Below are 57671 nucleotides of genomic sequence, written 5' to 3'. Positions count from 1 at the left end.
CGCCGACCTGCTCAGCCTTCGGGAGAGCGTCACCCTCGGCGCGGTCAACGCCCGGATCACGGACGGCATGCGGGCCTCGGCCGCGCTGTCCAAGGCGGCCGAGGCGGCCGGCCAGCAGCAGGTCGCCGTCCTGCGCGCGGTCGCGGCCGGCCAACTGACCCCCGCCATGCAGCAGGACATCACCGCCGCCCGGTCCGGCTTCACCGAGTCCAGCCTGTCCTTCCTGGCCCTCGCCCGGCCCGCCTGGCGGGGCTGGTGGGAGCAGGCGGGCAGCGGGCGGGACGCCCTGCTGCTGCAACGGCTGCAGGACGAGGTGTCGAGGACCCGGACGGGAAGCCGGTTGCGGCTGGACCCCGGCGCGTGGGTCGCCGCGACCCAGCAGTGGTCCGTCCGCCTGGCCGAGCTGCGTCAACGGGTCGACGCGGCGGTGCTCGACGACATCCGGTCCGCCCACGCCGACCAGCGGCGGCGCACGGCCGTCGAGGCGGCTGCCGTGGCGGTGGCCCTGCTGCTCACCGCGCTGGTCACCTGGGCGGTGGCCCGGCAGATCACGCGGCGCCTGCGCCGGCTGCGGGACGCCGCGAACGCCGTCGCCTTCGAACGGCTGCCGCAGGTGGTGGCCCGGCTCCAGCAACCGGACAGCTCGTCGGTGGACCCGGACGAGCTGGCCCGCCAACAGTCCGCGGAGGCCCTGGAGTCGTCGCGCGGCGACGAGATCGGCGAGCTGGGGGAGGCGTTCGCGGCCGTGCACCGGGCGGCCGTGCGTACCGCGGCCGAGCAGGCGGTCATGCGGGCCAACACGGCCGACATCTTCATCCACCTCAGTCGCCGCGAGCAGCGGCTGGTCGACGCGGTGCTGGCGCAGGTCGACAAGGTCGAACGGGACGAGACCGACCCCGAACGGCTGGACCAGCTCTACACGCTGGACAACCTGGCCACCCGGATGGGACGGATCAACGCCAGCCTGCTGGTGCTGGGCGGAGTGGGGGTCGGGCGGGTGCGCCAGCACGACGTACCCCTGCAACAGGTGCTCCAGGCCGCGCAGAGCCAGATCGAGCACTACGCCAGGATCCGCCTCGGCATGGTCGACGGAGACGTCGCCGTCGCGGCCGACGCCGTCGACGAGGTCGTGCACCTGCTGGCCGAGCTGATGGACAACGCCACCGGCTACTCCGCGCCGGGCACCGAGGCGTGGGTGACCGCCCGCAGCCTCGGCGACCGGGTGATCGTCCAGGTCAGCGACGAGGGCGTGGGGCTGTCCCCGCAGCGTCGGCAGCAGCTCAACGACCTGCTGGCCCGCCCGCCCGCCATAGACGTCGCGGCCGTACGGGCGATGGGGCTGGTCGTCGTGGGACAGCTCGCCGCCCGGCTGGGCGCGGCCGTCCAGCTCCGTCCGGGTCCCCGGCGCGGCACCATCGCCGAGGCGGCGTTCCCGGGGGCGATCATCCGATCGCTGCCCCCGGAGGAGTTCCTGCTCACGCCGGGCCGGCCGTCGCGGCGCGCGGCGCGGACCACCCTCGCGCCGCCGGCGTACGCCACGGCCCCGCAGCCATGGGCCGGAAGCCCGGCGGAACCGTGGACGGGCGGTCCGACGCCCGAGCGGGCACTGCCGGTGGCGCCGGTGTTCCGGCCCGCACCGGCGCCGGCCGGAGCAGGTGACGAGCCCACCGAGGAACTCGTCATCTTCGAGGAGGTCAACCACTGGTTCCAGGCCGGCCACGACGACGCCACGAACGCGGGGCCGTGGGCCAGCCCCGCCGACGAGGCCTGGCGGACCGCCGCCCGGGCCGACGCGCCCGAGGTCGTCGCCACCACCACGTCCGGCCTGCCGCGGCGTCAGCCGCGACAGCACCTCGTCCCGGGCGGCGTCACCGTGCCGCAGCAGCGCTCCGCGCACCGCGACCCGACCCAGGTGGCCACCGCGATGGCCGCGTACGCGCGGGGCGTCGCGGGCCGCCGGACCAACCTGATCACCAACTGACCCGACAGGGAGAGCACGTGACCGACCAACAGGATCTCGGCTGGCTGCTGGACGCCTTCGCCGAGCGCGCCACCGAGGTCAGCCATGCGATCGCGATCTCCAGCGACGGCCTGATGGTGGCCGCCACGAGGGGCCTCCCGCCGGACCGGGCGGACCAGCTCGCGGCGACCGGCAGCGGGCTGGTGAGCCTGCTCCGCGGCGCGGCGGCCTTCTTCGACGCCGGCGCGGTGATCTCCAACGTGACCCAGCTCGAGGGCGGCTTCATGTTCTCGATGGCCTTCAACGACGGCGCGTCCCTGCTCGTGCTCGCCGACCCGCAGTGCGACGTCGGCAAGGTCTCCTACGAGATGACCGAGCTGGCGAACCGCATCGGCGACGCGTTGACCCCGGCGGCGCGGGCGGCACTGAGCCGCAGCCGCTGACACCCCGGCACCCCACGCCGGAAACCCCATCCCTCCTGGAGAAGACATGTCGCTGACCATCCCCCGGCGCAGCCGTGCCCGCACCGCGGCCCTGCTCGCCCTCGTCCTGCTCGCCGCGACCGCCTGTGCCGACGGCGGGCGGGGCACCGGCGCCGCCGGATCGATCAAGATCGGCCTGCTGGCGTCGCTGTCCGGCACCTACCAGGCGGTCGGCAAGGAGATCCGCGCCGGCTTCGAGCTCTACCTGGCCACCCACGATGGCAGGCTCGGCGGGCGACAGGTGGAACTCGTCGTCGCCGACGAGGGCAACGGCGCCGCGACCGCGGTGCCCGCCGCGACGAAACTGCTCAAGCAGGACCGGGTGGCCGCGCTCACCGGGATCGTCGGCGGTGGCTCCGTGGCCGCCGTCTATCCGTTGCTCAACGAGACCAAGGTGCCGTTCGTCGGCTCGAACGGTCGCCCGGAGCTGAAGGACGTGTCCCGGATCTGGCACACCTCGTACCTCTCCGACGAGCCCGGGGAGGCGATCGCCCGCCACGTGCGCGACAACGTCGAGGGCAGCGTCTACGCCATCGGCCCGGACTACCAGGGCGGCTGGGACGAGCTGCGCGGCTTCACCGACGCCTTCGTCAAGGAGGGCGGCAGGCTCGCCAATGCCGACGGCAAGACCACCTTCACCCCGTTCCCGACGACGACCAACTTCACCCCGTACTTCGCCCGGATCAAGGCCTCCGGCGCCGACGCCGTCTACACGTTCTACGCGGGCAGCGCGGCCGTCGACTTCGTCAAGCAGTACGCGCAGTCGGAGATCAGCGACCTGCCGCTCTACGCCGCCGGGTTCCTCACCGAGGGCGGGGTGCTCGACGCCCAGGGCGAGGCCGCCCGCGACGTCTACTCCGTGCTGAACTACTCGCCGGACCTGGACAACGCCGAGAACCGCGCCTTCGTGGCCGCCTGGAAGGCGAAGAACGACGGCTCCCCGACCACGTACGCCATGGCCTCCTACGACGCCGCGGCCGTCCTGGACCGGGCCATCGAGGCGGCCGGGGACGACCCGAGCCCGGAGAGCATCAACGCGGCCATCGGCCAGCTGGGCCAGATCGCCAGCCCGCGCGGCACCTGGCAGTTCTCGCCGAGCACGCACGCGCCCGTGCAGAAGTGGTACCTGCGCCAGGTGCGCCAGGACGGCCGGGCGCTGTCCAACACCGTCGTGGGTGACCTCGCCACCGTCGGCGGGTGAACGGCGTGGCGGTCGACATCCGGATCGACCCGTACCTGGTCCCGGCCCTGGACGGGGTGGCCTACGGGCTGCTGGTCTTCGTCGCCGCGGCGGGACTGGTGTTCTGCTTCGGCGTCGCCGGCATCCTGAACCTGGCGCACGGCACCCTGTACGCGATCGGCGGGTACACCGCCGCCGCGCTGTTCGACGGCGGCTGGCCGAGCCTGGTGCTGGCGCTGGCCGTCGGGACCGTCGCCGCCACCGCCGCCGGCGCGCTGGTCGCCGGCCTGCTCACCCGGCTCGCCGCGCGCAGCCATCTCACCCAGGCGCTGCTCACCTTCGGGGTGGCGCTGGCCGGGGGAAGCCTGCTCGTGGCGGCGTTCGGGCCGGACGACCCGCCGGTGCGGGTGCCGGCGGCGCTGGACGGGTCGGTGGTCGTGGCCGGGCACCGCTACGCGGCGTACCGGCTGGTCTTCATCGTCGTCGCGGCCGTGCTCGCCGGCCTGCTCCACCTCGCGGTGCGCCGCACCCGGGCCGGGATGCTGGTCCGCGCGGCCGTCGACGACGCCGAGATGGTTGCCGTCCTCGGCGTGAACCCGGCGTGGATCCGCGTCGGCGTGCTCGCCGCCGCCGGGGCGCTGGCCGGCGCCGCGGGCGTGCTCGGCGCGCCGATCATCGGTCCGGGGCCGGACACCGCCGACGCGGTGCTGCTGCTGTCGCTGGTGGTCGTCGTCCTCGGCGGGCTCGGGTCGATGACCGGCACGCTGCTCGCGGCCCTGGCGGTCGGGCAGATCCAGACCCTCGGGGTGGCGCTCGCCCCGTCGGCCGCCCCGTTCCTGCTCTTCGCCGCCATGGCCGCCGTGCTCGCGGTGCGGGCGCGGGGCCTGGCCACGAGCCGGAGGATGTCGTGAGGGACGAGGCGGTACGCGCGCTGCGGCGCGGCGTCGCCGTGCTCGTCCTGGCCGGCCTGGTGCTGGCGCCGTGGGCGGTCGACGACTACACCGTGGCGCTGCTGGCCCGTACCCTCGCGCTGGGCCTGGTGGGGGTGAGCGTCGCCCTGCTCACCGGCGTCGCGGGGCTGCCCACCCTGGGACAGACCGCGCCGTACGCGGCGGGCGCGTACGCCAGCGCGGTGGTCGGCAGCCGCCTCTCCGACGTCGCGGTGGTGCACCTGGTCGTCGCGGCGGCGGCCGGGGCGGCGCTGGCCGCGGCGACCGTCCCGCTCGTGGTGTACGCGCGCGGCGTGATCGTCCTGATGATCACCCTGGCGATCGGCGAGCTCGTGGTGACCGTCGTCGGGCGCTGGCGGTCGGTGACCGGCGGCACCGACGGGCTCGCCGGGGTGCCGCCGGTGCGTCCCCTGTGGGGGCTGCCGGTGCTGGCCACCGACCGGGCGCGCTACCTGTACGCCCTGGCGGTCGTCGCCGTGCTGGTCGGCGCGGTGCTGCTCTTCCTGCGTACCCGGGCCGGCCTGCTGCTGCGGGCCGGCCGGGACGACGAGGCGCGGCTGCGGGCCAGCGGCCACCGGGTGTCGGCCCACGTGGCGGCCGTGCACGTGGCCGCGGGGGCGGTCGCGGGCGCCGCGGGCTCCCTGCTGGTGGTCGCCCAGCAGTTCATCTCGCCGGCCGACTTCGGCTTCGACACCTCCGCCCTGCTGCTGCTCGGGGTGGTGGTCGGCGGCGTCGCGTCCGTGGGCGGCGCCCTGGTCGGCGCCGCGATCGTGATCGCCGGCCGGGACTGGCTCTTCGGTGTGCTCCCCGGGCACGCGCCCCTGGTGCTGGGGGTGGCGTTCGTCGTCACCGTCCACCTGCTGCCCGGCGACGGGCGCCGGCCGGCGGGCGTGCGGGGCCGGCTCCTGCCGGGACTGCCGGCGGGCCCTGCGGCCGAGGAACGGCCGGCGCCGACGGGGGCACGCGCATGACGCCGCTGCTGTCCGCCCGGGGCGTCACGGTCCGCTACGGCTCGCTGGCCGCGCTGGACGGGGTCGACCTGCGGATCGACCACGGCCAGCGGCACGCTCTGATCGGGCCCAACGGCGCCGGCAAGAGCACGCTGCTCGACGTGCTCGGCGGGGCGACCCCGGCGGGCGGCGGCCGGGTGCTGCTCGCCGGCCGCGACGTCACCCGGCTCGGCCCCGCCGCCCGGGCCCGGCGGGGCATCGGCCGGATCCACCAGCGTCCCGCCGTGTGGTCGAGCCTGACCGCCGCCGAGAACGTGCTGGTCGCCGCGCTGCCCCACGCGGTGCGGCCCGGCCGGTGGCGGCCCGGCGCGCGGCGGTGCGCCGCCGAGCGTACGGCGGGTGCGTGGCTGGAACGGCTGGGCCTGCGCGACGTGGGCGCGACTCCCGCCGGTCAGCTCGCCCACGGGCAGCGGCGGCAACTCGAGATCGCCATGGCCCTGGCGGGTCGCCCGCGGCTGCTGCTGCTCGACGAGCCGGCCGCCGGCCTGTCCGTCGTCGAGGTCGGTCGGCTGGTGGAGTTCCTGCGGGCCCTGCCGCGCGCCGTCGCGGTGCTGCTGGTCGAGCACCGGCTGGACCTGGTGTATGCGCTCTGCGACCAGGTGACCGTGCTCCGGGACGGCCGGACGGTCGCCACCGGGACGCCGGCCGAGATCCGCGCGTCGGGTCCGGTCCGGCAGGCCTACGCGGAGGGGGTGTCGTGATGCTGCGGACGGAGCGGCTCTGCGCCGGCTACGCCGGCGGGATCGTGCTGCACGAGGTCACCCTCGACGTGGCGGCCGGCGCCGTGCAGGCGGTGGTGGGCCGCAACGGCGCCGGCAAGAGCACCCTCGTGCACGCCGTCGCCGGGTTGGTGCGGCCCTGCGGGGGGCGGATCGAGGTCGACGGCGTGCCGGTCGCCGGCCGGCAGCCGCACCGGATCGCCCGGTGCGGGGTGGGCCTCGTTCCGCAGGGCCGGCGGGTCTTCTCCCGGTTGACCGTGGCCGAGCACCTCGCCCTGGCGGCGGTGCCGTGGCGTGCCGCGCCGCCGGCGGGCGAGGGGTGGACCGTCGCGCGGGTCCTGGAGCTGTTGCCCCGGCTGGCGGCCCGGCTGCGCCATCGCGGCGACCAGCTCTCCGGCGGCGAGCAGCAGATGCTGGCGATCGCCCGGGCGCTGCTCGGCCAGCCCCGGGTGCTGCTGCTGGACGAGCCGTGCGAAGGGCTGGCGCCCGGCCTGGCCGCCCGGGTACGCGACCTCGTCGGCACCCTGGCCAGGACCGGGCTGGCCGTGCTCCTCGTCGAGCAGCAGCTCCAGCACGCCGTCGAGATCGCGGACCGGATCGCGGTGCTCGAGTACGGCCGGGTGGTCTACGACCGCCCGGCGGACGAGGCCCGGGCCGAGCCGGGCCGCCTGGCGGCGATGCTCAGCGTCGCCGCCGTCGCGGAGCTGCCGGCTACCCGACCGGTGCCCGGTTCCGGGCCGATCCCGCGCACCTGACCCGACCGACTTCGACAGGAACGAGCGACGATGCCGACAGACATCCGTGACACCGAGTACACCTTCGACAACGGTTCACCGGAGGCGGTGCCCCAGCTGCGGGCGCTGGAGTCCTTCCTGGACCCGATCACGGCGGCCCGGATCGGCGCCCCGGTGCTCGCCCCGGGCGGCGTGTGCTGGGAGATCGGCGCCGGCGGGGGCTCAGTCGCCCGGAGCATGGCCGAGGCGGTCGGCCCGACGGGGCGCGTGCTGGCGACCGACATCGACGTCGCCCACCTCGCCCCCGCGGCCAACCTCGACGTCCGTCGGCACGACGTGCGCAGCGAGCCACCGCCCGGCGACGCCTTCGACCTCATCCACGCCCGGCTGGTGCTGCTCCACCTGCCGGAGCGGCGGCGCGTACTGGCCTCGCTGGCCGGCGCGCTGGCCCCGGGCGGGTGGCTGGTGGTCGAGGAGTTCGACTGCACGGCCCCGCTGCGCGTGCTGACCGCGCCGAGCGACGACGCGGCGAAGCTCTTCACCCACGTGACGGACACGATGCTCGGCGTCCTGCAGAGCCACGGCGCGGACCTGGCCTGGGCGCAGGACGTGCACGCCCACCTCGCGTCGGCGGGACTGGTCGAGGTCGACACGGTCACCCACTCCGAGAGCTGGCCCGGTGGCTCACTCGGCGCGTCGCTCTACGCGACGAACTCCCGGCAGTTGGCGCCGGAGCTGATCGAGGCGGGTGTGTCGCCCGGCCAGCTGGAGGCGTTCCGTCGGCTCCTGCGCGACCCCGGGTTCGTCGTGATGTCGTACCAGTTCGTGTCGACCCGGGGGCGGCGTCCGGCCCGGCGGTGAGGCGGTTCCCCTCGCCCGTACCGCCGCCGCGCCGGCGGGCCGGTCGGCGGGGCGCACGCCGAGGCGCCGCGCCGACCGGCCACACCCGCGCCGGTGGTCGAACGGAGCTCGCCGCACCGTCGGCCCCTCCCCGCCGGTCGGGGCGTGGAAACCGCGCCGGCCGGGTACCACGGCGGTCATGGGCACGAGCAGCACGCTGGGCGACGGGCCGGCGACCGCCGTCCGGGTGGGCACGGTCGCGGTCGTCGCCCACCGCAAGAAGACCCTCGGCGGCGGCCTCGACGAACTGCGCGCGGAGCTGGCGGGCGCGGGCGTCGAGGACCTCGTCTGGTACGAGGTGCCGAAGAGCCGCAAGGCGCCGAAGAAGGTCCGCAAGGCGCTGAAGAAGGGCGCCGAGCTGGTCTTCGTGTGGGGCGGCGACGGCATGGTGCAGCGCTGCGCCGACACCCTCGCCGGCTCCGGCGTCCCGATGGCGATCCTGCCCGCCGGCACCGCCAACCTCTTCGCCGCCAACCTGGGCGTACCGGAGGACCTCCCCGAGGCCGTCCGCATCGGCCTGCACGGCCGGCGCCGCTCCCTCGACCTGGGCCGGCTCAACGGCGAGCACTTCGCCGTGATGGCCGGTGCCGGCTTCGACGGCGACCTGATCCGCGAGGCGGACCGCACGCTGAAGGGCAAGCTCGGTCGCCTCGCCTACATGTGGACGGGGCTGCGGCACGTCCGGGGCGAACTGGTCGGCACGCGGATCACCGTCGACGGCACGGAGTGGTTCGACGGCGACGCGAGCTGCGTGCTGTTCGGCAACGTCGGCACGATCACCGGCGGCATCCCGGCGTTCGACGACGCCCGCCCCGACGACGGCTGCCTGGAGATCGGCGTGTCGACCGCCGACGGCGCGGTGGACTGGGCGCGCACCCTCGGCCGGATGGCCGCCGGCCGCTCGGAGGAGTCGCCGTTCGTGCGGATCACCCGGGGCCGCAAGATCAAGGTCCGGCTCGCCGCGCCCCGCACGTACGAGCTGGACGGCGGCGCCCGGGGAGAGGTCACGAAGCTCAAGGTGCGGGTGGTGCCCGGGGCGCTGACGGTCTGCTGCCCCGGGCCCGTTCCCTGAGCGTCAGCGGAGGCCGTGGATCTCCACCTCGAAGACCCGGGCCAGCCCGTCGGTCGGGCTGGGCTCGGTGAACACGAGCCGGACCTGTCGGATGCCGGTCGGCGCGCCGGCGAGGTCGACCCGGGCCGGGTTTGCGGTGTTCGCCCCGGCCGAACCGATGGTCGTCCAGGCCCCGTCGACCAGGGCCTCCACCCGGAACGCCCGCACCCGCAGGCTCTCCGAGCCGGCCACCCCGCTGTAGAGGTCGAGCCGCTGGAGCTCCGCCGGCCCACCGAGATCCAGGGTGAGCGCGGGTGCCGGGTCGGCCGAGCCGGAGATCCAGCGGGCACCCGTCCGGTCACCGTCCACCGCGTGGGCGGCGACGTTGCCGGAGAGCACCGAACTCGCCTGCACCGCGGCGCCCCGGGCGAGGTTCTCCCCGGCCACGCCCACCCGCAGGGTCTGCGTGATCTCCTGCCGGTGGTTGGCCCGGGTGAACGCGACGGTCAGCCGGACCGTGCCGTCGGTCACCGCGTCGGCGGGGACCTGCACGCTCACCGCGACCGGCGTGGTGGCGCCCGCGGGCAGCCGGGTGGTCTCCGGCCGCGCCCGCACCTGCCAGCCGGGCGGCGCGTCGACGCCGACCGTCAGGGCGGTGAGCGGGCCGGGGCCGTCGTTGCGTACCCGCAGCACGGCGCTCCCGGCCCGACCGGGCAGCACCCGGATCTCCGGCGTGTCCAGCGCGACGTGGGCGCCGGCCGGGTCGGCCTTCCTGCCGGTCACCCCGACCCCCAGGTACGCCACCTCGATCTCGGGCACGGTCCGGCCGGTCGTCACGTCGGCGACGGTGGCGCCCCACCGGGTGTTGGCCACGTTGTCCGGCCGGTAGCCCCGGGTGCCCCGGATCACGATGCCGCTGCTGTCGCGCAGTCCCACCGCGTACGGGTACGGGCCCTGCACGGTGGCCACCCGGAAGAAGACCGTGTTGCCGAACAGGACGTCGTGCACGTCGTCCAGCTCGACGGCCTGGGACCGCCAGCCGTAGATGTGGTCCTCGGTCTGCAGCGCGTGCAGCTGCCAGTTGCGGACGCGGCGCAGCACGACCTCGCGGTGCTCGTGGTGCTCGACGGAGACCTCGTACATTCGGCCGCGCACCGAGGTGTCCTCGACGAGGAACCCGTTGTCGGCCCAGCCGGCGACGCTCCAGATGTTGGCGAAGGTCCCGCCGCCGCCCTGCACCCAGAAGCTGTACCTGTGCCGGCCCCGGTACTGGTAGCCGGGATCACCGGCGCCGGGGTCGCCGGGCGCGGTCTGCTCCGGGTGCCACTTCACGAACTGGGTGGCGATGTCGGCGAGGTAGCTGCGCTCACCGGAGCGCCAGTGCACGTGCACCGAGCCCGCGGTCTGCTGCGCGGAGTCCAGGCCGAGGCCGGTGACCTGGTTCCGCCCGCCGAGCGGGGTCTGGACCATCGCCTTGGGCCGCTGCGGGTCGGTGAATCCGGCGGCGCGCTCCGGCAGCTTCAGCCAGGTCTGGCGGGGATGCAGGCCGATCAGGTTGTTCTGTGGCCGCAGCCGCAGGGTGTTCCCGATCAGGTACTGCCCCATCGGCACGTAGACGGTGTCGTGCTCGTCGAGGGCCCGCTGGAAGATGGCGTGGTCGTCGCTGGTGCCGCTGCCGACCGTGACGCCCCTGGCGGCGGCGTACTCGACCACGTTGACCCAGCCGCCGGTGGCCGGTGGCAGGGGCGCGTCGGTGCGCAGCAGCCGGGCGAAGCTCGGCGGCGCGGCCGGTGTCGCGGAGACCAGGACGCCGTCGGTACGCCGTTCGGTGTCGCTCAGCGCGTCGTCGACCCGGAGTCCGAGCGTGGCGTCGCGCACCAGGTACGACGGGCCGGGGCCGACCCAGGTGCGTCCGCTGGGCACGGTGGTCAGCAGCGCACCGGTGCCGGTGACCCCGGTGTCGACCATGTTGAGCTGGTTCTGGGCGCGGACGAGTTCCGGCTCGCCGCCGCCCGCGACGGACTCGCTGTCGTTGAGGGTGATCGCCGCCCCGCTGATGTTCTCGAAGACCGAGTCCTGCACGTAGAGGCGCTGGGTCTGGTTCGGGGTGGCGACGATGCCGGCCGGCGAGTCGGCGAAGCGGTTGCGGATCAGGCTCAGCTTGCTGTCCGTGTGCAGCTTGACGGCCGCCTCGCGTTGACCGGTGAAGGTGGTGTCCAGCAGCGTGGTCTGCCAGCCGGGCGAGGCGGCGAAGGCCAGCATGCCGACCGTGCCGCCGTAGACGTTGACCCGTTGGATCAGGTTGGCGTTGTGGTCGATCCCGGCGTATCCCGTACCCACGTGGATGTCGAGGTCCTGGAGGACGAACATCTGGGCGCCGCTGAAGCGTACGGCCACCGCGGCGGGGTTGCCGGGCTCGATCCGGATGTCCAGGTTGACCAGGCCGGTGCCGAAGGTGTCGTTGTTGCCGAAGCTGCGGGCCGCGCCGGGCTGGAAGGGCCGGCGCAGCGCGGCGAAGAGGAAGGACTGGTTGCCGTCCTGGAAGCCGGGGGTGGACTCGGCGAGGACGAACTCGGGCCGCGCGGCGCCGAACCCGATCAGGCGCACCGAGGCGTGCAGGTCCACCTGCCGGGAGAGGCGGTAACGCCCTTCCGGCACGAAGACCACGCCGCCGCCGTCGCCGACGGTGACGTTGCGTGCCCCGCCGACGATGTTGCCCAGCCAGTTCTCGCCGCCCCGGCGGGAGGCCTCGTCGATGGCGGCCTGCACCGAGGCCGTGTCGTCACCGACGCCGTCGCCGTGCACCGGGAACCGTGCGCTGCCGAGGACGACCGCGGTCGGGTCGGTCGGCATGCTCCGGTAGACGGAGGCCGAGGCGGCCGGTGGGGTGGGGGCTGCCGCCGGCGGGGCGGCGACGGCCGGCGCCACGGCCGTGGCGGCCAGGAGGAGGGAACCGGCCAGCATGCCGACCCGTGCCCGGCCCGCTGGGGGTCGGCGGCCGGCTGCCCGCCGGGGTGGAGCTTGGATCATCGGGACGCCTTTCCTGCCCCTGTCGGGACCGGTCGGCGACCATGTGGTCATGCGCATAACCAGAATGTTTCCGCTGGCCCGAGCTGTCAAGAGCCGGGCCGCCAGAATATGAAACCCCCGCGTAACATTGACTTACGGCGACCGGTGGGCTGATCATTCACGGCAGCCCGCTCCCGAGACGTCGCCGTGTGCGATCGTGTGGTCATGCGCATGACCAGCCGGGGCGACGGCGCGGGAGCGGGCCCCCGGCGAGCGGCCGGGACACGGAGGTGACGACGATGCCAGGCACCAACGGCCGGGCCACCCAGGCCGACGTCGCCCGGCTCGCCGGGGTCAGCCAGGCGACCGTGTCACTGATCCTCAAGGAGGGCGACACGGGTCGCCGACGCGTCGGTGAGCAGACCCGTCAACGCGTGCTCGACGCCATCCGGATGACCGGGTACGTCGCGAACCCGGCCGCCCAACGCCTGGCCGGGGGACGCACCCGGATCATCGGCGTCTTCACCTACGAGCCGGTCTTCCCGCGCGACAGCCGGGACTTCTACCACCCGTTCCTGGTGGGGGTCGAGGCGCAGGCCGAGGAGCTCGACTGCGACCTGCTCTTCTTCACCAGCACCCCGTCCCGGCAGGGGCGGCGCCTGCTCGGCGACGGTTCCCGCCGGCTCGGCGTCGCCGACGGCTGCGTCCTGCTCGGCCGCCACGACGACAAGCGTGACCTGGCGGACCTGCTCGGCCGCGACTTCCCGTTCGCCTTCATCGGCCGACGGGAGTCCGACGCCGGCATCGTGCCGTACGTCGGCGCCGACTACGTGACCGCCACCCGCGAGGTGGTCGAGCGGCTGTTCGCCCTCGGCCACGAACGGGTCGGCTTCCTCGGCGACCTCCGCCGCGACGAGCCGTCGGCCGACCGTGCGCAGGGCTACCAGCAGGCGGTACGCGCCGCCCGCAGCCGTCCGGTCGTGCTGGACGGCGCCGGGTTGACCGGCGGCGAGGCACTCGACCTGCTCGACGACAACGGGCTCACCGCGGCGGTCGTCTGGCCGTCCGGGTTGGCCCCGCAGATCCGGGCGGCGGCGCTGGCCCGGGGGATGTCCGTTCCCGGCGACCTGTCACTGGCCCAGCTCGGCGACGCCGAGGACGGCAGTCCCGGCGACATCGACTGGACCGGTTTCCGGATCCCCCGCGAGCAGATGGGCGCGGGGGCGGTGCGACTGCTCTTCGAACAGCTGGTCGGTCCCGCGCCGGGCGCCGACGCCCTGCAACGCAGCCTGCCCTGCGCCGTCGTGCCCGGGACCACCGCCGCGGCGCCGCGGCGCACCCGCCCCCGCGCCGTCAGGTGAGTCGGGCGCCCGCCGGGGTGGCCGGCACCAGGCGACGGGTGAGCCACAGCGGCGAGGTGACCGCGTTGCCCATCACCACCGAGTGGGCGCCCGCCGCGAACGCCTGCCCGATCTGCTCGGCGCTGCGGTAGCGGCCCTCGGCGATCACCGGCACCGCCAGCAGGTCGGCGAGCCGGGCCACCAGCGTCAGGTCCGGTCCGTCGGTCGGCGGGCTGGCCGGGGTGTAGCCGGAGAGGGTGGTCGCGACGGCGTCCGCACCGGCCCGCACGGCGGCCACGCCCTCCTCGACGGTGGAGACGTCGGCGAGGACCAGCGCGTCGCTCCGCTCCCGGACCGCCCGGACGGTGTCGGCGAAGCTGCGCCCGTCCGGACGGGGACGGTCGGTGGCGTCGACGGCGACGATGTGCGCCCCGGCCGCGGCCACGTCGAGCGCGTGCGCCGCCGTCGGGGTGATGAAGACCCCTTCGACGCCCTGCTTGTGCAGCCCGATGACCGGCACGTCGACGGCGGCGCGGATGGCCCGGACGTCGGCGGTGCCGTTGGCCCGGACGGCGACCGCGCCGCCCCGTACCACCGCCGCGGCCACCCGGGCCTGCACGTACGGGTCGCGCATCGGGTCGTCGGGATCGTCGAGCACCGGCTGGCAGGAGACCACGAGGCCGCCGGCCAGCTCGTCGAACACACTCACGTTCTCGTCCTCTCGTCGGTGATCACGGCGGAGCTGCCGGCCGCCTGCCGGCCGGGGCCCGCCAGTCGGGCGGCGCCCACGACGACCGCGTCCGCGCCGAGCGCCGCCGGGAGCAGGGACACGTCCGCCCAGGCCGCGGGAAGTTCGGCGGTGAAGGCGGCGCGGGCGACGGGGAACAGGGCGTCGGCCGCCCCGCCCGCGAGCACCACCGCCTGCGGATCGAGCAGGGCGACCAGCCCCGCGAGCGCCCGGCCGAGGGCCGTGGCGGCGCGGTCCACCACCTCCCGGGCGACCGGTTCACCGGCCGCCGCCCGCTCGGCCACGGCCCGCCCGGTGATCCGCACACCGGTCTCGAGGGCGTACGCGCCGGACAGTCCCGTGCCCGAGGCGATGCCCTCCAGGTGCCCGTACCGGCCGCACCCGCAGCGCAGCCGCTCGGCGCCGGGAGCCGGGAGGTGCCCCACCTCGCCGGCGCCGCCCCGGGCGCCGGTGGAGATCCGACCGTGCTGGAGCATCGCGCCGCCCAGGCCCGTGCCGACCGCGACCAGCACCAGGTCCCGCCGGTCCCGGCCCGCGCCGACCCAGCTCTCGCCGAGCGCGGCGGCGTTCACGTCGTTGGTGACCCGGACCGGCCGGGCCAGCCGCGCGGCCAACTCGTCGGCGACCGGCGTGCCGGCCCAGCCGGGCAGGCTGTCGGTGGCGTACCGGATGGTGCCGGTGGCCGGATCGACCGTGCCGGCCGTGCCCACGCCGACCGGGCCGGCGCCGCCCGCGTCGAGCAGCTCCCGGACGAGCCGCGCGGCGGTGTCCAGCACGGCCGCCGGCCCCGACCCGGCAGGAGTGGGTGCCAGGCGACGCCCGAGCACCTGCCCGTCGGGTCCGACCAGCGCCGCCGCCGTCTTGGTGCCGCCGATGTCGAGGCCCACCAGGGCCGCCGGCACCGTCATCCCTTGAGCCCGGTGTGCGCCAGGCCCTCGACGAACTGCTTCTGCGCGATGACGAAGACCACCAGGACCGGCAGCGCGGTCATCGACGCCGCGGCGAGCTGGACGTTCCACATCGGGCCGCCGTAGGCGTCGACGAACTGGGTGAGCGCCTGCGGCAGGGTGAACTTCTCCGGCGAGGAGAGGAACACGATCGGTTCCAGGTAGAGGTTCCAGCTGTGCAGGAAGGTGAAGATGGCGACCGCGCCCAGCGCGGGCCGGGACAGCGGCAGGGCGATCTTCCAGAAGGTGGCGAACCGCCCCAGCCCGTCCACCCGGGCCGCCTCCTCCAACTCGCCGGGGAGGCTGATGAAGAACTGCCGCATGATGAAGGTCGCCAGCACGCTCGGCGCGCCGAGGATCGGCACCAGGATCAGCGGCCAGTGGGTGTCGACCAGGCCCAGCTTGAAGAACATCTGGAACAGCGGCACGATCGTCACCTCGCTCGGGATGAGCAGGCCGGCGAGGATCACCAGGAAGAGCACGTTCTGGCCACGGAAGCGGATCCGGGCGAAGGCGTACCCGGACAGCGCCGCCACCGCCAGGGTGCCGACGGTGACCACCAGCGCGATGTAGAGGCTGTTCAGGTACTGCTGGCCGAACGGCTGCAACTCGAACACCCGCTGGTAGGCGTCCAGCTTCGGGCTCGTCGGCAGGAGCTGCGGCGGGAAGCTGAAGATGTCGGCGATCGGCTTCAGCGAGGAGGTGACCATCCACCAGGTCGGGAAGACGAACGGGATCGCCAGGACCAGCAGCACCCCGTAGAGCACCAGCTTGGTCCGGGGCGACAGGTCACGATTCATGGTGGACCCACCTCTTACGCATCTGCCACTGCAGCACGGTGAGCGCGAGCACGATGACGAACAGCACGATCGACAGCGTGGCGCCGTAGCCGAAGTGGTGGAACTGGAACGCCTGCTGGTACAGGTAGTAGACGAGCACCGTGGTCGAGGTGCCGGGGCCGCCCTGGGTGAGCACCGCGATCTGCGCGAAGACCTGCAACGAGCCGACCACCGTGATGATCGACGTGAGCAGGATGGTCGGGCTGATCATCGGCACGGTGATCCGCCAGAACTGGCGCAGCCGACTGGCCCCGTCCACCTCGGCGGCCTCGTACAGCTCGGCCGGCACGCCCTGGAGGGCGGCCAGGAAGAGCACCATGTTCAGGCCGACGTTCTTGAACACCTGCACCACGACGACCGAGAACATGGCGGTGCCCTCACCGCGCAGCCAGTTCGGCCCGTCCACGCCGACCGTGTCGAGCAGGCCGTTCACGCCGCCGTTGTCCTGCAGCAGGAACCCCCACACGATGGTCCAGGCGACCAGCGAGACGACCACGGGGGAGAAGAACAGGGTGCGGAACACGATCGTCCCGCGCAGCTTCTGGTTGAGCAGTACGGCGAGCAGCAGGGCCAGGCCGAGGTTGAACACCACCAGCCCGACCGAGAACAGACCGGTGGCCCGCAGCACCGAGCCGAGGTTGGTGTCGTCGGCGAGGTTCGCGTAGTTCTCGGTGCCGACGAACTCGAACGTGCCGGCCAGCACGTTCCACTCGTGCAGGCTGTACCAGACCACCAGGATCAGCGGCAGGATCACGAAGACGAGGCTGCCGAGCAGTTGGGGAGCGATGAACAGGTAACCGGTGAGCTGGTCACGGCGGCGGCTGGTCCAGTACGGCCGCGACCGGTCCCGGGTGGGCGGGGCCTCGACCCCGCCCACCGTCGTGTCCGTCTGGGACATGGTCAGGCTGCCCTACTTCGCCAGCAGCGGCTGGATCTTGGTGCAGACACCCTCGAGGACGGCCTTGACGTCCGCGTCGGCCTTCCAGAGCGGGTCGAGCCCGGCGCGCACCTGCTGGCTCAGCTCGGCCTGCCCGGCGTGACTGGGCTTGACCACGCCGTTGGTGATGCCGTCGATGACGACCTTCTGCAACTGCTCGGGCTTGAGCGTCGGGTTCGTCTTGGCCAGCGTCTCCGCGGTGAGCTGCGACTGGCGCGGCGGCGGGAAGAACTGGGCCAGCTTGGCCGAGTTGGTGGGGTTCGTCAGGAAGGCGAGGAAGTCCGCCGCCGCGTCCGCGTTCTTGCTCTTCTTCATCACGCCGACGCCGGCCTGGCCGACCACCGAGTAGTTGCCCTTCGGCCCGGCCGGCAGCGGCACCAGGTCCCAGCCGAAGCCGTCCGGCTTCAGCAGCGAGGCGCGGGAGATCTGGGTGACCGTCATGGCGGCGTCACCGGCGAAGAAGTCGGCGGTCGTACCCGGGCCGGGCAGCGCCTTGCCGGTGAAGATCGCCTTGTGCAGGGTGGTCATCGCCTCGACCATCTCCGGGGCGGCGAAGCCGCAGGACTTGCCGTCCTCGCTCCACGCCTGGGCGCCCCAACCGGTCCAGAGGGTCGACAGGTTGTCCCAGCCCTTGTAGTCGAAGTCGCGGATCACCAGGCCGGCCTTGCCGCTCGACGCGGCGGTGGCACCGGCCGCGGCCAGCGCGTTGTCCCAGTTCCACTGCCCGGCGGCGATCAGCTCGGCCGGGGTCTTCTGCCCGGCCTTCTTGAGCATGTCGGTGTTGACGAAGACGCCGAACGGCGAGGTGGAGAACGGGTACGCGTACAGCTTGCCCCCGTCCTGCCAGAGCTTGAGGGTGGCGGGGGAGATGTCGTCGTACTGGTAGCCCTCGGCCTTCTTGAGCTTCTCGTCCAGCGGCAGCAGCGCGCCGGAGGCGACGAAGTCGGGGGCCGAGTTCTCGAACACCCAGGCCAGATCGGGCGCGTTGCCGCCGGCGATCTGGGTGGTCAGCGTCGTGGTGTAGTTCTCGAACGGCAGCGGGTCGAACTTGATGGACGCGACGTCCGGGTGGCTCTTGCGGTACTCGTCGGCGATCTCGTTGAACAGCTTGAGGTGCGCCTCGTTGGCGGACCAGACGGTCATCCGCAGGTTGGCGGGACCCTTGTCCGCGGCCTCGTCACCGCCGCCGCAGGCGGACAGCGCGAGGACGCCGGCCAGTGTCGCCGCGACACCGCGCACAGCCTTTCCCAATCTCATGATCTTCTCCTCTTCGGGGGTGTTCAGTAGCCCGCGACCTGGGGCCAGCGCATCTCCACGCCGGCCGCCGAGAGGCGGTCCTGGAAGTCGGCCAGCAGGCGGGGGGTGCCGCGGACCGCGCGCGGGGACTCGCCCCGGGCCAGACAGAAGTCGGCGAGCAGGCCGGCGACCTCGCCGACGTTCCACTCGACCGGGTGCAGCCGGTAGCTGCCGTTGGTGATGTGGGTGGTGCCGATGTTCTTGCCGGCCGGGAGCAGGTTCTCGACCCGCTGCGGGATCAGCGCGCCCAACGGGATCTCGAACGGGCACGACCCGACGTCGATGTAGTTGTCGCCACCGGTGGAGGGGTGCAGGTCGATGCGGTACATCCCGACGCCGATCGAGTCCGGGTAGGCGACCGCGCCGTGCTCGCCGCGTACGGCCAGCGACAGGTCCTGCTCGACGACCGTGTACTCGGCCCGGATGCGGCGCGACTCCCGGATGTAGGGCGCCTGCGCCAGGCCGTCGCGGCTGCCGGTCACGTCGCCGCGCAGGCGCAGGCCGGGGAAGCCGGTCCCGCCGTCCGGCCGGGGCGCCTCGGTCTGCATCCAGTAGAGCACCGAGTACGACAGCTCGCGGGCCTTGCTCAGGTGCCACGACGCGTTCGGCACGTCGATGACCGGACTCTCGAAGTAGTCGATCATCGGCCAGTTCACCAGCGTGATGTCGCTGTCGTACGCGCCGTCGGTGAAGTTGCGCCGGGCGGCGATGCGCCGGAACGTCCAGAGGTTGCCGTCGCCGGGGTTGAGCCGTTGGTCGGCGTTGACGGCCAGCGGGTCGTCGTCCGGGTTGGGCGTGAAGCTGCGCTCGACGATCTCCAGGGTGCGCGGGTGCGGCGACCGCCAGGACAGCAGCCGGTCGCCCCAGAAGTCGGGCTTGTAGTCGCGCCAGAAGTCGTAGTTCGCCGGCCGCTCGATGGTGTGGTCGCCGTCGACGTGGTCGAGCGCGAAGCAGACGGAGACGGCCTGCATGTTCATCGGCTGCGCCTCGGCCGGCGCGCTGGGCTCGCCGGTGTCGGCCTGCGACTCGAAGCCGGTGACGTACTCGGTGCCGGTCAGCGGCAGCAGCTCGCCGGTCTCCGTCGCGTCCAGGATGTACGGCGCGACGAGGTCGATCCGCTCGTCCCGGTCGCGGTGCGCGACGGTCACCCCGACCACCCGGTCCCCGTCGGTCTCCGCGGCGACCGGCCGGTACGGCTGGAGCACCGTCAGCCGGCCGGAGCCGAGGAACGGCGCCAGCATCTGCTCGATGACGGCGACGGCCACCCGGGGCTCGTGGCAGACCCGGCTCACCCAGCCGGCTCCCGGGTTGAGGTCGGTCCAGGCCCGCGACCGCTCGGTGAGCGGGTAGTGCCGGCGGTAGTAGTCACGGATCCCGGTGCGCAGGGCCCGGTAGCTCGCGGTGGCTCCGAACTGTTCGATCCAGGAGTGCTCGTCCGGCGGGACGGCCTGGCTGGTGAGCTGCCCGCCGAGCCAGTCGAACTCCTCGGTCAGGATGACCGACCGGCCGGCCCGGGCCGCGGCGAGCGCCGCCGCCACCCCGCCCAGCCCGCCCCCGACGACGAGGACGTCCGCACGCATCTGTACCACTTGCTTCCTTCCGGGTTGCACGGTCACCGCTCAGCTGCGGTGGACCGCCGATCAGGGGTGCCGAGGGTGTCGCCCTCGACGAGTTCGCAGGGCAGGAGCCGCTGCTGGACGCCGACGGCGCTGCCGTCGATGACGCTGGCGAGCACCTCGACCGACTGCCGGCCCATCTCCTCGCGGGGGATGCGGAATCCGGTGAACGCGAGGTCGGTGGGAACCGGGACCGTCGGGTCGCCGAGCGTCAGGATCGACAGGTCGCCGGGCACGCCCAGGCCGCGCCGCCGGCTGGCCAGCTCCAGCGCCACGGCGGTGGCGAAGTCCTCGACGAAGGCCACCGTGGTCCCGTCGGCCAGCAGGTCGTCGAGGATGACCTCGGCGTCCCGGGCGACGGTCGTCAGGTGGCGGGCGCTCTCCGCGGCCGTCGCGGCCGCGACGAACCCGCGCCGCCGGTCCGCCGAGGACTCCGCGGTCAGGTCCGTGTTCAGGTAGGCCAGGCGCCGGTGACCGCGGGCGAGGGCCAGGGCGACCAGCTCGCCCACCGCCGTCGCGTAGTCGGCACCGACGTACGGCACCGGGCCGCCGGCGTCGTCGCGACGGCCGACGGCGACGTACGGGAAGCCGTCGCGGTTGAGCCGGTGCAGCTCCGCGGCGTCGATCTCCCGGCCGAGCAGGATGCAGCCGTCGGCGAGGCGGAGCCGGTTGTCCTGGTGGAAGATGCGGCGCCGACCGTCGACCACCGGGGCGCTGGTGAACAGCAGCAGGTCGCAGCCGGCCCGTTCCGCGTACTCCTCGATGCCCAGCAGGAAGGGGTGGAAGAAGTCGCGGCTGCCGCTGGGGAAGGCGGGCTCGTAGGTGAAGACGCCGATGATCCGGTTGAACCGTGCGGCGAGCCGGCGGGCCACGGGGTCGGCGGCGTACCCGGTCTCCGCGATGGTCCGCAGCACGCGGTCGCGGGTCTCGGGCGCGATGCGGACGTCGGCGTCGGCCCGGTTGTTGAGCACCAGCGACACGGTCGCCTGACTGACGCCAGCCAGCCGCGCGATGTCACGCTGCGTGACGCGTCGGGGTGTAGAGGGCACCACAGGTCCTTCCGGTGCGGCTAATGCGTATTAGCGCTCGGCGTTGGGGAGGAGCCTGGCGGGCCGACCGGGTTTGTGTCAAGAGGGGGACGGAGAGATTTCTTGGAGATGAAGTCCCTGGAGTAATGCGGATTAGCTCCGAGCGGTCCACCCCGCGTTCGCGGCCGGCCGGCTCCCGACGGAGCCGGCGGGCCGTCCCGCCGAGGCCGGCGGCCGGCCTCTTGACAAGACCCGCCCGGGTCGAGCAGCATTCGAGAAGGATTGATGGTAATACGTATTAGCACCTGACTCGGGCGGCCTGCTCACCCTCGCGGTGGCCGACCGTCTCACGCAGCGTGACTTCGTGCCGCCCCGCGGCGTGCTGCGCGGCGTCCACAGTCGTCACCGGCGTACCCGTCCCCACCTCCTGGGCTCCTCCGTCGACGGCCCCGTACGCCGACGGCCCGCCCGGGCGGTGGGGGAGCCCCACCATCCCCCGACAGAGCAGGAACAGCGATGACGAAAGCACCCGTCCGAGTGCCCGGTCGCGCCGCCGTGGCGGCAGCCGGCGCGGGCATGCTGGTGACCGCGCTGGCCGGTGCGGCTCCGGCCGCCGCCGATCCGGCCCTCGACTTCCCGCGCTTCACCTACGCGGGCACCGCGTTCGACAAGAGCGCCCTGACCTACAACCCGACGAACGAGTTCATCTTCCCGAGCGTCATCCGGGCCGCCGACTACTTCCCCAACCCGCTGGGCACCTACTACCTGTACTACGCGCCCCACGAGCGGCCCGGCGGGATCGCCCTGGCGTACGCGGACTCGATCAACGGTCCGTGGACCGAGTACCGGGCCAACCCGTTGATCGGCAACACCTGGCTGCCCCACTACTCCACGGTCAGCCACATCTCCTCCCCGCACGCCATCTGGGTGGAGGGGGAGCGCAAGCTGTTCCTCTACTTCCACGGCGAGAACTCGATCACCCGGTACGCCACCTCCGAGGACGGCATCCACTTCGACTACGGCGGGACGGCGATCAGCCGCGACGACAGCACCGGCGGGGAGACCTCCTACGCCCGGGTGTTCGAGCACGCCGTGCCGCGGCTGGGCAGCCGGTACCTGATGCTCTTCATGGACAACCCGACCGCCGCGCCGCCCGGGCCGACCGGGCCGGTGTCCCGGCGGATCCGCTGGGCGGTCTCCCCGGACGCGCGCACCTGGACGATCCAGCCCGACCCGATCGTCACCCCGCAGGGCATCCAGGGCCCGAACGCCTCCGGCCCGTTCTTCCTGCGCTGGAACGGCCGCAACCTGGTGATCTTCCACGCGGCCGACGGCAACATGCACGCCGTGGACGTCGGCGACGACCTCGACCGGGAGGTCCACCTCGGCGTCGTGCACGACTCGATGGTCGCCGCGCCCGACCTGGGGCGCTCTGCCGCGCCGACGTTCTACTTCGAGGGGCGCACCGCGCACATGTACTACGAGGCCGGCGGGCGGCTCACCGCGACGATCGGCCATGCCGTCGCCACCCTGGACCGGCCGGTGCCCACCCGCGAGGTGGACTGCGTGGTGGACCGGCCGGTGCTGTGGCCGCCGAACCACCAGATGGTCGACGTCACCGTGACGGCGGACCTGCGCGACGGGGTGCTCGGCCCGTACGCGCTCAACCTGACGGCGGTGACCGGCGGCGACGCCGCGGACGTCAGCGGCTTCACCGTCGGCACCCCGGACACCAGCGGCCGGCTGCGGGCCGAACGCGACGGCGCCGGCGGGGACAGGGTCTACTCCCTGACCTACGCGGGCCACGACGAGATCGGCCGCCCGGTCGGCTGCACCGTGACGGTCACCGTGCCGCACGACCAGGGCCGCGACTGACGGAGCAGGGACCGCTGGGCGCCGGCCGTGCCGCACGGGCACGGCCGGCGCCCGCGCCTGGGCTCGCCGCCGCCGGCGCGGCCGGATACCGTACCCGCGGCGCGGGTCACCCCGCGTCGGGCCGTCGAGCGGTGGGAGGATCCGATGCGCCTGCACGTGGGGTGCGCGATGTGGACGCACAAGTCGTGGCAGGGGCGCTTCCTGGCGCATCCGCTGCCGGCCCACGAGCGGCTGCGCGCATACGCCGGCTGGTGCACGGCGGTCGAGGGGAACACCACCTTCTACGCCACCCCGGCCCGGGAGACGGTCGCCTCCTGGGCGGAGCAGACCGACCCCGACTTCCGGTTCGTGCCCAAGCTGCCGAAGGTCGTCACGCACGAGCGTCGGCTCACCGGCGCCGACGAGGAACTCCGCGCCTTCCTGCACGCCGTCGAACCCCTCGGCCCACGGGCCCACGCCCTCTGGATCCAGCTGCCGGGCTCGTTCGGCCCGGCCGACGTACCCGCGCTGGCCCGTTTCCTGCGCGGGCTGCCCACCGCCCACCGGTACGCCGTGGAGGTCCGGCACCCCGCGTTCTTCGACGACCCCCGGGCGGCGCGGACGCTGGAGGAGGCGCTCGCCACCGTCGGCGCCGAGTGGGTGCCCTTCGACACGACCGCGTTCTTCCGCACCCCGCCGACCAGCGACGCGGAACGCGAGGCGTGGACCAGGAAGCCGCGCACCCCGCTGCGCACCCGCGCGCTGACCGACCGGCCGATCGTCCGCTATCTCGGTCGCGACGACCCCGCACGGACGGTCGAGGGCTGGCAGCCGTGGCTCGACGTGGTGACCGGGTGGCTGCGCGAGGGCCGATCGCCGACGATCTTCGTGCACACCCCGGACAACGCCGACGCGCCCGAGCTCGCCCGCCGGTTCCACGACGAGGTGCGGGCGCGCCTGCCCGAGGTCGAGCCGCTGCCCGAGCCGGAGCCGGTCGGGCCGTCGACGCTGTTCTGAACGGAACCGTCCCGCCTGCCAGGGAACCCCTGTGCCGGTCGCCTGAGGAGGCTCGATGCGGTCGCTGGCCGTACCGCCGTTGTTCGCCGCGCTGGAGCCGGCGCGCACCGTGCTGATCGCGGGCGCGGGCGGCGGCTTCGACGTGTACGCCGCGATTCCGCTGGCCGTCGCGTTACGCGACGCCGGTCGGACGGTGCACCTGGCCAACCTCTCCTTCACGCGGCTCGAACTGCTCGACCTGGACGCCTGGGCGGCGCAGGACGTCGCCGCCGTCACCCCGGACACCGCCGGCCCCGACGAGTACTTCCCGGAACGGGCGCTGGCCCGCTGGCTCGCCGCCAACGACCAGCCGAGCACCGTGTTCGCCTTCCCGCGGGTGGGCGTGGAGCCGCTGCGCGACGCGTACCGGCATCTGGTCGATGCGCTCGGGGTGGACGCGGTGGTGCTGGTCGACGGGGGCACCGACATCCTCATGCGCGGCGACGAGGCCGGCCTCGGCACCCCCGTCGAGGACATGACGAGCCTCGCGGCGGTGGCCGGCCTGGACGTGCCGGTGAAGCTGGTGGTGTGCCTCGGGTTCGGCATCGACGCGTACCACGGGGTCAACCACACCCAGGTGCTGGAGAACATCGCCGCCCTCGACCGCGACGGCGCGTACCTCGGGGCGCTGTCCATTCCGGGCAGCAGCCGGGAGGCGCGGCTGTACCGGGACGCGGTCGCGTACGGGCAGGCGGCCACGCCGCTGCGGCCCAGCATCGTGCACGGGCAGATCGCCGCCGCCATCCGTGGCGCCGACGGGGACGTGCACGTGACCCGCCGCACCCGGGGCAGCACCTTGTTCGTCAACCCGCTGATGGCGATCTACTTCAGTTTCGACCTCGACGGCCTGGCCCGCCGTTCGCTCTATCTCGACCGGCTGGAGCACACCGTCGGCATGCGACAGGTGGCCTCCCGGATCGAGGACTTCCGCGACGAGGTCGAGCGGCGCACGCCCCGGGTCTTCCCGCACTGACCCCTCGCCGCCGCGCCGCCCGCCGGCTCAGGCCCGGTCCGGCTGGTTCGGGTCGATCAGCACCTTGGTGTGCTCGCTGCGGCCCGAGTCGAGTTCGTCGAGGACGTCCTTCAGCGACGACAGCCCGAAGGTGCCCGTGTGCAGTGCCGCCACGTCGATGCGACGTGCGGCGATCGCGTGCATCGCGCCCACGAAGTCCTCGTGCTGGTAGGCCAGTGACCCGATCACCGTCAGCTCCCGGCTCTGCCAGTCGCCGTAGCTGACGCTCGAGTTCTCCAGCGGGTAGCCGAGCAACGCGAGCGTCCCGCCCCGGCGCACCAGCTCGGCCGACGGTTGGAACAGCGACGGAACGCCGCTGCACTCGTACACGACGTCGGCGCCCATGCCCGCGGTGAGCTCGTCCAGCGCGGCCGGCAGGTCGGCGGGCTCGACCACGTGGGCGAAGCCGAGCCTGCCGGCCAGCGCACGGCGCGCCGCGGAGGGCTCCGAGATGATCATCGGCCCCGCCCCGGCGTTGCGCGCGTGCTGGGCGGTGAGCAGCCCGATCGGGCCGGCGCCCTGGACCAGCGTGGTGCTGCCGTACTCCGCCGCCACCCGCCGCACGGCGTGGAAGGTGACCGTGGCCGGCTCCACGAGCGCCGCCTCCACCGCCGAGAGGCTCTCCGGAACGGGGATGACTCGCCGCGCCGTCACCTGCACCCGGGTGGCGAAGGCGCCGTGCGGCGGTGCGTCGGCGTCGACCCCGTTGGCCTCGGCGAACACGGTGTCGCAGTGGCGGGCGTGCCCGGCGACGCACTGGCGGCAACGGCCGCACGCCGGCCCCACCGCGCCCACCACGCGCTGGCCGACCCGCAGCCCGTCCACGCCGGCGCCCACCGCCGAGACCGAACCGGTCCACTCGTGCCCGAAGACCGCCGGCGGCAGCATGTGCCCGTCGGTGTAGCCGTGGACGTCCGTGCCGCAGATCCCCGTGTACGTGATGTCGACGGTCACGCGGCCGGGCCCGGGCTCGGCCCCGGACACCTCTCCCGCACGGAGTTCGCGCGGACCGGCGACCGCGAGATAGCGACCAGCAGACATACGGGATCCCCCTCGGCGACAGCTCCAGTCTCGCACCCGACCCGCGCCACGGGGCGTCTACCAGCAGATTCGCGCGGCGGGGCGTCCCCGATCCGGCCGGGACCCCCGTCGCCGACGGTGGATCTTCGGCCCCGCGCCGAAACATACCTTCATTGCCGGCGGGTCAACATGTAGACAATCTTCCTCGTTCTGTCTATCGTCAGCACCACTTAGCGATGTCCTTCGATTTGAAAGAGGTCGTCAATGGTGCACATGAGACGATGGGCCGGCGTCGCCACAGCCCTGCTGGCGACGGAGCTCCTGGTCAGCGGCACCGCCGCGCACGCCGCCGTGCCCAAGCCGGAGCCGGTGCGGGTGAGCGTCGAGGACGCCGTCACCGCCAAGCTGCGCGCGCAGGTCCAGGCCTCGGAGGCGGAGCACGCCGAGACCTCCGCGGTGGCGCACCCGGAGAGCTCCGAGACCCGGGTGAACGTCACCCGCAGGAACGGCCCGTGGGCCTTCGGCACCGCCGTCGCCGTCACCACCCACGAGAAGGACGTCCATCCGACCGGCGCGATCTTCATCGCCCGTGCCGAGGCCGGCACGTGGCGGGTGAACTTCGACGGCGAGGCCGGGTTCAGCGAGCTGGCCGCCGAGTCGCCCCTGGTCAACAAGCAGGAGAAGGCGGTCTTCGCCCGTACCCCGAGCACCATGCAGGCGGGCGGCGACTATCGGACCGGGATGGCCCTGCCCTTCGCGGTGGGTCAGACGTGGACGCTGACCAGCGGCCCGCACGGCTGGGGCGGCTACGAGGCGCCGTACAGCTCGATCGACCTGGCCGGCGGTGACCAGGTGGTCCGCGCGGCGCGGGCCGGCACGGCGTACACGATGTGCACGGGGTGGATCCGGGTGATCCACGACCGGGGCTACTCGACCGACTACTACCACCTGTGGAGCAGCATCTCGGTCAACGGCGCCGCCGTCGGCCAGGGCGCGTACCTGGGCTACACGGGCACCGACGTCACCTGCGGCGGGGCGGCGTACGGCCGGCACGTCCACTTCGGGCTGCGGCAGAACAGCGCCTATGTCGGCATCGCCGGCCACAGCATCGGCAAGTGGGAGTTCGCCAACGGCGCTGCCGCCTACCAGGGCGGGGCGCGGCACGGCTCGGTCTGGGCCGGCGCCGGCGCCGGCCTCTACAACTACGGGGCGCTGGGCTTCAACCAGGCGGTGGTCGACGCCAACGGTGGTGGCTCGGTGAACAAGCGGTCCGGCCCCGGCACCGGCTACGCCGTGCGGGGATCGGTAGGCGACGGCACCACGGTCACCGTCTCCTGCTCCGCCAACGGCACCTCCCACGCCGGGCGGTACGGCACCACCGCGCTGTGGAACCGACTGAGCGACGGCACCTGGGTGTCCGACGCCTACCTGGCGAGCGGGGTGAACGGTCCGATCAACGGCTGGTGCTGACCGGCATCCGATCCGAGCGTCGACGCAGGGGCCCCGCCATCTTGGCGGGGCCCCTGCCTCGTGGGCGGCCGGGGGTCAGCCCGGGGCGCCGACGAGGAGGGACTCGTGGCGACTCCACAGCCACCGGAGGTACTGCTGGAGTTCCCCGAGGGTGGCGACCTGGTCCTCGTCCATGTAGGTGAGGATCCGTTTCACTTCTCCCGGCACGAGGTCGTAGGCGGTGGCCCCGGTCTCCGGGACGGGCGTGTCGGGGGAGACGGCCACGGGGACGGGGATGACGGGCAGGCGGAGGTTCCTCCTGCCCAGTGCCTTGAGGACCGTGAGGTAGGCGCGGGGCAGATGGTAGGGGGAGACGGCGAGCGCGAGGCTCGCGATGCCGAGGCCCTGCGCCTGCTCGGCGATCCAGGCGGCCTGCCGGCCGGTGTGGGGGGCGGGTCCGGCCTGGAGGCGGACCCCCTCGCAGCGACGGAGGCCCAGGCCGCGCAGGTGGTCGAGCGTGAGTTCGACGTAGGTCTCCTCGGCCGGGTTCCCGTTCGTCACCAGGAGGTGACGCAGGCCGGGGTTCGCCTCCCAGGTGCGGATCGCGTGGCTGAGCCGCCACTGTTCGCCCTGGCCGGTGGCCACGACGAGGGCGTTGACGCGGTCGGCGGCCGACGACGGCAGCGTCAGGATCGCCGTGAGGGCCTTCAGCACGTCCAGGAACTGGCCGGCGGTGAAGCCGGCGAGGTCTTCCTCCCCGACGGTCCGAGGGATTCCTCCGTGGGGGTTCGCCGCATGTTCCGCCCTCGTCCGCATCGGACGACGATACTGCGTGGGCCGGCGTGACCCGGAGAGCTTCGACGCTGCGGCCCACCCCGACTGAGCCTGCCGGGTGCCCGCGCGGCAGACCGCACGGCGGAAGGTGCGCGCCCCCGCGTACGCCGTCAAGGATGTGAATCTCGCGCGAGCCGTGACCCTGGAGGGCGCTGGGATGAAGCCGTTCCGCATCGAGATACCGCAGGCCGACATCGACGACCTGCGCCGACGACTGGCCGACACCCGGTGGCCGCACGAGCCGGGCGCGGACGGCTGGGAACGCGGCGTGCCGCAGTCCTACCTGCGGGAGCTGGCCGACTACTGGGGCAGCGGGTACGACTGGCGGGCGGCCGAGGCGCGGCTGAACGAGTACCCCCAGTACGTCACGGAGATCGACGGCGCCACGGTGCACTTCCTGCACGTACGGTCCCCGGAGCCGGACGCGACGCCGCTCGTCCTCACCCACGGCTGGCCGGGCAGCTTCCTGGAGTACGTCGACCTCGTCGGGCCGCTGACCGATCCGCGCGCCCACGGGGGTGACCCCGCGGACGCCTTCCACGTGGTGATCCCGTCCCTGCCCGGGTACGGCTTCTCCGGCCCGCTCACCGGGACCGGCTGGGGCGTGCCGCGCATCGCCGGGGCGTGGGCCGAACTGATGGACCGGCTCGGTTACGGCCGCTACCTGGCGCAGGGCACCGACTTCGGCTCCTGGGTGACGGTCGCGCTCGCGGCGGCGGACGCCGGGCACGCGATCGGGGCGCACGTCAACTTCCTCATCACGCCGCCCCCCGGCGACCCACGCGAGCTGGGCGCGCTCGACGAGGACACCGGCCGGCGGCTCGCCCGGCTGGCCCGCTTCGTCGACGACGAGTCCGGCTACATGAAGATCCAGGCCACCCGCCCGGTGACGCTCTCGTACGCCCTGACCGACTCCCCGGTCGGGCAGCTCGCGTGGATCGTGGAGAAGTTCAAGGAGTGGACCGACTCCGGCAAGAGCCCGGAGGACGCCGTGGACCGGGACCGCCTGCTGACCAACGTGTCGCTCTACTGGTTCACCCGTACCGCGGGCTCCTCCGCCCAGCTCTACCACGAGACGGCGGACATGCTCCCGGTCAGCGCCGCGCCGCGGCAGCAGCCCCCGGTGCCGGTGCCGCTCGGGGTGGCGGTCTTCCCGCACGACCCCTCGCAGCCCGTCCGGGCCTGGGCCGACCAGGCCTTCCCGAACATCGTGCAGTGGACCGAGCACGACCGCGGGGGCCACTTCCCGGGGCTGGAGCAGCCCGGGCTCCTGGTCGACGACATCCGCCGGTTCGCCCGGACCCTCGGCGGGGCCTGAGCCCAGGGTCGCCGGACCGGGAAGGGCGTCCACCGCCGGGTGGGCACCCTTCGTCGCGGGTGCCGCGCCGATGTTCCTGCCGGGTGACCGGGGTGGTGCCGTCACCTGACGGTGGCGGCACCCGGTTCCCCCGTCAGCAGCCGCCGCAGGTGTAGAAGAGGATGTCCCAGTGGCTGCCTTCCTTGGTGTACAGGTTGCCGGAGGCCGCCCGGTACTGGTAGCCGAAGCCGGCGATGTAGCCGACGTAGGTGTAGTTCGCCGAGATGTAGTTCTGGATGCAGGTGCTCAGGGCGATGTCGAGCTTGTAGCCGTTCCAGTGGCTGTAGGTGCCGCCGGCGTGCCCGACCTCGGTGCCGGCGGTGATCGTCACGGCGCAGCCGCTGGCGCGCTTGAAGGTGATGATTCCGCTGATGGTGGCCTGCCGGACGCCGTCGAACGAGGTGCAGGTCGAGACGTAACGGTCGCTGCAGTTGCCGCTGGAGGTCCAGGAGACGCCGGCGGCGCGTAGCTGCGACGTGGCGTCGGAGTGGCTGATGGCGAAGGCCGGGCTGGCGAGTCCGAGCGTGGCCCCGGTCGCGGCGGCGATGGCAACCAGGAGCGTGAGCAGGCGGCGGCGCAGGGTGGATCGGGTGGACGACATGACTCTCCCGTTCGCGTGGGGGGATTCCTGCGATGAGAAGGCCGACCTTGCAGGATTTCTACCAGACATCGACAGGCATGACTAGATCTGTCGACGCCGGCAGCTCAGGACGCAAGGCCGAACCGCCCCTACCGGCATCAATGGGAAGTATCGACCTGCACCAGTTTCCTCATCGAGCGGCCGATGGTTGTACGAGACGTGACGGCAGCCTCACACTCCCGCATGGCGATCCCGGCGTCGGCGCAGCCCGCGTGGCGGATCAGGTGGGCCGAGCGCGAGAACGACCGGCGGCGGTGCGCGTACGACACGCAGGTGGCGGCCTGGCAGCGGCACCACGACCATCTGGCCCGGCTGCGGATCGAGGCGGCCGGGTTCCTCGGGTGCACGCAGCCGCGTGCCGGCCTGCCGGTGGACCTCGACGCCGACGAGGTCGTCTACCGGGTACTGCCGGTCGCTGACCTGGTCGAGGCGGACGCGCGGCACGGCACCAGGCTGCCCGCCCCGGGCCTGACCGTCGCCACGGACGACGCCGCCGGCCGCGCGCTGCCGAGGGGCGTGCGGGCCCTGGACACGGGAATGGCCGTCGTGACCAACCACCGCGTCGCCTTCTCCTCGGGGCGCGGGTGGCGGCACGAGTGGAGGTACGCGGACCTGGTGGGGCCCGCGCACCATCCCGAGGTGCCGTTCACCCTGCTGCACGCCACCGACGGTCGCCGGCTCGCCGGGCTGCGGGTGCCGGCCGCCGCGACCGTGAACTTCCGCTTCTATCTCACCCTCGCCTTCGCCGCCGCCATTGGCGAACGGGCCGCCGTCACCGCGCAGCTCGAGGCCCTGCTGGCCGCCCACCGGCACGCGCGGCCGGTGCCACCGCTGCCGGTCCACCCGGATCAGGCCCCGTCGACCGGGCTGCGTGCCGAGCGTCGCGCGGCCCTGGCCGCTGCCGTCGTCGCGGTGGCGTTCGTGGCGCTGACCGCCGCAGGCCCGGCCTCGCCGGAGGGAGCCGACCCGCCGTACCGGGCGGACGAGAGCGCGCGGGGCGCCTCCGCCGCCGCGACGCCGAACCCCGTCGAGGGCGCCGCACCGACCGCCCGAGGCGAGCCGGCGGCGCGCAACCCGGGCGCGGCGACGTCGGAGGCCGGTGCGCTGGCGGCCGCCACCAGGGGCGGTGTGACACGCGTACGCGCGCCGGAAGTGGTGCGGATCGGCGATGCCGTCGCGCCGGCGGCTCCCTTACTGCGGTGGCTCGCCTGCCCGCAGGGCGATTCCGGTGCCAGTGCTCCGCCCCGTCCTGGGTGACGTTTGGGCACCGGCCTCCGGCGTACGCGCGAGGCGCCATCGCGGATGACGGATCGCGGTGGGCGATGGCGCCTAGCCCAGGGGTGGTGCGGTCCCGGTCGGCAGCGGTCGGGGCGCGCTGGGGCCCACGTAGCGCGAGTCTGGCCGGATGATTTTCGAGTCCTCGGCCTGTTCCAGCACGTTCGCGCACCATCCGATCACCCGGCTGGTGGCGAACGTCGGCGTGAACATCTCGCGGGGCAGCCCGCACAGGTGCATGACCACGCCGGCGTAGTACTCCACGTTCGTGTGCAGTTCCCGGCCCGGCTTCAGTTCCGCCAGCAGCGACAGGACCCGCTCCTCGACGGCCACGGCGAGGTCCACCAGATCGCCACCGAGGGACAGGGCGATCGCCTTGAGCATGCGTGAGCGGGGGTCCTCGGTGCGGTAGACGGGGTGCCCGAATCCCATGATCCGCTCGCCGCTGAGGATGCGGTCGCGCAGCCACGCGTCGGCCCGGTCGGGGGAGCCGATGGCGTCGAGGGTGTCGAGGGCCCGGCTGGGCGCGCCGCCGTGCAGCGGGCCGGAGAGCGCGCCGAGGGCGCCACCGACGCAGGCGTAGATGTCTGCGCCGGTGGAGGCGACGACGCGGGCGGTGAAGGTGGACGCGTTGAAGCCGTGATCGACAGTCGCGATCAGGTAGCGCTCGATGGCGCGGGCGTGCGCAGCGGACGGCTCCTTGCCGGTGATCATGTACAGGTAGTTCGCCGCGTGCGACAGGTCGTCGCGCGACTCGATCGGCTCCAGCCCCGCCCGCAGCCGGAACAGCGCGGCCAGCAGGCTGGGCGTGAGGGCGCAGAGTGCCATGGCCTGCGCCCGCCGTTCTGCCGGCGGGGTGTCGTACAACGGGCGGGCCCCGGCGGCGAGGCCGGCGACGGCCAGGGCGGCGCGCAGTCCGCCCATCGGGTCCGGCGACGTCGACGCCGCGGCGATGTCGGGCAGCGCGGCGGCGACGGCGGGCGGGATGTGGCGCAGCGGCGCGATCTCGCGGCGCAGCGCCGTGGGATCGGTGGGCAGGCAACCGTCGATGAGCAGCGCCCAGACGTCCTCCAACGTGCGCTGCTCGGCCAGGTCGATCGCTGAGTACTGCCGGTAGTGGTAGAAGCCCTCGGCGCCGCGGACGCGGCCGATGGTGGTATCGGTGACCACGACGCCGGCGAGCCCGCGCGGAACGGTGATGGTGTCAGGCATGCGGGCAGCGTCACGCCCCCGGACGGGCGTAGTCAACGTTGATCCAGTCAACGTGAGACCATGCCCACATGTCCGGGGAACAGCTGTTGACCACCGCCGAGGTAGCGCTTCGCCTGCGCGTCAAGCCGGAGACGATCTACGCGTACGTCAGTCGCGGACTGCTTGCCCGGGTCAAGGTTCCCGGCGAGCGGATCAGCCGGTTCCGGCTGGCCGACGTCGAACGGCTGGCCTCCCGCACGCAGGCGACCCGGCCGGTCCGCGACGGCGCCCCGGCGATGCGGACGGCCACCACGTTGATCGCGTACGGGCGGCTGCACTACCGGGGGCTGGATGTCGGCAGGCTCGCGCCGGCGTCGGCGTTCGAGGAGGTCGCGCACTGGCTGTGGACGGGGGAGCGGCGCGGGGAGACCTTCGCGGCGTCCGCCGAGACCCTCGACAGGGCCAGGCTGGCGAGCAGCCACCTCCCCGCCCGGGCACGGCTGTTCGACCGGTTGCCGGTGATCGTCGCCGTCGCGGCCGCGATGGACCCGCTGCGCTTCGACCTGGCGCCCGCTACCGTGACGGCCGTCGCGCCGGGGTTGCTGTCCACCATGGTCGACGCCCTGCCCCTCGCCGGACAGGCTCCCTCCGACGAGCGCCTCGCTGCCCGCCTGTGGTCGCGGCTGACGGGCACGCCACCGTCCGCAGCTGGTCTCCGGGCGCTCAACGCCGCCCTCGTCCTGCTCGCCGACCACGACCTGGCCGCGTCGACCATCGCGGTACGCGTTGCGGCCTCCACCCGGGCGAACCCCTACGCGGCGGTGCTGGCGGGCCTCGGGGCGCTGGACGGGCCAATGCACGGGGCCGTCGGCAGCGGCGTCCACCGCATGATCGAGGCCGCCCGGCGGGACGGGGCGTCGGCCGCGATCGCCGAGTGGCTGCGGGCCGGCAACCTGCCAGGGTTCGGGCATGCGCTGTATCCGGCGGGCGACCCGCGTGGCACGACCCTGCTCGATCTCGTCGCGGACCTGCCGTTCGAGGGTGATCTGCGGCGGGCCGTGGACGACCTGACGGCCACGGCGGCGCGGCGGGAGGCCCTGCCCAACGTCGACTTCGCGGTCGCCGTGCTGTCGCACGCGGCCGGCATGGGGCCGGGCGCCGCCGAGGTGATCTTCGCGGTCGCCCGGACGGCGGGTTGGATCGCGCACGTCAACGAGGAGTACGCCCAGCCGACCAGTCGGTTCCGCTGGAACAGCGGCTACACCGGGCCGCCTCCCGTCTCGCCGTGAACCCCGCCGCGGCCTCTCCTCGCGGTGGGTGGTCAGGTGGCGCGCCGGCAGTGGCCTTCGAGGGCGCGGATCGCGTCGGCGGGTTCCGGTGGGCAGGTGAGCCCGCTCGTCATCGCCGACGTGCGAATTTGCGAAGCCTGGGGATCAGGCGGTCACGGTGGCGATGAACGCGGCGACGTTCGCCATGGTCCGCTGGATCTTCTCCTCCAGGGTGAGTGACTCCTGCAGCCGTGCGCCGGCGCCCGGGTCCTTCTTGCCCCGCACGTACAGCGAGCAGGCGAGGTCGCTGCACATGTAGGTGCCGACCGTGTTGCCCTGCTGCCCGGCCTTGCCCGCCTTCGGCGCAACCATCAGGGAGACGCCGCCTGCGGGGGCGGTCAGACACATCGAGCACATGCCGCGCCGTGGCTGCGAGGGGGCGGGGCTGGGGCAGCGCAGCGCGAGGGCCCTCGGCCGGCCGTCCAGCTCCGTGACGAGGTAGGCGCGGTGGGGGGCCTGCGGATCTCGCCAGCCGAGGTAGTCCAGGTCGTCCCAGGGCCGGTCGGCCAGGTCGCGCGGGACGGACAGACGCTTCGCCTCGCCCTTGGTGCAGTTCACGAAGGCGGTGCGGATCTCTTGCTCGGTCAGCGGCTTCATACGCGGCAGGCTAATTTCCCTAAAGGTAGTAGGCAAATGCATAATGGGTTATGCCGAGCGGGCGGAGGAACATGGCACGCGCAGGACTGACCCCGGAACGCCTGACCCTGGCGGGAGCGGAACTGGCCGACGAGGTCGGCTTCGACCAGGTGACCGTCTCGGCGGTCGCCAGGCGGTTCGACGTCAAGGTCGCGAGCCTGTACTCGCACCTGAAGAACTCCCAGGACCTGAGGACCAGGATCGCCCTGCTCGCCCTGGAGGAACTCGCCGACCGGGCCGCCGACGCCCTGGCCGGGCGCGCCGGCAAGGACGCCCTGACCGCCCTCGCGAACGTCTACCGCGACTACGCCCGGGAACATCCCGGCCGCTACGCCGCAGCCCAGCTCAGGCTCGACCCGAAGACGGCGGCGGCGAGCGCCGGCGGCAGACACGCGCAGATGACGCGGGCGCTGCTGCGCGGCTACGACCTGACGGAGTCGGACCAGACGCACGCGGTCCGGCTGCTGGGCAGCGTCTTCCACGGCTACGTCAGCCTGGAGATGGGCGGCGGGTTCAGCCACAGCGCCCCCGACACGCAGGAGACGTGGTCACGGGTCCTGGACGCCCTCGACGCCCTGCTGCGCAACTGGCCCGCGCCCTGACCCCGGCGTGACGACCTAGAGTCGGTGCCTGACCCAGACGTTGGGCTCGACGTAGACGGCGTGGTCGTGCGCCACGTCGCAGTGCACCGGGACGAGGGCCCCCGGCACGTGGACCGGCCCGCTGGTGTCGAACGGCAGGCCCGTCCAGCGACGCCAGTCGGCGAGGGTCCCGGCGATCGTCATCGACCGGGTGGCGACGCGCTCGATGCGTCCGCCCGCGCGGACGTGCACCCGCAGCCAGGGGTCGACCGGCAGGCCGTCCTCGCGGACCTGCGCCGCGTACTGCGCCATCGGCAGTTCGGGCCGGGTGTGCTTGCCGCTCGGCCGGACCGGCGCGACGAGCGTGTCGTAGCCCAGTTTCGCGACGGCCTCCCGCATGGCGGCCAGCATCACGGCGGACAACCCGGTGCCGCGACGGTCGGGCCGGATGCAGATCTCCAACGCCGAGACCATGTTCGTGTCGGCGCCGGTCAGCCGGTTGACGGTGGCCCGCTGGATCACCCGGTCCCAGCCGCCGTCGGGAAGCTCGGACTCCGTCCAGCGCAACGGCACCGCGTACGCCCGGGCGACCGCGCGGGCGGGGTCGGCGGGGTCGACCGCGGCGAACACGAACTCGGGATACAGGTCGTGGGCGACGCCGTAGTACACCGTGCCCATCGGGTCCCACAGCATGAACGGCGGCCACGCCCCGTCGAAGTCCTCGTCGAGCGAACGGCCGAGGTCGGGGCGGTCCGCCAGGCGCACGATGTCGAGGGTCACGGCGGAAACCTAGAGCGCCGGGTCGTCACGCGCACCTCGATTTCGGGGCCTGTGCGGCGGGCCACGGCCGCCCGGACCGACCCAGCAACCCCACGACGGGGCCCCGGGGCGCCGGGCGCTGGCCGGTACGCGGGCGTTCGGTCTATGGTGGCGCCGTGACCGCCCCCGGCCCCTCCCGGCAGCCCCGCACCGCGGCGTACCAGGAGTTTCCCGCCCCGTCGCGGACGACTGCGACCACCGGGCCGCAGGCCCACCTCGTCGCGGGTGCGATCACCCGTCGCCTCGTCGTGCCGTCGGTCGCCCGCGTTCGCCGGGGCACCGTCGCGCCGATCGTCGCGCCGCCGACCCGGCGGGCGCCTCGTCAGCGCCGCCCGCCGCCACCCGTCCGAGATCCACAGGACCGGCACCGGCGGGCGGAGCGCATCAGCGCTCCGCCCTTTCTTTTCGTTCCGAGCAGGGAGAAGGACCGATCGTGTACGTCGTGAACAGGCAGGCCGAGCTGGGGGTGCTCCGGATCGTCCTGGAGGAGCAGTACGAGCGGCACAGCATCCAGTTGGCGCTGCTGGACCGGCAGGCCCGACGGACGCGCTCCGACGGCGCCGATCTCGAGGCGGCCGCCGCGTTGACCGCCGCCACGCGACGGGCCCTGGGTGACATCGCCCGCGCACTGCACTACCTGGAACAGGGCCGCTACGGCACCTGCGGAGGGTGCGACCGCGACATCCCGATCGAGGAGCTGGCGCATCGCCCGTCGACCCGGCTCTGCGCCACCTGCGAGCCGGAGCCCCGTCGGCGTGCGGACAGCGGCCGCAACGGTTGCGACTGCCGCCGGTAGGGCCGGCACCTGTCGTCGGCGCTCCGTTGAAGGACACGGGCGGCGCGGCGGGTTCCCGGCACCTCGGCGGACAGGACGGCGCCGGCCCCGCCGCGAGGGTGGGCCGGCGCCGTGGGACGTGCAGGTCAGCGGATGCGTCGGCGACCGTAGGCGCCGGCGGCGACGGCGACACCGATCGCGGCGAAGACGACCTGGAGGGCAAGCTCGATCCAGTCGATCCCCCTGGTGTCGTCGACGCCCAGGGCCCCGGCGACGAGAGTGCCGAGGATCGCCGCCACCACACCGATGAGCAGCGTGAGCCAGATCGGGATGTTCTGCTTGCCCGGGACGACCAGGCGGCCCAACGCCCCGATGATCAGGCCGATGATGATGGCAGTGAAGAAACCGGTGACTTCCACGTGGAGCCGTCCTTCCGGGAGAGTTGTCGTCGAGCTGCGGTGTTGCCCCCGCCGGAAGGGCGGCGAAACCACTCCCGGTCACTTCCACAGCTTCTTCATACAACTGTCATGGAGCTGGGTACGAAACGTCATCGGCGTCATCCGACGGCGTCATCCGGGCTGGCCTGGCCGGGAACCGGCCGAGCGCAGCGCCCCTGCGCCACGTTGCGTGGTCCGGCCGGGCCAGTGCCGAACGCTGCCGGCCAGACACTCAGTCGGGTCGGCCGGGTGCCGGCAGGCCCTTCGTGCCGCTGTTCCGCAGCGACCTGGTGAGGGTGCGGTCCGGGATCCAGAGGAAGCAGCGGACGCCGCGGTCCCCGGCGAGCCAGTCCTGCTCGAATGGGAGCCGCCAGACCACGTCGGCGCGGCCCTCTAGAGCGTCTCGCGGCACCCCCACGTACCGGGCCACGACATCCCAGCATCCGTCACCGGCTGGTCCGCCCTCGGCGGCCACGTCCGCGAAGGCGGTCTCCGGCGCACGCCACACCCCGGCGTACTCCGCGTCGTGGGTGACGGCGCACGAATCCAGTTCGATCAGCCCGCCGAGGTTCCCGTCGGGCAATTCGGTCACGTTGAGGCAGTTGAAAGCCAGGTCGGACGTGCCTTTCAGCACGTCCCGCAGGCTGCCCTGCCGGGGACGCGGATCCGTAACCTCCAAATAGGTGATCTCGCTGAGATCACAGCGGAACCACCGTTCGCCGGCGGCCCAGCCTCGCCCGGTGGGGATCACGACCCGCAGCAGCAGACGCGCTCCACGCCACTCGCCGCCCGCGTAGTCCGTCGCCGCCGCGTCGCACGCGTCGAACGCCTTCCGCAGCGTCGGGCCCTGCCTGGCCGGCACCGTGTCCTGCTCGGCGTCGGCGCCGACGAACGCACCGACGTGTACGGTCTCCGCCTCGTGCGCTTCGGCGCAGGAAACGGGGGCGTAGGAGTGGCGGTCGCCTTCCTGGACGTCGAACCGGTGGCACGCGCCGCCCTGCGGGGCGAATGTTGACTGTCCCGTGTCCCCCGTGGAGCCTCCGACGCACCCGGTCAAGGACGCGAGCATGACGGGCACGACGAGGCCCGCCGTCCACTGCGGCATTCCTACCTCCGACACGCGAAAAGCGAGGGTTACCGTAGCTGGCCGCCAGCAGACGGTCGTGCCCAGGTGCTCCGGATGGGGGACCCGGTGCCGCGGGCCCCTCCGCCTCGCGCGGATCGGGGGCATCCGACCGCTGTGCGTCGGAGCCCTACTGGCCGTCGAGGGCTCCGACGACGTCCGTCAGCGCAGCGGGTCGAACGGGCGCAGCTCGACGGGCTGCCCACCGCCGGTGATCTGCTCGGCGAGCAGCTCGCCGGTGAGCGGGCCGAGGGTGATGCCCCACATGCCGTGACCGCCGGCGGCGAAGACGCGCGGTGACCTGGTCCGGCCGATCAGGGGAAGGCCGTCCGGGGTGCAGGGCCGCGAGCCGACCCACTCGTCGGTGCGGGTGTCCAGGTCGGCGCCTCGCAGCAGCGGTCGGGCGGCCTCGGCGATGGCCGAGACGCGGCGCCGGTCCAGCGGCGCCTCGGCGCTGCGGAACTCCATCATCCCGGCGACGCGCAGCCGGTCGCCCAGCGGCGTGCAGGCCACGCGCTGCGCGGGGAAGTAGACCGGGCCGGCCGGCAGGTGCTCGATGGCGACGCTGAAGCTGTAGCCGCGGCCGGCCTGCACGACGGTGCGGACGCCGAAGCGCCGGGCCAACTGGCCGAGCCAGGTGCCGGTCGCCAGCACCACCGCGTCGTAGCGCTCGTCGGTGCCGGCGGAGGTCACCACCCGGACACCGGTCGCCTCGTCGCGGACGTCCAGGACGTCCACGCCGGCCTCGACCACTCCGCCCCGCGCGCGGACCGAGTCGGCCAGGGCGTGCACGTACTGGCCCGGGTTGACGTAGCGCTGGTCGTGCAGGCGGATGGCGGCGCCGATCGTGTCCGACAGCGAGGGCTCCACCTCCCGTGCCTCGGCCCCGGTGAGGACGTCGAACTCGATCCCCTGGCCCGCGGAGTGGATGTGCGCCAGTTCGTCGAGCAGGACCGACCGCTCGGCCTCGGTCCGGTACGCGGCGAGGAACGACTTCGCCTCGTGCGTCGGCGCCGCGACCCCACCGGCGGTCAGCGCGTCGAACGCCTCCAGCGCCCGCCGGTTCATCGGGATGAGGGCCCGCATCGCGCTCTGCCACTTCGACGCCGTGCTGTGCCGCGCGAAGCCGGCCAGGAACCGCAGCAACCGGGCGTCCGCGCGCGGCGGCACGTAGACCGGCGAGGACGGGCTCAGCACGGCGCGCACCCCGTAACGCAGCACCGCCGGCTCCGGCAGGGGAGTGGTGATGCCGGGGGTGAGCCAGCCCGCGTTGCCCCACGACGCGCCCGCCGCGACCCCCGTACGGTCGAGCACGGTGACCCGGACCCCCCGCTCCTGCAGGAACCAGGCGGTGGCCAGCCCGACCATCCCCGCGCCGACGACGGCGACGTGCTGGGGGGCGGGCACTGACTCGACGGGGGACATGGCGTCTTCTCCTTCGGGCGCGACAGGGATCGCGGCCAATCCTGTCCCCACCGGGCCGGGAGGTCATTGTCCGTTCCGGCCAACGATCGCCCAGGTCATTGGCCCTGCCGGACAAGATCGGGGCACAATCGCGGCATGCTCACCGTGGCTGGCGTGGTGGACGCGGCCGGCGCCGCGTTGCTCAAGGTCGTCGTCCCCGCCGACGAGGCGGAGGTACGCGACGTCACCCTCGCCGACGACGCCACGACCGGCCAGAGCGGTGACCTCGTCCTCGGCGCGGGCGTCGCGACCCCGGCACAGGCCCTCGCCGTCGTCGCGCGCTGCCAGGAGACCGGGGCGGCCGGCCTGGTGCTCAAGCCTCCGCTGGCCGCGCACCCCGACGTGACGTCGGCCGCCGCCGACCGGCGCCTCACCCTGGTCGAGCTTCAACGTCACGGCTCCTGGGCCCAGCTCGTCTGGCTGCTCCGCGGGATGATCGACCGGGCCGTCGCGCCCGGCTCGCCGGAGACCGGGGAGCCCGGCGTCTACGACGAGCTGTTCGCCCTCGCCGACGCGACCGCCGCCGTCGTCGACGCGCCGGTGACGATCGAGGACGCCCAGTCCCGGGTGCTCGCCTACTCGTCGCGCCAGGACCGCACCGACCCGGCGCGCGTGTCGACGATCGTCGGCCGTCGCGCCCCCGGCAACGTGATCGCCCACTTCCGTTCCCGTGGCGTCTTCCGCAAGCTCGCGACGGGCAGCGAGCTGATCTTCGTACCGCAGGGCCCGGACGGGACGTTGCCCCGCCTCGTCGTCCCGATCCGCGCCGGCGGCGAGCTGCTCGGCTCGATCTGGGCCGTCGTCGAGGGCCCGGTGCCGGAGGGGCGGCTGCGCGACCTCCAGGGCACGGCGTCCGTACTGGCCCTGCACCTGCTCCGCCTGCGCGTGCAGGCCGACGTCGCGCGCCGGGTGTCGGCCGACCGCCTGCGGGCGGTCCTGCGGGCCCCCGGCGGGATGGGCCGGGAGGAGCTGGCCCTGCCCGAGGGACCGTGGCGGGTCGTCGCCCTCGGAGGGACGGGGGAGATGGTCGACAACCTCGCGCTGTGGGAGTCGATCACCCGCCGGCACGGCTGGCGCCAGCCGCTGCTCGCGGACGTCGGAGACGTCCTGTTCGCCGTCCTGGTGGACGAGGGCACCTCGCCCGGTTCGCGGCGGTGGATGGAGAAGCTGATCCACGACGTCGCCGTGCAGGACCCGGGTCTGTACGCCGCGTCCGGCGGCGTCGCCCGGAACATGGCGGATTTGCCGCGCTCGCGCGCCGAGGCGGCGGAGCTGCTCGCGTTGCGCGGCCCGGCCGGGCAGCGGAGCCCGGTGCTGCGGTTCGAGGACCACTGGGCGGAGCTGGTCGTGCACCGGGTGGTCGGCGCCGTGCCGAGCGTCGACCTGCTGCTGGGTGGCCCCCTGCCCGGTCTCGTGGCCCACGACCGGGAGCACGGCACCGACTACGTCGCCACCGTCGCCGCCTGGCTCGACCAGCAGGGCGACCCGCAGCGGGCCGCCCGGCAGCTGCACGTGCACCCCAACACGCTCCGGTACCGGTTGCGTCGCCTCACCGAGGTCGTCGCCGTGGATCTCGACTCGCCGCGCACGCGGCTGGCGTTGCAGATCCAGCTCGCGGCGCTGCGCCCCACACCGACCGCGCCCCGTCCGGTGGCGTAGGGCCCCGGCGGGGACCGGCGGCCCCGGGCCGGCGTGCGGCAGCAGCGAGGCGCTCAGGCGAGGCGGTGGTCGAGGGCGGTGTGGCGACGTCCGGCCCCGACGGTACGGACGGCGGCGGCGAGGGCACGGCGGGAACCGACCAGGACGACGAGCTTCTTGGCGCGGGTGACGGCGGTGTAGAGCAGGTTGCGTTGCAGCATCATCCAGGCGCTGGTGGTCAGCGGGATGACCACGGCGGGATATTCGGAGCCCTGCGAGCGGTGGATCGTCATGGCGTACGCGTGGGCCAGCTCGTCGAGTTCGTCGAAGTCGTAGTCGATGCTCTCGTCCTCGTCGGTGCGTACCGTCAGGGTCTGCTCGTCGGTGCTGAGAGCGGTGACGATGCCGACGGTGCCGTTGAAGACGCCGGCCTGGCCCTTGTCGTAGTTGTTACGGATCTGGGTGACCTTGTCGCCGACGCGGAACACCCGTCCGCCCAGGCGGCGCTCAGGTTGCCCCTCGCGTGCCGGGGTGAGCCGCTGCTGGAGCAGCGTGTTCAGGGCCGCCGCGCCGGCCGGGCCGCGGTGCATGGGGGTGAGGACCTGGACGTCGCGGCGCGGGTCGAGGCCGAAGCGGGCGGGGATCCGGGCGCAGGCGACGTCGACGGTCAGGGCGGCGGTGGCGTCGGTGTCGTCGCTGGCGAACAGGAAGAAGTCGCTGAGGCCCTGGAGCAGCGGCGGCTTGCCGGCGTTGATGCGGTGGGCGTTGGTGACGACCCCGGACTCCGCGGCCTGGCGGAAGACCTGCGTCAGCCGGACCCGGGGGACGGCCGGGGCGGCGAGCAGGTCCCGCAGGACCTCGCCGGCGCCGACGGAGGGGAGCTGGTCGACGTCGCCGACGAGCAGCAGGTGCGCGCCGGGCGGGACGGCCTTGACGAGCTTGTTGGCCAGGATCAGGTCGAGCATGGAGGCCTCGTCGACGACGAGGAGGTCGACGTCGAGGGGATTGTCCCGGTCGTGGCTGGCCTCCCCGCCGGGGCGCAGCTGCAACAGCCGGTGCACGGTGGCCGCCGGGTGCCCGGTCAGCTCTGACAGCCGCTTGGCGGCGCGGCCCGTCGGCGCGACGAGGGTGACCTTGGCCCGCTTCGCGGCGGCGAGTTCGACGATCGAGCGTACGGTGAAGCTCTTGCCGCAGCCGGGGCCACCGGTCAGCACGGCGACCCTGGAGGTGAGGGCGAGGCGGACGGCCTGTTCCTGCTCGGGGGCGAGGTCGGTGCCGGTGCGGGCCTTCAACCAGGCCAGCGCCCTGCCCCAGTCGACGTCGGCGAAGTGGGGCAGCCGGTCGGCGCGGTCGCGCAGCAGCCGCAGCAGGGATCCGGCGAGGGACTGCTCGGCGCGGTGGAACGGCACCAGGTAGACCGCCGCCGTCGGCTCGCCATCCGGGCCGGGCAGCGTCTCGCGGACCACCCCCTCCTCGCCGACGAGCCCGTCCAGGCAGGTGGTGACGAGGTCGGCGGGCACGTCGAGGATCTTGGTGGCGTCGGCGACCAACTGACCGTCGGGCAGGTAGCAGTGCCCGTTGTCGGTGGCCTCGGAGAGCGTGTACTGCAGGCCGGCCTTGACCCGCTGGGGGCTGTCGTGCGGGATCCCGACGGCCTGGGCGATGGTGTCGGCGGTCTTGAAGCCGATGCCCCACACGTCGGCCGCCAGCCGGTACGGCTCGTTCCTGACCACCGTGATGGAGGCGTCGCCGTACTGCTTGAAGATCCGCACGGCCAGCGAGGTGGACACGCCGACGCCCTGGAGGAAGACCATCACCTCCTTGATGGCCTTCTGCTCCTCCCACGCCGCGGTGATCTTCGCGGTGCGCTTCGGTCCGAGGCCGGGCACCTCGACCAGGCGGGCGGGCTCCTCCTCGATCACGCGGAGGGTGTCGAGACCGAAGTGGGCGACGATCCGCTCGGCGAACACCGGACCGATGCCCTTGACCAGCCCGGAACCGAGGTAGCGGCGGATGCCCTGGATGGTGGCCGGCAGGACGGTCGTGTACGAGTGCACCTCGAACTGCCGGCCGTACTGCGGGTGCGACGACCACCGACCGGACAGGCGCAGGCTTTCCCCCGGCTGGGCTCCCAGCAGCGCGCCGACCACCGTGAGCAGGTCGCTGCCGTGGTCGGTGGCCACCCGTGCGACGGTGTAGCCGGTCTCCTCGTTGACGTAGGTCAACCGTTCGAGCACCGCGTCCAGGACGGCCGACGGCGGGCGGGTGGGGGCAGTCACCCGCCCATCCTGCCTCCCGCCGACGCGACGGCGCCCTCGGCCCGGCCCCGCACACCGTGTCGGGTCAACGGATCCTGGTGCCGGAAACCTTACTGTCGGGTCTGCGGGCTGGCGCCGTGGCGGCACGATGGCATCGTGACCGAGCCCCAGAACGCCGCCGCCGATCTGGTCGTGGGCGCTGCCCACGCGGCGGTCCGCCGCATCGCCCCCGAGGAACTACCGGTCTTCGACGAGGTGGCCGCCGACTGGCGACGGCAGCTGTCGAAGGGCCGCGTGAGCTGGTCCGTCCCGCAGGGCGGGGTCGGCTTCGGCATCGACGTCACCCTGGTCACCGAACTCGCGCTCCAGGTGGTGGCCGCCGCCGTGGGCGAGGTGCTGGTGATAGGTGCCGCCACCGTCCGGGCCGGCCTGCTGCGTCGCCGCCGCCGCGAGCTGCCCGCCCCGCCCGACGCCCGACCCGGGCTGGAGCCCGAACAGGCGCGTCGACTGCGGGAGGCGTGCCACCGGCACGCGGTGGCGCTGGGCCTGGACGCCGGCCGGGCGGAACTGCTCGCCGACGCCGCGGTCGGCGCGATGGTCGATCCGCCGGACGCATGACGGGGCCCGGTGCCGGTGGGGCCCACCACGACGGTCGTACGGCCCCGGACGGCACGACCGGCGGCGACCGTGGCCCCGGAGTCGGCCCGCCCGTCCCGCCGGACCGGCTCGGCTGGCTCTACGCACTCGTGCTGGCGTCCCTGATCAGCGTCGGGATCAGCGCCGGCGGCCTCTACTTCCTCGCCGACCGCTCGCTCTCCCGACCCTTGGCGGCCACCGTCGACGTCTGCACCCGGGCCCATCCGGCGGAGGCCGCGGCACAGTCGGCGGCCCGCGACCGCTGCCTGGCCGGGCAGTTCGGCCGACGTGGACTGGTCATGCTCGCCGGGGCGGGGATGGCGCTGGGCGCGGCGGCGGCGCTCGTTGTGGTGCTGCCGCTGGCCGACCGGCGTCGGCTCCGCCGCCGGCTCACCGTGCCGGGCGCGCAGGAGCGCTTCGTCGACCTCTGCGACCGCAGCGGGCTGGCCGCGCGGCACCGGCCCAGGCTGGTCGTGGCCGCCCCGCCCGTACGGCAGGCGTACACCACCGGCGGTGTGGTCGGCCGGCCGACGGTGGTGCTCCCGGCGGCCGTCGCGGTGGCCCACGCCGACCCGGCGCGGTTCGATCCCGTGGTGACGCACGAACTCGCGCACGTCCTCGCCCGGGACGTGGCCTGGGCGTCGGCTGTCCGTGGCCTGATCTGGCTGCCGGTGCCGGCGGTGCTCGCCGCCGGTCTGCTCGAGGTGGCCCTGTTCGGGCTGAACGCGACCTACCTGACGGCGCTCGGCCGGGCGACGGTCGTCGCGGTGTCGACCGCGCTGCTGGCGGCCGGACTGTTGCGGCGGCGTGAGCGGGAAGCCGACCGGTACGCCGCCGGCGCCGGCCAGGCCGGGCACCTGGCCGCGTTGCTCCTCGCCAGGACCGTGGGCCCCACGCGGCGGCGCCGGCTGCTCGCCCGGCATCCGGATCCGGCGGCCCGGGCGGCGGCGCTGGCCCGGCCGGCGGACCCGCCGGGGGGCCTGACCCACGGGCTGGCGGTCGGCGCGGTCGCGATGCTGGCGATGGGCTCCGCCGACGCCCTCGTACGTGACCTCTTCCTGACCGCGCACGCGACCGTCGGCCCGCCCGTCGCGGTCTGTGTCGGCGCCGTCCTGCTGAACCTCGGGCTGCTGCCCGTGCTGGTCCGCCGGGCGGCCGCTGGGGCGGGCGGCTGGTGGCGGTCCGTCGTCGGCGTGGCAGTCGGGTTCGCGGCGACGGCGTTCGTCGCCACCGTGCTGCCGGTTCCGGGAAGCTCGGGCGTGCCGGTCCGGGCGGAGGTGCCGGTCGCGCTGCTCGTCGCCGCGTTCGCGGGGCTCCTGGCCGCGTCGGTGGCCGGGCTCTGCGTGCTGTTGGCGCGACTGGTCGTCGCCCGCCGTCCCGGGTCGGTCGGTTGGCGTTCGGCCACGTACCTGGTCGCGGCGGCCGCCGGTGTCGCGGTCCTCTGGCCGTTGCCGGCGGTGGCGTCCGTGGCGACCGACGGCCACGTGGCCCGCGCCTGGCTGGTCTTCGCGCTGCCCCGCAGCGGTTGGCCGCTGCTCGCGCTGCTGGTCCCGGTGCTGGTCGGCCTGCTGCTGCGCGGGACCGGGGAGGGGCACCCACGCCCGCCGCGCCGGTGGGACCGGGGGGTCGTGGCGGCGGTGCTGACCGCCGTGCTGGTCGGTGCGGGAGCCGCCGTGTGGCGGACCGAACTGTTCCCGCCGGGCACCCTGGCCGAGGCGGGCCGGCAGGCCCAACAGCGCTGGCTGCTCTGCGCGCTCACCGGCTGGGCGGTCCTGGTGGTGCTCGCGGTGGGCCGTCGTGCCGGTGTCGGCCGGGCGCTGACCGCAGGCTGGGTGGCCGGCACGGCGGCGGCGCTGTTGCAGTACCTGCACGCCCTGGCGACCGGACGGGCGGACGGGTGGGCCACCGTCGAGGCGCACCTGCTGGCTCCGCTGGTGTGGCTGGGGTACCTCGTCGCGTTCACCCTGCCGTTCCTGCTGTCCCGGCCGGCGGTGGTCGGACCGACCCCGTCCTGGCCGGCCCGTGCCAGGGTGCCCGTCGCGGCGGTCGCGGCGCTGGCGGCCCTGCTCGCGGTGGCGGTACTCGGTCCGGGGATCCCCGGGGCGTACGCCCCGCTTCCGGTGGCGGAGCCGTCCCGCGCCACGGCGACGTCGCCCCCTGCGGGCGTACCGCCGGTGCCCGACGCCACCCCGGGGCCCACGCGGTCCGTCGCGGGGCGCGACCCCGGTCGGCCGCTCACCCGCGCGGAGGCCCGCCGGGCGGCGGGCGCGGTCCGGGCGGTGCTGCCGCGGGGCTGGCAGGTCCGGCCCGACCGGGCTGCGGGCGGCGGCTCCCGGATCGACCCGCCGGCCTGCCGGCCCCTGGCCGAGGACTCCTACCTGGACCGGCTCGGCGAGGTCGAACGGGTCCGGGAGCGGGCCCGCTACGCCACGGTGCGCGGGCCCACCGCCACCGCGTCGACCGAGCTGGTGATCGAGGTCAGGTCGCATGCCGATCCGGTGCCCGCCGCGGTGCTCGCCGAGGCGGAGTCGGCGCGCCGGGCCTGCCCCCGCTTCACCCTTGGGGGTGCGGGCGGCTCGGCGGTGCGGTTCGCGGTCGACGCGCAGCCGCCACCCGCGCTGGGCGAGCAGTCCTGGCGGGTGGACTACCGGCTCAGCGCGGGCAGCGGGCGGGCCCGGATCACCGGGCGGTCGGCCTTCGTGATCGTCCGGGCGGGGCACAACCTGGTGACCGTCTACGCCAGCGCCATCGCGGAACCCTTGGACGAGCGGCTGCTCGACGCGGCGGTCGGGGCCGCGGTGGCGGGACTGAGCGGCTGACCGACCTGGGCGGCGGTGCGCCAGCTCGCGGTCCGGTCCTCACGGTGCCCAGGGCGCGGCGACGTTCCAGGTGCTGTCCGCGCTCCAGAGGGTGGGCGTGTCGTACGCCGCGCCGCCGGCGCCGTTGCTGAGCCACACCTCCGAGTTGAAGTGGCGCAGGAACGAGCCCCGGAAGTTGTACGACTCCAGGGAGACCCCGCCGCCGGTCAGCCCGGTGCGGGCGCACCAGGTGGCGTCGGCGCGCATCAGCGCCGAGCCGTCGTTCGGCGAGTTGCGGACCCGGGACGCGGCGTGCCGGAGGTACTGCCCCGGGAAGTTGACCGACTCGAAGGAGTAGCAGTTGGCGTCGGCCAGCCCCGCCCGGATCGTGTAGGTGGCGTCGTTCTTGAGCAGCGCCGTGCTGCCCGGGTCGACGATCTCGGTGTAGGCGAGGCTGTCCTGGTGCCGCAGGTACCTCTGCGTGTGTCCGGGCGTGGTCACCTGCAACGACCGTCGCGTGTTCAGCGGCAGGGCGACCGGCTGGTTGTCGCCGAGCGACCTGGACGCGTCGATGAGCGCCTGGTTGGCCGCCCGGACCCGGGACTCGACCATCTTGACGATCCGGCGGTCGTAGGTGAGGAAGCCGTTCAGCTCGCCTTCGACGTCGGTGATCTCGGTGTAGACCGAGGCGCTGAGGCCCTTGCCGAGCATCAGGTTCCGGGTGCCCTGCACCAGCCCGACGTACCGGTCGGTGAGGGCGGTGGAGTTCGGCTGCCACTCGTAGGCGAAGAAACTGCCGTTGGGGCTGTACTCGTGCCCCGGCGTACGCAGGCCCAGGCCGCCGAACTCGCCGAGCACCGCGACCCGGGTGGCCGACGGGCTCGGCGAGGCGGGCCCGAGGTACATGTGCCAGTCGTCGATGTCCCCGTTACCCGGGTCGCCGAGGGACTGGCAGCAGTTGTGGCCGCTGTGCACGTTCACCAGCCGGGTCGGGTCCTGGTTCTTCACGTTCTGGCCGACCCGCCGGGTGTCGGCGAGCGCGCGTTCGCCCCACCCCTCGTTGTAGACCGTGTAGGCGACCACCGAGGGGGAGCTGCGGTGTTCGTCGACGATCTCCCTCGCCTCGGCCTCGAACTGTGCCTGCTGGGCGTTGTCGGCGTTGACGTCCTGCGCGGTGAGGGACGGGACGTCCTGCCACACCAGCAGGCCGAGGCGGTCGGCGTGGTAGAACCACCGCTGCGGTTCGACCTTGATGTGCTTGCGGACCATGTTGAACCCGAGGTCCTTGTGTTTTTGCAGGTCGAAGGCGAGTGCCGCGTCGGTGGGGGCGGTGTGGAGCCCGTCCGGCCAGTACCCCTGGTCGAGGGTGCCGGCCTGGAACACGAACTGGCCGTTGAGCTTCGGGCGCAGCACCCCGCCGACCATCCCGGTGGTGATCTCCCGCATGCCGAAGTAGTGCGTCGTCCGGTCCGCCTGGGCGCCGCCCGCGTTGCGCAGCGTCACCCGTAGGCCGTAGAGGAACGGATCGTCCGGGGACCACCGGCGGGCGTTCGGCACCGGCACGCTGAAGTCGGTGAAGCCACCGGTGGCCGAGCCGACCAGCGTGCTCCCGTTCAACGCCTCGGCCAGCACGCTGTGTCCGGTGACGTTGCCCCGGGTGGACACCCGCACCCGTAGCGTGTTGGTGGACAGGTTCGGATACACGTCGACGCCGCTGATCGACGCGGTCGGCACCGGCTCCAACCAGACGGTCTGCCAGATGCCGGAGCTGGGGGTGTAGAAGATCCCACCCGGGGTCCTGGTCTGCTTGCCGATCGGGGGGAGGCTGCCGTTCTGCCGGCTGTCCGTCGGATCCCACACCTTCACCACGATCTCGTTCGTGCCGCCGTTGAGATGCGGCGTGACGTCGAACGTGAAGGCGTCGTAGCCCCCGGTGTGCCCGCCGACCTGCGCGCCGTTGACCCACACGGTGCTCTGCCAGTCGACCGCCCCGAAGTGCAGCAGGGTCCGGCGGCCGGACCAGTCGGCCGGCACGGTGAAGGTGCGTCGGTAGAACAGGTAGTGGCGGTTGTCGTTCGCGGCGCGCCGCACGCCGGACAGGGCGCTCTCCACCGGGAACGGCACGTTCACCCGCTCGGGGAGGTCCGTGCCGAACTGCGGGGCGTCGTCGGTGGCGGACTGGCGCAGTTGCCACTCGCCGTTGAGGTTCAGCCAGTCGGGCCGGGTCATCTGCGGCCGGGGGTACTCCGGCAGGGGCGTGCCCGTGAGGGCCTGGCTGGTCCACGGCGTGGTCAGCGGGGGCGTCTTCGCGGGCGCCGCCCGGGCCGGGGACACCGGCGTGAGCAGGGCGGCCAGCAGGGTGAGGGCGGCCGCCAGCGGCAGGGTGCGGATGCGGGCGCGACGTGTCATGCCGTCTCCGATGTGGACGGGTCGGCGCGGGCGCGGGGCCCGTGCGACGGACGGGGGTTCTTCAGGCCTGCGCGGGATGCGGGCCGGGGGCGGGGCGACCCGCGCGGTCGCCCCGCCCCGGGCGTACGGTCAGCTCGTCGGCTCGACCCAGATGTTGCGGTAGTGGACGTTGAGGCCCGGGTCGCCGTGGTCCTGCAGCCGGATCGGCCCCACCGAGGGTCCCTCCGGGGCGCCGTTGCCCGTGGGCCCGTTGATCACCGCGTTGTCGTGGACGGTGACGCCGTTCCACACGACCGTGACCCGGGCGTTCTCCGTCTTCACCCCGGCGCTGTCGAAGCGGGCCGCCCGGAAGGTGACGTCGTAGGTCTGCCACGTCTCCGGCGCGCTGGCCGCGTTGACCGATGGCGCGATCTTTCCGTAGATGGCGCCGCCCTCGTCGTTGGCCGGGGTGGTGTCGCCGAAGGAGTCCAGGACCTGGAGCTCGTAGCGGTCCTGGAGGTAGATCCCGCTGTTGGCGCGGGCCTGACCGGTGACGTCCGGCGGGAGGTTGGGCAGCCAGAACTCGATGTGCAGCCGGAAGTCACCGAAAGCGCGCCGGCTGCGGATGTCGCCGCCGAGGACCTCCACGCCGCCCTTGGCCAGCGGCCACGTGGCCGGGGTGCCGTTGGTGCTCTCGAAGTTGTCGAGGTGGGACCCGTCGAGGAGCGTGACGCGGCCGGTGTCGCCTGCGGGGCCGTGGGCCTCGAACTCGTAGATCCGGGCCGCGTTGTCGGAGGTGCTGGTGGCCTTGGTGACGTTGAGTCGGACGTATCTGGCCTGGGTGGGGGAGATGTCGTGGGTGGTGGTGTTGGCCGTGTTGGCGGTGACGGTCGTCGTGGTCGTCCACGAGGTGCCGTTGGTGCTGGTCTGGATGGTGAAGTCGCGGGTGTTCCAGGCGGTGTTCTCGCCGCCGGCGCCGGCGTGTCGTACGACGAAGCGGTTCACGCTGCGGGTGGTGCCCAGGTCGACCTGGAGCCACTTGGTGGTGCCCGTCGAACACCACTTGTCACCGTTCCCGCCGGACACGCTGCCGTTCACGGCCCTGGCCGGGCCCTCGGTGGCCGAGCAGGAACTGTCGGCCGTCGCCGCCCTGCCCAGCGCGAGATTGCCGGTCGCGGTCTGCCCGCCGTAGGCCTCGAACTCGTAGATCCGGGCCGCGTTGTCGGAGGTGCTGGTGGCCTTGGTGACGTTGAGTCGGACGTATCTGGCCTGGGTGGGGGAGATGTCGTGGGTGGTGGTGTTGGCCGTGTTGGCGGTGACGGTCGTCGTGGTCGTCCACGAGGTGCCGTTGGTGCTGGTCTGGATGGTGAAGTCGCGGGTGTTCCAGGCGGTGTTCTCGCCGCCGGCGCCCGCGTGTCGTACGACGAAGCGGTTCAGGCTCTGGTTGGCACCCAGGTCGACCTGCATCCACTTGGTCGCGCCCGTCGAACACCACTTGTCGAGGTTGCCGCTGGTGGTCGTCCCGTTGACGGCCCTGGCCGGGCCCTCGGTGGGCGAGCACGAGCTGTCGGCGGTCGCCGCCCTGCCGAGCGCGAGGTTGACGGGCGGCTGCTGACCCGGGATGGCGTTGAGCGTGTACCACACCTCGGTGCTCCAGAGCGACTGGCCGTTGCTCGCCGAGAAGGGCCGGGGCGAGCGGACGTGCACCACCCGGCCAGCCTTGAGGCCGTTGATCGCCAACGTGACGGTCTTCCCGTCAGCCGACAGGGTGGCCGAGGAGACCGACAGCGTCTCTTCGTCGATCTTCGGCCCGCCGTACGCGGCCGTCGCCACGTAGCGCCACTGCTTGACCCGGTACTTGCTGGCCAGCGCGGCGGCGGTCGTCGCCGACAGGGGCTGGGTGTACTCGATCTCGAAGCCGTTGGGCAGGGCCCGCATCGCCCGCATGTCGAAGTTGTTGCCGCCGTTGGGGCTGATCTTCTGCAGGCCGTAGCTGAGCTTGCCCTCCTGCCCCCAGTTGCCGCCGCCGTGCAGGCCGCCGGTGTAGATGGCGCCGTCGGGCCCGACGGACACCTCGGACACCCCCGCCTCCAGGCCCTGGGTCATCCGGAACAGCGCGCCCTGGTACTCGCCGTTGACCTTCTCCAGGTACGCGCGCTGGAGCCCGCCGTAGGTCACGTCGCCGATGAGCATCTGCCCGGCGAACGGGCCCTGGTTGAGCATGACGGGGGTGCTCGGCGAGTTGCCGATCTCGTTCTGCGGCAGCCAGAGGACCGGCGGGGTGACCGGGTTGTTGTCGAACGGGCCGGCCGGGTTCATGTAGTGGTTGAAGAAGCGGCCCTGCTTGACGTGCACGAGCTTCGACGACGGCAGCCAGCCGCCCTGGTTGTCGGTGACGAAGATGTCGCCCTCCGGGCCCCAGCCGATGCCGTGCGGGGTGCGCAGGCCGCCGGCCACGTAGTCGATCGCGCCGGTGCTCCGGTTCACCCTGATGGTCGTGCCCCGGTTCGGGGCCGGCTGCGGGTCGGTCGTGGCGCCGCCATAGTTGATGGAGACCGAGAGGTTCAGGTAGAAGTAGCCGTCCCGGTACAGCAGGCCGAACCCGAACTCGTGGAAGTTGCTGCCGAACGGCCAGGTGGCCACGGTGCGGTACTGGTCGGTCACCCCGTCGCCGTTGGTGTCGTTGAGTTCGGTGAGCTTCGCCTTCTCCGAGACGTAGATCTTCCCGTCGACGATCTTGAGCCCCATCGGCTCCTGGAGCCCCGTGGCCACCCGTTGCCGGGTCACCTGGCCGGGGCTGGTGCTGCCGGTGACGTTGCCGAGGATCCAGACCTCGCCCACGGTGGTCAGGGAACCGCCCCAGGTGGCCACGGCCAGCCGGCCGTCGGGGAACCAGTCGAACCCGGTGACCTGCGGCTGGAAACCACTCGGGCGCAGGTCGGTCAGGGTGTAGTTCGGGTGCACCGACGTGAGCGGCAGCCCGTCGCCGGGGGAGTCGCCACTGGCCTCGCACTCCTTGCGGCCGGGCGCGGTCACCCGGACGACGCCGGCGTCGGTGCTCAGTGCCGAGTTGGGGACGGTCACGAACGTGCTGGAGCCCGGCGTACGCCACTGCAACGTGAGCTGCTGGCCGCCCGTACGCTCGAAGTGCTCGATGCGCAGGGAGTGGTATCCGGTGGTCAGGTCGACGGCGCCGTCCTTCGGTTCCGGGCCGTGCGCGCCGTCGTGGTCGACGATCAGCGTGTCGTCGATCAGCAGGCGGGAGCCGTCGTCGCTGATGAGCCGGAAGGTGTAGCTGCCGGCCTGGGTGATGTTGACGTTGCCGAGGACGTGGACCAGGAAGTGGTCCTCGATGCCGAAGTCGGCCGCGCTCGTCCAGTCGACCGTCGGCATGAGCTTGTCGACGTTCGGTGTCTGGCCGGCCTTCAGGGTGCAGAGGTTGTTGAGCGGCACCTGCAGGTCGAAGACGCGCAGGGTGACACCGGGTTCCTGCGGCGGCGGAGCCGCACCCGCGCTCGGCGGGGACAGCCACAGGCCGGCGAGGGCGACGACAACGGTGAAGGCGCTTGCGAGGGGCACGCGTGCTCGTCGGGACGATCCGAGCATTCTTCTCCTCCAGGGGAGCGGGACAACGACGTACGTCGTCGCGCGGCGCTCGGGCTCAGCGGCGGGCCCGGACATCGAACGGACATCGTTGTCATGTCCTGATGGTTGGCCTGGCACGCCGCTGCCTGGTGAAGGCAACACTATGATTCTTAAATCTAAATGTCTAGATGTTTGTGCGAGATCGTCTGAACTTTCGTCCGGACGGTCAAAAGTCGGCAACGCCGTGCGACGCCACCGGGGCCCGGCCCCGGTGGCGTCGCACGGGGTGGCCCCGCCCGCTCCCGCCCGGTTACCGGCGGGCGGCGTCGACGCCGTACGGGGCGACGAAGACCTTGTCGGCCTGGCCGACGGCCTGGGCCTCGAGCGCCTGCGAGACCTTCTCCAACGGGAAGAACGCCGGCCGCAGCCGGTCCAGACCGAGCGTCGGCAGCATGCCCACGGCGCGGTGATGGGTGTACGGGTTGATGACCGCCCCCACGATGGTCAGCTCACGCGCGAAGACCTCGTTGGGGCGTACCCGGGCCTCCTCGTCCGGCCGGGCGACACCGAAGACCAGGATCCGGCCGCCGCGGCTGGCCATGCCGATCGCGGACTCCAGCAGGCGCGCCGAGCCGACGGCGTCGACGACGTACGGGAAGCCCAGGCCGTCGGTCAGGGCCCGGGCCGCCGCCTCGCTGGCCGGGTCGGTCGGATCGAGGGCGGCGTCGGCTCCCATGCGCAGCGCGAGGTCGCGGCGGTCCGGGCGGGGATCCATGACGACGACGGGGGCGAGCCCCCGGGAGCGGGCCAGCGCCACCATCATCGCCCCCGCCGGGCCCGCGCCGTAGACGAGCACGGGCAGGCCGGAGCGGGGCGCGAGCTGGTCCATGCCGTGGATGCAGCACGCGAGCGGCTCGGTGAGGGCGCCGATCCACGGCGGGGTGTCCGGGGGCAGCCGGTAGGCGATCCGTGCCGGCACGACCATGCGTTCGGTCATCCCGCCGTCGAGCCGTACGCCGTAGCCCCGCTTGGCGTCGCAGAGGTGTTCCTGCCCCAGCCGGCAGTACGCGCAGGCGGTGCAGTAGTCGTGGGGCTCGACGGTCACGAGGTCGCCGGGCGCGAGCCGGTCGACCCCGGGGCCGACCTCCCGCACCCGTCCGCAGACCTCGTGGCCCAGCACGACCGGGCGGGCCGCCGGGAAGCTGCCGCCGACGATGTGGCCGTCCGTGCCGCAGACCCCGACGGCCAGGGGCTCGATGGCCACCTCGCCGGGGCCCGGGGCGCGCTCGGGCAGCTGCTCGACGCGTACGTCGCCCGGACCGTGGCACCGGACGGCGGCGATCGTGCGGGCTTCAGTAAGCGGCACGAAGCAGCTCCTTGAGTCGGCGGATGTGCGCCCGGGCGGCCTCACCCGCGGCGTCGGGGTCACCCGAGCAGAGCGCCTCGAAGATGGCCTGGTGGTCGGCGACGGCCTGGGCCATGCCGCCGGTGAGGCTGGTCGAGCGCATCGCGATCAGGACCCGACTCTGGACGCCGTCGAGCATCCGGGTCAGCACCGGGCTCTGCGCGGCCTGCCGGATCTCCCGGTGGAACGCGGCGTCGAGCTCGATGTGGCGGGCGAAGTCGCCGTCCGCCGCGACCTGCCGGTGCTCGGTGATCAGGGCGAGCAGGCGGCGGCGCAGCGCCGGGCTGTACCGCTGCGCCGCCAGCCGGGCCACCGCCCACTCCAGAGCCTCGCGGGCCTCGTAGAGGCTGACCAGCTCCTCGCCCTCGATGCGGGCGACGACCGCGCCGCGGTTGAGGGTCTCGCGTGCCAGTTCGTCCTGCACCAGGCGGATCACCGCGTCGCGCACGGGGCTGCGGCTCACCCGGAACTCCTCGGCCAACGCCGGGACGCTCAGCCGGGTGCCGGGCCGCAGCTCGCCGGAGATGATCCGGTCGCGCAGCGTCCGGTAGAGCAGCTCGCCGACCCGCTCACCGGTGTGCGGGTCCGCCTCCTGCGCGGGCGCGGTGGCGGGTGCCGGCAGCGTCGCGGCGGGGGGCCGGGGCGGGGAAGGTGGCGTCACTGGTGTCCTCACTCGTGCGGCTCGGGCCCGACCGGCACCGCGGCGAGGAACGCGGCGGCGAATCCGCGATAGTTCGCGGCGACCGCCGCCACCGCCTGAGGGCGGGCCAGGTCCCCGGCGAGCAGCCCGCGCAGCGCGTCCCACCAGATGCTACGCCCGATAGCGAAGCCGGTGAATCCGGCGGCGGCGGCGTCGGCGAGCCACCCCTCGACCCGCGCCGCCGGCGCGTTGGCGCCGAGCAGGATGCACTCGCCGCCGGCCTCGGCCGCGATCCGGGCCGCGGTGCGGTAGTGCTCCTGCCGGTCGAGGTGCTCCAGCTTCCAGACGTCCACCGGCACCTCCTCGAGCAGCTCGGTCATCGCGCGGTGCACCAGCGCGGGACGCAGTTCCCGCTCGAACCGTCCCGGGTCGCCGCCGACGGCGTCGAGCTGCGCGGGCGTGGGCGGCACGAGCAGCTCGAACAGGAAACGGCCACCGGTGTCGCGGACCGTCGTGGACACCTCGGCCAGCCGGGCACGTTGGACGCGATTGCCGTCGACGTCGCCCTCGACGTTGTAGCGGACCAGGACCTTGGGCAGCTCCGGTCCGTGGTGCTCCAGGTGGGACCTGAGGTCGGCCGGCTCGGTCTCGTAGATCTCGCAACCACCGCGTTCGAGCGGCATGCTCACGGTCACCCCGTTGGCGTGGGCCCGCTCGGCCACACCGGGGCCGAGCGTCGCGTCGACGAGGATGCCGGCGTGCGCGGCGAGCCTCGGCTCGTCCGCGAGCGCCGCGAGGAGACCCTCCACCACCATGTGCTTGCCGTCGGCGATCGCCGCGCGTTGGCCGCGCGTGGCGGTGCCGGTGTGGCCGTAGAGCGCCTGGGTGAGCCAGGGACGCTGGTCGACCGCGAGGATGAGCAGGTGCTGCGGCTGGTTCATGAGGCGTCCTCCGACACGATGCAGGGTTTGAAGTAGTCGCCGGCGACGAAGCGGGCGAAGGCGTCCGGCAGCTCGGCGAGGGTCACCGGCACCGTCAGCCGGTCCCGCAGCGCGGCGCCGTGGCCGCGCAGCAGGTCCCAGTTCGCCTCGACCTCGCTGGTGGGGAAGTAGAAGGAACGCACCGTGTAGCAGTCGGTGCGCCGCCAGCGGGGCGTCGCGGGCATCGTGTAGGGCTCGTCGGACTCGCCGAGGGCGATCACCGCGCCGCCGGGCGCGACCACCCGCTGCGCGGTCTCCCGGGCCGCCGCGGCGCCGCTGACCTCGACCACGAGGTCGTACTGGTTCTCCGCCGCCAGGTCGCCGGCGGCCCGGGCGCCCAGCTCGACGGCCGTGGCGAGGCGACCCTCGTGCGGGTCGAAGGCGTCCACCTCGCCGACGCCGAAGGCGCCCGCCACGGCGACGACCCCGAGGCCCAACGGGCCGGCGCCGATGACCAGCGCCCGGTCGACGCCGTCGGGCTGGGTGCGCTGCCACAGGCGTAGGGCGTGCGCGGCGGTGCCCACGGTGTCCAGACCGAGCACCGCCGTGTCCAGCGGCACGTCGTCGGGCACCGGCAGCAGGCAGCGGGCCGGCACGTCGACGTGCTCGGCGAACCCGCCGTCGCGCTGCCAGCCGATCAGCTCCCGCAGGTGCAGGCACTGGTTGGTGCGGCCGGCGGCGCAGCGCCGGCACGTACCGCAGAAGACCGGGATGTAGACGATGCCGCGGGTCCCGACGGGCACGGTGACGTCCGCGCCGACGTCGACCACGGTGCCGGCGATCTCGTGCCCCGGCACCACGGGTGAGCCCGACCGCAGCAGCCGCTTGTCCGAGCCGCAGAGGGCGCAGACGTCGACGCGTACGCGTACCTGCCCGTTCGCGACCGGGCCGAGCGTGGCCCGCTCGAAGTCGATCCGTCCGTCGCCCAGGAAGCGGGCACGGACACTGGTGGTCGTCACTTGACGGCACCTCCGGTGATTCCACGCACCAGCCACCGCTGCGCGAAGATCGTCAGCAGTAGGGCCGGCGCTGAGATGAGCGTGCTGGCGGCCATCAGACCGCCGAAGTCGTTCGATCCCTGGCCGATGAAGTTGAAGGCGATGACCGTCAGCGGCAGCGTCTGGTCGTTGGCGAGCGCCAGGGCGAACAGGAAGTAGTTCCAGGAGAAGACGAAGCTGAGCGTGAGTGCCACCGAGACGCCGGGCATGGCGAGCGGCAGCACCACCATGCGGAACCGCTGCCAGGTGGAGGCGCCGTCGATGAGCGTCGACTCCTCGATGCTGATCGGGATCTCCTCGAAGAACGGGATCAGCAGCCAGATGCACAGCGGCAGCGTGACGATCAAATGCGCCACGATGAGCAGGGCGTAGTTGAGCCCCGTGTTCGACGGGGCGTCGATCCGGATGGAGAGCACGAACAGCGGCAGCACGAACAGCACACCGGGTGCCATCCGGGCGAGCAACGTCACGAAGCCCAACGTGTTCAGTTGCCGCCGGACGATCACGTACGCGGCCGGTGCGCCAAGCACCAGGCCGAGCAGGGTGGAGCCGCCGGCCACGATGAAGCTGTTGACGATGTAGCGGCCGAACTCGAACCGCTCGAACAGGTTGGTGAAGTTCTCCAGCGTCAGTGGCGAGGCCACGTCGAACAGGGAGCCGGTGATGTCGACGTTGCGCCGCAGCGACGACCAGAGCATGAACAGCACCGGGCCGAAGAAGACCACGGCGAACAGGAAGTACGCGGTGT

The 57671-nt window shown here is 73.5% G+C and carries 47 protein-coding genes (2 of these 47 cut by a window edge); 22 read left to right on the top strand and 25 right to left on the bottom strand.

What is annotated here, in order from left to right; translation table 11 throughout:
• The 9 genes from ABZ573_RS21505 to ABZ573_RS21465 all read left to right on the top strand — a co-directional run.
• Nucleotides 1-1981, top strand: partial view of a nitrate- and nitrite sensing domain-containing protein gene (locus ABZ573_RS21505; protein WP_358120296.1) — the 3' portion only. 494 nt of this gene lie to the left of the window's left edge; only the last 1981 of its 2475 coding nucleotides appear in the window; its start codon lies off the left edge, out of view; its stop codon occupies nt 1979-1981.
• 17 nt (nt 1982-1998) lie between these two features.
• A complete protein-coding gene (locus ABZ573_RS21500) occupies nt 1999-2403 on the top strand; it encodes a roadblock/LC7 domain-containing protein (RefSeq protein WP_091094994.1) in 405 nt (134 codons plus the stop codon).
• Nucleotides 2404-2449: 46 nt separating this feature from the next.
• Entirely contained in the window at nt 2450-3643 is a 1194-nt protein-coding gene (locus ABZ573_RS21495) for an ABC transporter substrate-binding protein (RefSeq protein WP_327028562.1), read from the top strand.
• Nucleotides 3640-4533 carry a branched-chain amino acid ABC transporter permease gene (locus ABZ573_RS21490; RefSeq protein WP_358120294.1) on the top strand — a complete coding sequence of 298 codons (894 nt, stop codon included), beginning with the start codon at nt 3640-3642 and terminating at the stop codon, nt 4531-4533. Before ABZ573_RS21495 ends, ABZ573_RS21490 begins: the two co-directional genes overlap by 4 nt.
• Complete coding sequence (locus tag ABZ573_RS21485) at nt 4530-5543, top strand: branched-chain amino acid ABC transporter permease (RefSeq protein WP_358120291.1); 1014 nt, start codon at nt 4530-4532, stop codon at nt 5541-5543. Before ABZ573_RS21490 ends, ABZ573_RS21485 begins: the two co-directional genes overlap by 4 nt.
• Entirely contained in the window at nt 5540-6283 is a 744-nt protein-coding gene (locus tag ABZ573_RS21480; RefSeq protein ID WP_358120288.1) for an ABC transporter ATP-binding protein, read from the top strand. Before ABZ573_RS21485 ends, ABZ573_RS21480 begins: the two co-directional genes overlap by 4 nt.
• The gene (locus ABZ573_RS21475) at nt 6283-7056 is read left to right on the top strand and encodes an ABC transporter ATP-binding protein (protein WP_151455095.1); all 774 of its coding nucleotides are present in this window, start codon (nt 6283-6285) and stop codon (nt 7054-7056) included. The genes ABZ573_RS21480 and ABZ573_RS21475 overlap by 1 nt, the downstream gene beginning before the upstream one ends.
• Before the next feature lie 30 nt (nt 7057-7086).
• Nucleotides 7087-7896: a methyltransferase domain-containing protein gene (locus ABZ573_RS21470; RefSeq protein ID WP_358120285.1), complete on the top strand. Its 810-nt coding sequence runs from the start codon at nt 7087-7089 to the stop codon at nt 7894-7896.
• Between the two features lie 178 nt (nt 7897-8074).
• The gene (locus ABZ573_RS21465) at nt 8075-9007 is read left to right on the top strand and encodes a diacylglycerol kinase family protein (protein ID WP_358120282.1); all 933 of its coding nucleotides are present in this window, start codon (nt 8075-8077) and stop codon (nt 9005-9007) included.
• A gap of 3 nt (nt 9008-9010) precedes the next feature.
• Here the strand turns inward: ABZ573_RS21465 and ABZ573_RS21460 are convergent, their stop codons facing one another.
• Complete coding sequence (locus tag ABZ573_RS21460) at nt 9011-11950, bottom strand: glycosyl hydrolase family 28-related protein (protein ID WP_358120279.1); 2940 nt, start codon at nt 11948-11950, stop codon at nt 9011-9013.
• Between the two features lie 344 nt (nt 11951-12294).
• On the opposite strand from ABZ573_RS21460, the gene ABZ573_RS21455 reads away from it, so the two are divergent.
• The gene (locus ABZ573_RS21455; protein ID WP_358120276.1) at nt 12295-13356 is read left to right on the top strand and encodes a LacI family DNA-binding transcriptional regulator; all 1062 of its coding nucleotides are present in this window, start codon (nt 12295-12297) and stop codon (nt 13354-13356) included.
• On the opposite strand, the gene ABZ573_RS21450 is transcribed toward ABZ573_RS21455, so the two are convergent.
• Genes ABZ573_RS21450 through ABZ573_RS21420 form a run of 7 tightly spaced genes read right to left on the bottom strand, consistent with a single transcriptional unit; the run spans nt 13349 to nt 20767 of the window.
• Nucleotides 13349-14044, bottom strand: a complete 696-nt coding sequence (locus ABZ573_RS21450; RefSeq protein WP_311411097.1) for a putative N-acetylmannosamine-6-phosphate 2-epimerase — start codon at nt 14042-14044, stop codon at nt 13349-13351. The genes ABZ573_RS21455 and ABZ573_RS21450 overlap by 8 nt on opposite strands.
• Nucleotides 14041-14991 carry an ROK family protein gene (locus tag ABZ573_RS21445; protein WP_358120272.1) on the bottom strand — a complete coding sequence of 317 codons (951 nt, stop codon included), beginning with the start codon at nt 14989-14991 and terminating at the stop codon, nt 14041-14043. The genes ABZ573_RS21450 and ABZ573_RS21445 overlap by 4 nt, the downstream gene beginning before the upstream one ends.
• A complete protein-coding gene (locus tag ABZ573_RS21440; protein WP_151455081.1) occupies nt 14988-15830 on the bottom strand; it encodes a carbohydrate ABC transporter permease in 843 nt (280 codons plus the stop codon). The genes ABZ573_RS21445 and ABZ573_RS21440 overlap by 4 nt, the downstream gene beginning before the upstream one ends.
• Complete coding sequence (locus tag ABZ573_RS21435; RefSeq protein WP_151455080.1) at nt 15820-16767, bottom strand: sugar ABC transporter permease; 948 nt, start codon at nt 16765-16767, stop codon at nt 15820-15822. The genes ABZ573_RS21440 and ABZ573_RS21435 overlap by 11 nt, the downstream gene beginning before the upstream one ends.
• A 12-nt stretch (nt 16768-16779) precedes the next feature.
• Nucleotides 16780-18063, bottom strand: coding sequence for a sugar ABC transporter substrate-binding protein (locus tag ABZ573_RS21430; RefSeq protein WP_151455079.1), 1284 nt, complete (start codon nt 18061-18063; stop codon nt 16780-16782).
• A 23-nt stretch (nt 18064-18086) separates the two neighbouring features.
• A complete protein-coding gene (locus ABZ573_RS21425; protein ID WP_327028553.1) occupies nt 18087-19682 on the bottom strand; it encodes an FAD-dependent oxidoreductase in 1596 nt (531 codons plus the stop codon).
• 32 nt (nt 19683-19714) lie between these two features.
• Nucleotides 19715-20767, bottom strand: a complete 1053-nt coding sequence (locus tag ABZ573_RS21420; protein WP_151455491.1) for a LacI family DNA-binding transcriptional regulator — start codon at nt 20765-20767, stop codon at nt 19715-19717.
• Between the two features lie 495 nt (nt 20768-21262).
• Between ABZ573_RS21420 and ABZ573_RS21415 the strand changes: the two genes are divergently transcribed.
• The 3 genes from ABZ573_RS21415 (at nt 21263) to ABZ573_RS21405 (ending at nt 24629) form a co-directional block, all read left to right on the top strand.
• Nucleotides 21263-22621, top strand: coding sequence for a hypothetical protein (locus ABZ573_RS21415; RefSeq protein WP_151455490.1), 1359 nt, complete (start codon nt 21263-21265; stop codon nt 22619-22621).
• Nucleotides 22622-22789: 168 nt separating this feature from the next.
• Complete coding sequence (locus tag ABZ573_RS21410) at nt 22790-23617, top strand: DUF72 domain-containing protein (protein ID WP_358120312.1); 828 nt, start codon at nt 22790-22792, stop codon at nt 23615-23617.
• Between the two features lie 55 nt (nt 23618-23672).
• Entirely contained in the window at nt 23673-24629 is a 957-nt protein-coding gene (locus ABZ573_RS21405) for a DUF1152 domain-containing protein (RefSeq protein WP_358120267.1), read from the top strand.
• Between the two features lie 27 nt (nt 24630-24656).
• Here ABZ573_RS21405 and ABZ573_RS21400 read toward each other — a convergent pair whose 3' ends face one another.
• Nucleotides 24657-25709 (bottom strand): zinc-binding dehydrogenase, encoded by a 1053-nt coding sequence (locus tag ABZ573_RS21400; protein ID WP_358120264.1) that lies wholly within the window; start codon nt 25707-25709, stop codon nt 24657-24659.
• Between the two features lie 243 nt (nt 25710-25952).
• Here ABZ573_RS21400 and ABZ573_RS21395 point away from each other — a divergent pair, with 243 nt between their 5' ends.
• Nucleotides 25953-27158, top strand: a complete 1206-nt coding sequence (locus ABZ573_RS21395) for a peptidoglycan DD-metalloendopeptidase family protein (RefSeq protein WP_327028549.1) — start codon at nt 25953-25955, stop codon at nt 27156-27158.
• Between the two features lie 75 nt (nt 27159-27233).
• Here the strand turns inward: ABZ573_RS21395 and ABZ573_RS21390 are convergent, their stop codons facing one another.
• Nucleotides 27234-27953, bottom strand: a complete 720-nt coding sequence (locus ABZ573_RS21390) for an ElyC/SanA/YdcF family protein (RefSeq protein WP_358120260.1) — start codon at nt 27951-27953, stop codon at nt 27234-27236.
• Between the two features lie 175 nt (nt 27954-28128).
• Here ABZ573_RS21390 and ABZ573_RS21385 point away from each other — a divergent pair, with 175 nt between their 5' ends.
• Complete coding sequence (locus tag ABZ573_RS21385) at nt 28129-29289, top strand: epoxide hydrolase family protein (protein WP_358120257.1); 1161 nt, start codon at nt 28129-28131, stop codon at nt 29287-29289.
• 133 nt (nt 29290-29422) lie between these two features.
• Here ABZ573_RS21385 and ABZ573_RS21380 read toward each other — a convergent pair whose 3' ends face one another.
• Nucleotides 29423-29929, bottom strand: a complete 507-nt coding sequence (locus ABZ573_RS21380) for a hypothetical protein (protein ID WP_358120254.1) — start codon at nt 29927-29929, stop codon at nt 29423-29425.
• Between the two features lie 222 nt (nt 29930-30151).
• Between ABZ573_RS21380 and ABZ573_RS21375 the strand changes: the two genes are divergently transcribed.
• Entirely contained in the window at nt 30152-31225 is a 1074-nt protein-coding gene (locus tag ABZ573_RS21375) for a hypothetical protein (RefSeq protein ID WP_358120251.1), read from the top strand.
• Between the two features lie 72 nt (nt 31226-31297).
• On the opposite strand, the gene ABZ573_RS21370 is transcribed toward ABZ573_RS21375, so the two are convergent.
• Nucleotides 31298-32455, bottom strand: a complete 1158-nt coding sequence (locus tag ABZ573_RS21370; protein ID WP_358120248.1) for a citrate/2-methylcitrate synthase — start codon at nt 32453-32455, stop codon at nt 31298-31300.
• 68 nt (nt 32456-32523) lie between these two features.
• Here ABZ573_RS21370 and ABZ573_RS21365 point away from each other — a divergent pair, with 68 nt between their 5' ends.
• A complete protein-coding gene (locus ABZ573_RS21365) occupies nt 32524-33723 on the top strand; it encodes a citrate synthase (protein ID WP_358120245.1) in 1200 nt (399 codons plus the stop codon).
• Nucleotides 33724-33867: 144 nt separating this feature from the next.
• On the opposite strand, the gene ABZ573_RS21360 is transcribed toward ABZ573_RS21365, so the two are convergent.
• Nucleotides 33868-34359, bottom strand: a complete 492-nt coding sequence (locus ABZ573_RS21360) for an FBP domain-containing protein (protein ID WP_358120242.1) — start codon at nt 34357-34359, stop codon at nt 33868-33870.
• Between the two features lie 71 nt (nt 34360-34430).
• Between ABZ573_RS21360 and ABZ573_RS21355 the strand changes: the two genes are divergently transcribed.
• Entirely contained in the window at nt 34431-35000 is a 570-nt protein-coding gene (locus tag ABZ573_RS21355; protein ID WP_151455478.1) for a TetR/AcrR family transcriptional regulator, read from the top strand.
• Between the two features lie 15 nt (nt 35001-35015).
• Here ABZ573_RS21355 and ABZ573_RS21350 read toward each other — a convergent pair whose 3' ends face one another.
• The gene (locus ABZ573_RS21350) at nt 35016-35759 is read right to left on the bottom strand and encodes an N-acetyltransferase (RefSeq protein WP_358120238.1); all 744 of its coding nucleotides are present in this window, start codon (nt 35757-35759) and stop codon (nt 35016-35018) included.
• A gap of 472 nt (nt 35760-36231) precedes the next feature.
• Here ABZ573_RS21350 and ABZ573_RS21345 point away from each other — a divergent pair, with 472 nt between their 5' ends.
• Nucleotides 36232-36594: a hypothetical protein gene (locus tag ABZ573_RS21345; RefSeq protein ID WP_327028540.1), complete on the top strand. Its 363-nt coding sequence runs from the start codon at nt 36232-36234 to the stop codon at nt 36592-36594.
• Between the two features lie 125 nt (nt 36595-36719).
• Here the strand turns inward: ABZ573_RS21345 and ABZ573_RS21340 are convergent, their stop codons facing one another.
• The 3 genes from ABZ573_RS21340 to ABZ573_RS21330 all read right to left on the bottom strand — a co-directional run bounded on the left by ABZ573_RS21340 (nt 36720) and on the right by ABZ573_RS21330 (nt 39558).
• On the bottom strand, nt 36720-36992 hold the full coding sequence (locus ABZ573_RS21340; RefSeq protein ID WP_132239801.1) for a GlsB/YeaQ/YmgE family stress response membrane protein: 273 nt from the start codon (nt 36990-36992) through the stop codon (nt 36720-36722).
• 250 nt (nt 36993-37242) lie between these two features.
• The gene (locus ABZ573_RS21335; RefSeq protein WP_358120233.1) at nt 37243-38115 is read right to left on the bottom strand and encodes a septum formation family protein; all 873 of its coding nucleotides are present in this window, start codon (nt 38113-38115) and stop codon (nt 37243-37245) included.
• Nucleotides 38116-38295: 180 nt separating this feature from the next.
• Complete coding sequence (locus ABZ573_RS21330) at nt 38296-39558, bottom strand: FAD-dependent oxidoreductase (protein ID WP_358120230.1); 1263 nt, start codon at nt 39556-39558, stop codon at nt 38296-38298.
• 135 nt (nt 39559-39693) lie between these two features.
• Here ABZ573_RS21330 and ABZ573_RS21325 point away from each other — a divergent pair, with 135 nt between their 5' ends.
• On the top strand, nt 39694-41256 hold the full coding sequence (locus ABZ573_RS21325; protein ID WP_327028538.1) for a helix-turn-helix domain-containing protein: 1563 nt from the start codon (nt 39694-39696) through the stop codon (nt 41254-41256).
• A gap of 53 nt (nt 41257-41309) precedes the next feature.
• On the opposite strand, the gene ABZ573_RS21320 is transcribed toward ABZ573_RS21325, so the two are convergent.
• Nucleotides 41310-43514, bottom strand: a complete 2205-nt coding sequence (locus tag ABZ573_RS21320) for an ATP-dependent RecD-like DNA helicase (RefSeq protein ID WP_358120226.1) — start codon at nt 43512-43514, stop codon at nt 41310-41312.
• 135 nt (nt 43515-43649) lie between these two features.
• Between ABZ573_RS21320 and ABZ573_RS21315 the strand changes: the two genes are divergently transcribed.
• Together ABZ573_RS21315 and ABZ573_RS21310 are read left to right on the top strand one after the other, a co-directional pair.
• Entirely contained in the window at nt 43650-44111 is a 462-nt protein-coding gene (locus tag ABZ573_RS21315; RefSeq protein WP_151452659.1) for a hypothetical protein, read from the top strand.
• Nucleotides 44108-46948, top strand: a complete 2841-nt coding sequence (locus ABZ573_RS21310; RefSeq protein ID WP_358120223.1) for a M48 family metalloprotease — start codon at nt 44108-44110, stop codon at nt 46946-46948. The genes ABZ573_RS21315 and ABZ573_RS21310 overlap by 4 nt, the downstream gene beginning before the upstream one ends.
• A gap of 39 nt (nt 46949-46987) precedes the next feature.
• On the opposite strand, the gene ABZ573_RS21305 is transcribed toward ABZ573_RS21310, so the two are convergent.
• The 7 genes from ABZ573_RS21305 to ABZ573_RS21275 form a co-directional block, all read right to left on the bottom strand.
• Nucleotides 46988-49336 (bottom strand): AbfB domain-containing protein, encoded by a 2349-nt coding sequence (locus ABZ573_RS21305; protein WP_358120220.1) that lies wholly within the window; start codon nt 49334-49336, stop codon nt 46988-46990.
• Between the two features lie 129 nt (nt 49337-49465).
• Nucleotides 49466-52921: a discoidin domain-containing protein gene (locus tag ABZ573_RS21300; RefSeq protein ID WP_358120217.1), complete on the bottom strand. Its 3456-nt coding sequence runs from the start codon at nt 52919-52921 to the stop codon at nt 49466-49468.
• A gap of 289 nt (nt 52922-53210) precedes the next feature.
• The gene (locus ABZ573_RS21295) at nt 53211-54266 is read right to left on the bottom strand and encodes an alcohol dehydrogenase catalytic domain-containing protein (RefSeq protein ID WP_358120214.1); all 1056 of its coding nucleotides are present in this window, start codon (nt 54264-54266) and stop codon (nt 53211-53213) included.
• The gene (locus ABZ573_RS21290) at nt 54253-54966 is read right to left on the bottom strand and encodes a GntR family transcriptional regulator (protein WP_327028532.1); all 714 of its coding nucleotides are present in this window, start codon (nt 54964-54966) and stop codon (nt 54253-54255) included. Before ABZ573_RS21290 ends, ABZ573_RS21295 begins: the two co-directional genes overlap by 14 nt.
• An 8-nt stretch (nt 54967-54974) precedes the next feature.
• Nucleotides 54975-55886, bottom strand: a complete 912-nt coding sequence (locus ABZ573_RS21285) for a 2-deoxy-5-keto-D-gluconate 6-phosphate aldolase domain-containing protein (RefSeq protein WP_327028531.1) — start codon at nt 55884-55886, stop codon at nt 54975-54977.
• Nucleotides 55883-56884 (bottom strand): alcohol dehydrogenase catalytic domain-containing protein, encoded by a 1002-nt coding sequence (locus ABZ573_RS21280; protein ID WP_192581239.1) that lies wholly within the window; start codon nt 56882-56884, stop codon nt 55883-55885. The genes ABZ573_RS21285 and ABZ573_RS21280 overlap by 4 nt, the downstream gene beginning before the upstream one ends.
• Nucleotides 56881-57671, bottom strand: partial view of a carbohydrate ABC transporter permease gene (locus tag ABZ573_RS21275; RefSeq protein ID WP_151452652.1) — the 3' portion only. Its footprint extends 31 nt past the window's final position; 791 of the gene's 822 nt are visible here — the last part of the coding sequence; its start codon lies off the right edge, out of view; it ends in the stop codon at nt 56881-56883. Before ABZ573_RS21275 ends, ABZ573_RS21280 begins: the two co-directional genes overlap by 4 nt.

This window comes from Micromonospora sp. NPDC007220 (assembly GCF_040634035.1).
GTDB classification, from domain to species: Bacteria; Actinomycetota; Actinomycetes; order Mycobacteriales; family Micromonosporaceae; genus Micromonospora; species Micromonospora reichwaldensis.
Note: the sequence above shows the minus strand (reverse complement) of the source record. Positions and strands in the feature narration are given on the sequence as shown.

Coding starts and splice junctions, on each gene's coding strand:
- ABZ573_RS21495 (WP_327028562.1), top strand. CDS start 2,450: ATGTCGCTGACCATCCCCCGGCGCAGCCGTGCCCGCACCGCGGCCCTG.
- ABZ573_RS21480 (WP_358120288.1), top strand. CDS start 5,540: ATGACGCCGCTGCTGTCCGCCCGGGGCGTCACGGTCCGCTACGGCTCG.
- ABZ573_RS21475 (WP_151455095.1), top strand. CDS start 6,283: ATGCTGCGGACGGAGCGGCTCTGCGCCGGCTACGCCGGCGGGATCGTG.
- ABZ573_RS21470 (WP_358120285.1), top strand. CDS start 7,087: ATGCCGACAGACATCCGTGACACCGAGTACACCTTCGACAACGGTTCA.
- ABZ573_RS21465 (WP_358120282.1), top strand. CDS start 8,075: ATGGGCACGAGCAGCACGCTGGGCGACGGGCCGGCGACCGCCGTCCGG.
- ABZ573_RS21460 (WP_358120279.1), bottom strand. CDS start 11,950: ATGCTGGCCGGTTCCCTCCTCCTGGCCGCCACGGCCGTGGCGCCGGCC.
- ABZ573_RS21455 (WP_358120276.1), top strand. CDS start 12,295: ATGCCAGGCACCAACGGCCGGGCCACCCAGGCCGACGTCGCCCGGCTC.
- ABZ573_RS21445 (WP_358120272.1), bottom strand. CDS start 14,991: ATGACGGTGCCGGCGGCCCTGGTGGGCCTCGACATCGGCGGCACCAAG.
- ABZ573_RS21440 (WP_151455081.1), bottom strand. CDS start 15,830: ATGAATCGTGACCTGTCGCCCCGGACCAAGCTGGTGCTCTACGGGGTG.
- ABZ573_RS21435 (WP_151455080.1), bottom strand. CDS start 16,767: ATGTCCCAGACGGACACGACGGTGGGCGGGGTCGAGGCCCCGCCCACC.
- ABZ573_RS21430 (WP_151455079.1), bottom strand. CDS start 18,063: ATGAGATTGGGAAAGGCTGTGCGCGGTGTCGCGGCGACACTGGCCGGC.
- ABZ573_RS21425 (WP_327028553.1), bottom strand. CDS start 19,682: ATGCGTGCGGACGTCCTCGTCGTCGGGGGCGGGCTGGGCGGGGTGGCG.
- ABZ573_RS21415 (WP_151455490.1), top strand. CDS start 21,263: ATGACGAAAGCACCCGTCCGAGTGCCCGGTCGCGCCGCCGTGGCGGCA.
- ABZ573_RS21410 (WP_358120312.1), top strand. CDS start 22,790: ATGTGGACGCACAAGTCGTGGCAGGGGCGCTTCCTGGCGCATCCGCTG.
- ABZ573_RS21405 (WP_358120267.1), top strand. CDS start 23,673: ATGCGGTCGCTGGCCGTACCGCCGTTGTTCGCCGCGCTGGAGCCGGCG.
- ABZ573_RS21400 (WP_358120264.1), bottom strand. CDS start 25,709: ATGTCTGCTGGTCGCTATCTCGCGGTCGCCGGTCCGCGCGAACTCCGT.
- ABZ573_RS21395 (WP_327028549.1), top strand. CDS start 25,953: ATGGTGCACATGAGACGATGGGCCGGCGTCGCCACAGCCCTGCTGGCG.
- ABZ573_RS21390 (WP_358120260.1), bottom strand. CDS start 27,953: ATGCGGACGAGGGCGGAACATGCGGCGAACCCCCACGGAGGAATCCCT.
- ABZ573_RS21385 (WP_358120257.1), top strand. CDS start 28,129: ATGAAGCCGTTCCGCATCGAGATACCGCAGGCCGACATCGACGACCTG.
- ABZ573_RS21380 (WP_358120254.1), bottom strand. CDS start 29,929: ATGTCGTCCACCCGATCCACCCTGCGCCGCCGCCTGCTCACGCTCCTG.
- ABZ573_RS21375 (WP_358120251.1), top strand. CDS start 30,152: ATGGCGATCCCGGCGTCGGCGCAGCCCGCGTGGCGGATCAGGTGGGCC.
- ABZ573_RS21370 (WP_358120248.1), bottom strand. CDS start 32,455: ATGCCTGACACCATCACCGTTCCGCGCGGGCTCGCCGGCGTCGTGGTC.
- ABZ573_RS21365 (WP_358120245.1), top strand. CDS start 32,524: ATGTCCGGGGAACAGCTGTTGACCACCGCCGAGGTAGCGCTTCGCCTG.
- ABZ573_RS21360 (WP_358120242.1), bottom strand. CDS start 34,359: ATGAAGCCGCTGACCGAGCAAGAGATCCGCACCGCCTTCGTGAACTGC.
- ABZ573_RS21355 (WP_151455478.1), top strand. CDS start 34,431: ATGGCACGCGCAGGACTGACCCCGGAACGCCTGACCCTGGCGGGAGCG.
- ABZ573_RS21335 (WP_358120233.1), bottom strand. CDS start 38,115: ATGCCGCAGTGGACGGCGGGCCTCGTCGTGCCCGTCATGCTCGCGTCC.
- ABZ573_RS21330 (WP_358120230.1), bottom strand. CDS start 39,558: ATGTCCCCCGTCGAGTCAGTGCCCGCCCCCCAGCACGTCGCCGTCGTC.
- ABZ573_RS21325 (WP_327028538.1), top strand. CDS start 39,694: ATGCTCACCGTGGCTGGCGTGGTGGACGCGGCCGGCGCCGCGTTGCTC.
- ABZ573_RS21310 (WP_358120223.1), top strand. CDS start 44,108: ATGACGGGGCCCGGTGCCGGTGGGGCCCACCACGACGGTCGTACGGCC.
- ABZ573_RS21305 (WP_358120220.1), bottom strand. CDS start 49,336: ATGACACGTCGCGCCCGCATCCGCACCCTGCCGCTGGCGGCCGCCCTC.
- ABZ573_RS21300 (WP_358120217.1), bottom strand. CDS start 52,921: ATGCTCGGATCGTCCCGACGAGCACGCGTGCCCCTCGCAAGCGCCTTC.
- ABZ573_RS21285 (WP_327028531.1), bottom strand. CDS start 55,886: ATGAACCAGCCGCAGCACCTGCTCATCCTCGCGGTCGACCAGCGTCCC.